Raw genomic sequence first — 57,671 nt, 5'->3', positions numbered from 1 at the left:
CAGTTTTAGTAAAATTAGTTACCATGGTTGGCTGACAAGTATGACTATTGTTTCCTTCATTACTGCTAATTTTGGTTTAGACACAATTATTTCCTGGTCAACACCAATGTTAATGTTTTTATATCCAATCGCTATGGTATTGATTATATTGTCAATCTGTGGTTCCTTATTTGACCATGATCCAGTTGTTTACTTTTGGGGTATCGCCTTTACTTTTATTCCGGCCGTTTTGGATATGATTGCGTCTTTTCCTGCGCTGGTTAGCAAACAAGCCTGGGCACTACAATTAAGAGCACTCCAATTACAATTTCTTCCTTTTGCTGACATAGGGATGGACTGGGTTATTCCGGCAGTTATTGGATTAGTAATCGGTTTAATCTTCCATTTTTATCATAAGCAAAAAAGTAATTAATTGTGTAAATATTGTTCGATTTCTCAAGCGCATCTTTTGACAACAACTGTTTATAAAAGTAGATTAAAGAAAAAGCAGTTTTGTTAATGTAAAAGGTAGGATTGAGTATTTTGAATAATATGAACATGAATCATAGTAAAAATATGAATCATTCAATGGACGCCAACTCTTCGATGAAAATGGGTAGTCATGACATGATGATGCATGGCGGTCATATGATGCATATGGGTAATTTGAAAAGAAAGTTTTGGCTTTCATTAATATTATCTTTGCCAATTATCTTTTTGTCCCCTGCAATGGGAGTCCATTTGCCATTTCAATTTTCTTTTCCAGGTTCTGAATGGGTTGTAGCCATTTTTGCCACAATTCTTTACTTCTATGGCGGTGAGCCCTTCTTGTCAGGTGCATTTTATGAAATAAAAGCAAAAAAGCCCGAAATGATGACTTTGATTTCTTTAGGCATCACTACTGCTTATATTTATAGTATTTATGCTTTCGTTGAAAACAATTTACTAAACAGCAAAGTTCATGTAATGGATTTCTTTTGGGAATTGGCAACTTTAATTTTAATTATGCTTTTAGGACATTGGATTGAAATGATGTCCGTGATGAATGCGAATAGCTCAGTTCATGATTTAGCAAAACTTCTGCCAGATAAAGTTCACGTTCAAAATAATGGCCGAACAGAAGATGTGGCAATTAATGCTGTCCAAAAAAATGCTGTCATCTTAGTCAAAGCCGGTGAAAGTATTCCTCTTGATGGCGTAGTATTAAACGGTTCAAGTCAAGTAAATGAATCACTTGTGACTGGAGAATCCAGTGCAGTTACGCGCAAAGAAAATGACAAGGTAATTGGTGGCTCAATAAATGGCTCTGGTACTTTAACTGTCAAAGTTACTAGCTCCGCAAATTCAGGTTTCTTGGCCAATGTTAATAAGTTAGTGCAATCTTCTCAAATGAATAAATCACGGCTGCAAAACTTAGCCGATCGGGTTTCCAGCTGGTTATTTTATGCTGCTCTTATTTTTGGTATTATTGCTTTAATCGTTTGGACTAGCTTACGCGGAATTTCTGGTGGTCTTGAACGGATGGTAACTGTATTAGTTATTGCTTGTCCTCATGCACTCGGTTTGGCTATTCCTTTAGTAAATGCTAAGAGTACCTCAATCGGTGCTAAAAATGGCTTATTGATCAGAAATCGCAACGTGATCAGCGTCAGCTCTAAAATTAATTATTTGCTTTTAGATAAAACTGGCACTCTGACGGAAGGCAAGTTTCAAGTGCGCAAATGTGACAGCTTGAATAAGTCGTACAGTGCAGATGAAGTAATTAAACTGATCGCTTCACTTGAACAAGATTCTAATCACCCGATTGCGCAAAGCATTTTACAGTTTGCTAAGGAAAAAAATATTGAGCTCTATCCATTGTCAAATAGTAAGACTTTGGATGGTAAAGGTGTTTCTGGAACTTTAAATGGAAAGGAATATCAACTTGTAAATGAAAAAGCTGCTAGAAGTTTGGTGAGTCATTTCCCGGAAATTGATGCTTTAAACTACACTTCCAGCTATTTAGTTGCAGGAAATGAACTTTTAGGTTATGTAGCAGTTGGTGATGAAATAAAGAAAAATGCAGCAGCTTTGATTAAGCAAATTAAAGATCTTAACATTACACCGGTGATGCTAACCGGCGATAATGAAAAAGTTGCTCAGAGTATTGCGCAGAAACTAAAAATTTCCGAGGTTCACTCAGGCTTAATGCCAGCTGACAAACAAAAAATTGTCGCGCAACTTCAGGAAAAAGGAAACAAAGTCATGATGGTGGGAGACGGCATCAATGATGCTCCTAGCTTAGCTAAAGCTGATATTGGTGTAGCTATTGGTGCAGGAACTGATGTTGCTGTGGACTCAGCTGATGTTGTTTTAGTGAACAGTGAACCACTTGATATTATCAGTTTCCTCAACCTTGCTCAGCATACTCAAAGAAAAACCATCGAAAACTTATGGTGGGGAGCAGGCTACAATATCATAGCTTTACCACTGGCAGCGGGTATACTTGCACCATGGGGAATTTTACTTTCCCCAGCAGTCGGTGCGATTTTAATGTCTTTGTCAACAGTTATCGTAGCTATTAATGCTGAAACACTAAAAATATAAATAACTAGTTAAGGCACTCAATAAGAGTGCTTTTTTGCTAAAATAAAATAAATTTTAAAATTTTAAAATGATACCCCTTTTATTTTAAAATATTGAAAATAATACTAAAAACCTGTATTATAAGTGCAAGAGAATATTACTGCTTTAATAGCTTAAATACTAACATTTGAAAAAGGAGATTTAGTATGAGTAAAGAAGAATACCGTGTTGAAAGTGATACAATTGGTCCTGTTAAAATTCCTAAAAATGCACTGTGGGGTCCTCAAACTGAAAGGAGTCGTAACAATTTTCCCAGTGGCGAATTAATGCCACTTGCAATTATTCGTGCTTTTTTACATTTAAAAAAAGCTGCAGCCGAATCAAATGTAGAAGTTGGCGCTGAACCAGCAGAAAAAGGGCAGGCTATTGAGGAAGCGATTGATCAACTATTAAAATTAGATGATCATGAATTGCGTCAAGATTTTCCGTTACACGTATTACAAACCGGTTCTGGTACTCAGAGCAATATGAATGTTAACGAAGTAGTAGCAAATCTAGCTAACAAGATGCACCCAAGTTTGGATATTTTACCCAATGATGACGTTAATAGAGGGCAATCTTCAAACGATACTTATCCAACAGCAATGAATATTGTGGCAGTGGAAGCTTTAGATAAACTTGAACCGGCTGTGCAACACTTAATTGACGAACTCAAAATTAAGCAGGACAAGTATTGGAAAACCGTCAAAGTTGGCCGTACTCACCTGCAAGATGCTACTCCGATAACTTTTGGGCAGGAGATTTCAGGTTATATTTCAGCTTTAAAACATGATTTATCTTATATCCAAGAGCTTAAGCCTACATTATATGAACTGGCAATCGGTGGTACGGCTGTTGGAACAGGCCTTAATGCTGCACCGGGAATGACTGTCAAAATTGCTGACAAACTATCTCAAGTTTACGGCCATGATTTTAAAGTTAATACCAATAAATTTTGGGGCTTAGCTCATCATTCTGGCATAGATGTTGTCCATGGTGCTTTAAAAACTTTGGCTGCCGACATGTTTAAGATAGCCCAAGATATAAGATTCCTGGCATCAGGTCCAAGAGCAGGCTATCATGAACTTAATATTCCGGCTAATGAACCGGGTTCTTCGATTATGCCGGGCAAAGTTAATCCGACACAAGCTGAGGCCGTGACTATGGCAGCTGCAAAGGTTTTTGGCAATGATACAACTATCACTTTTGCTTGTTCTCAAGGTAATTTTGAAATGAATGTCTATAAAACTGTCATGATCACAGCTTTTCTGGATTCTTGTGACATATTAACCGGTACCATTAACGGTTTTGCTGATAAAATGATTGCCGGCTTAACGGTAAACGCTGCAAAAATGGACAATTTACTTGAAAGTTCTTTGATGACAGTGACGGCTTTGTCACCTCATATTGGCTATCATGCAGCTGCTAAGATTGCACAGACTGCAGATAAAGAAGGAACAACGCTTAAAGAAGCAGCCCTTAAAAGTGGCAAATTAACTGAAAAGGAATATGATGAATGGATGGATTACATGGAGATGACCAATATCTCTCAGACTAATCCTGAAAAATAAATCTTTTAAATTTCTGTAGAGGAGAAATCAATGGGTAAATTTGTTTTTACGCCTAATAAGGCTTCTGAAATACAAGAAAGTTACGACGCAATTATAATCGGTGCAGGTGGTGCCGGCTTAACTGCAGCGATTCAGGCTCATGAATTAGGACTGAAGGTTGCTATCTTTGAAAAGAATTCTGATTTAGGTGGGAACACAAACAGAGCTTCTTCTGGAATGAATGCTTCTGAAAGTCTTGTTCAAATAAAACAGGGAATTATAGACGATAAAGAAGACTTTTACCGTGAAACTATTAAAGGTGGAGGAATGATGAATGATCGTGAACTTCTACGCTACTTTGTCGATCATTCTGCTCTTGCAATAGATTGGCTAATGGATCACGGTATAGAGCTAACTAATTTAACTATTACTGGTGGGATGAGCAAGAAGAGAGCTCACCGTCCTGCTTCAATGGCACCAGTCGGCAATTATTTAGTAACTGGAGCTTTAAAGCAAATACAAGAAGATAAAATCCCAGTTTTTAATAATGCAAAAGTAACTAAGCTTATACAAGATAACAAAGAGCAAGTAACTGGTGTTCAGGTTGATACTCTGAATGGACAAGTAAAAGTGAGTGCAAACGCTATTCTTTTAGCTTCTGGTGGCTTTGGTTCATCTAAAGAATTAATTAAAAAATATCGTCCTGACCTGGTAAATTATAAGACTACGAATCAGCCTGGTGCTACTGGTGATGGTTTAAAACTTGCTAGTCAAATTGATGCACAGCTAGAGCAAATGGACTTTATTCAAGTGCACCCAACTGCACAAACTGATACTGATCACGTCTACTTGATCGGAGAAGGCTTAAGAGGAGAAGGAGCTATTCTCGTTAACAAATCTGGTAAAAGATTCGTCAACGAGTTAAGTACACGTAAAATTGTTTCTGACGCCATTAGCAACTTAAATGAGAACGGTGCTTTTTTGGTGTTCGATCAAGGTATTAGAAACAACTTTACTGCTGTTGAATTTTATGATCACGTAGGATTGGTTAGTCACGGAGAAACAATTTCTGATCTAGCTCAAAATATTGGTGTCACAGCTTCGAACTTGAATGAAACTATTACTAATTGGAATGAGTCTGTCACCAATAAAACAGATAAAGAATTTGGCAGAACAACAGGAATGGAGCATCAAATTGCGCAGGGACCATTCTTTGCAATTCATATTAACCCAGCTATCCACTATACTATGGGCGGTATCCATATCAATCCCAAAACCGAAGTTTATGATACAGACGGTAACATTATTAAAGGCCTCTATGCTGCGGGAGAAGTTTCAGGTGGATTACACGGAAATAACCGAATTGGTGGCAACTCGATTGCTGAAACTGTCATTTTTGGCAGGCAAGCAGGAATACAAATGAGCAAGTTTGTCAAAAACCAATAACTATAATTTAACTAAATTGGCGCTTAAAAAAGAATTGTTAGCCGTTGATAATATTGTTAGGTATTTTGTCAGATTCCACGCTTTGTAAGCTGGGGTTTTGCCACTGATTTGTCTACTGCTTTTTATTTTACATAAGCAAGATTATGTTTAGCAATTTTAAAGCTCTTTGTCGTTTAGCAGCGACGAAGGGCTTTTTATTTTAGGTTTTTAGGTAAACGGGTATGCCAAAAATACTAATTTTTACCTTATTGACAAACCGAATTTTAAATATGTAAGACTGTTTTCATTTTTAAAAAATTAAAAAATAAATTATTTATTTTAAATATTGCAAATAACAGAAATAAAATTTATAATGTGGATGTAAAGGATTACATTTTTAAAAAATTTGAAAGGAAATGACTTAATGAATAAGAAGGTATTATTGGTTGGAGACGGAGCTGTAGGTTCAACTTTTGCAAATGACTTGTTGCAACATACTAGTGTTGACGAGCTGGTAATCTGTGATGTGGTCAAGAATCGTCCGGTGGGAGATTCAATGGATTTGGAAGATATACTGCCTTTTACAGGCGAGTGTAATATTCATTCTGGTGAATACTCTGATGCAAAAGATGCTACTGTGGTGGTAATTACAGCAGGTGTTCCCCGCAAGCCAGGAGAAAGTCGGCTTGATCTTGTGAATAAAAATGTTAGCATCTTGAAAAGTATCATTCAACCAGTAGTCGAATCGGGCTTTGATGGTATTTTCTTAGTTTCTGCTAATCCAGTTGATATATTGACAACTTTAACCCAAAAACTATCTGGCTTTCCGAAAAACAAAGTAATTGGGACAGGTACATCACTAGATACTGCTCGTTTAAAGGTTGATTTAGCCAGAAGATTAGATGTTCCGGTGGCTGGGGTTAATTCCATGGTTTTAGGTGAACACGGTGATACTTCATTTGAAAACTTTGATGAGTCAACTGTGGGCGGTAAGCCACTAACAGAATTTGCTCATATTGATGATAATATTTTGAACCAAGTTGAACTGAATATTCGTCAAAAAGGTGGAAAAATAATTGAAAATAAAGGTGCAACTTTTTATGGCATTGCGATGATGTTAACGCAAATTGTTACCGCAATATTGACTAACCGTTCAATTGCTTTGCCTTTATCTGCACCAATTAATGGTGAGTATGGCATTAAAAGCGAACTTTATTTAGGCACACCTGCAGTAGTTGACGGGTCTGGAATCAGCCAGGTGATTGAGACTGAACTTTCAGAGTCTGAAAAGGCAAAAATGGTGGATTCGGCTGCCAAAATGCAAGAAGTACTAAATAATATTGCTTTAGATTAATTAAAAAGAAGGCATGAATAATGCAGGTTGGTAAGAGAATTTTTTTACAAAGAAAGCTTCCCGCAAAAGAAGTAGTTTCTGCATATAAAAAGCTGCCCTCATCAAATGTGGCTGACTGTATGAATAGAACAGGTGCAATGTCGCCCAGAATCAGGCTGATGTCACACCCACATGAAGAAATGTGTGGTCCAGCTTTTACAGTTCATAACCGCCCAGGTGATAATTTAACTATTTATGCAGCTTTAAAATATTGCCAAGAGGGTGATGTGGTGGTCATCGATAATGAAAATGATAATACCAGGGCAGTTATTGGTGAAGTAATGATGACATGGCTACGGGATCAAAGACATGTAGCTGGTGTAGTAGTTGATGGGCCAATAAGAGACATTGATAGTTTAAGCAACTGGGATTTGCCTATTTATGCTGTAAGTACCACTCCAGATGGCCCCTATAAAGAAGGACCGGGAGAAATTAATGTGCCGGTTTCTTGTGGTAACGTAAGTGTTAACCCAGGTGACGTCATTTTAGGCGACGCTGACGGTGTTATCAAAATTGCTCTGGAAGAAGCAACGGAGTTATTGCCGATTGTTCAGAATTTTCATGAAAAGGATGAGGCAAAAGCAGCTAGTTTTCATGATGGTTCAGGAAATATAGATTGGCTTGATGATGAATTAAAGAATAAGAATTATAAAATTATCGACGATTTTTATCGCCCGGAAAATTATAGGTAATTACTATGAAAACACTTGAAAAAGTTAATTATAAGGGCTTTGTTTTACCTTTAGTGATTGGCGTTATCCTTTGGTGCATCACGCCTTTGCGTCCGGCTGGCTTGTCAGCTTCCGCATGGGAGATGTTTGCCATTTTTGTAGCAACTATTGTTGGCTGTATTACAAAGCCTTTGCCCATAGGTGGTACTACTTTAATCGGACTGATAGTGACAGTTTTAGTTGGTTTAGCTCCAATCAAAGATGTTGTAGATCCCAAAACTGGTAAAGTAACTTCTGGTATTCTCAGCGCCTTTAGTAATTCTGCTTCTTGGCTAATTGCTATGGCTTTTATCATGGCTTATGGTATTAGCAAAACCGGTTTAGGTAATCGGATTGCGTATTGGATGATTGAAAAATTTGGTAAGAAGTCCATTGGTATCGGCTATGCTATTACCGGTTTGGAATTAGTTTTAGGAGCTTTAATACCATCAAATAGTGCTCGTACAGGTGGTGTAGTTTGGCCGGTGACAGAATCAATCTCTAAAGATTATGATTCTGATCCTAATGATCCTTCAAGAAAGAAAATCGGAGCTTATCTTAGTTTTACAGCCTTCCATGCCAACATTCTGTCAACTGCTCTGTTTATTACAGGTGCTGCTCCTAATATGGTGGCTTCTCAAATGGCAGCACAGAAAAATTATAATATGACCTGGATCAGCTGGTTTACAGCAGCGATAGTTCCTGTTCTAGTTGCAACTATTATTATTCCAGTTGTGATTTATAAGATTTTTCCTCCAGAAATTAAAGAAACTCCCAATGCTAAAAAATGGGCCAGTGACCGTTTAGCAAAAATGGGACCAGTGACAAAGCCTGAAATGATTATGTCAATAGTATTTTTGCTGGCTATTATATTATGGGTTTTATCCGGAATCTTCAAAATTCCTCAATTAGATTCTACTTTTGTAGCCTTTTTAGCTGTCGGCTTGTTGCTGCTAACTGGTGTCTTAACTATGAAAGATGCTTTAAACCAAACTGGAGCTTGGAACATTCTAATTTGGCTGTCAATTTTAATATTTATGGCAAGTAAACTTATTTCCTTTGGCTTCATTGACTGGTTCTCCAAGACTATTCAGACTAGTCTTCACGGAATAAGCTGGCAAATAGTATTAGCCGTTTTAGTGATCTTGATGTTTTACACCCACTACTTCTTTGCAAGTGGTACTGCACATATGACAGCATTATACTTGCCATTCTTATCTGTTGCTGTTGCTACAGGAGCTCCATTAGGATTATCAGCTATGCTCTTGGCGTTTACCGGTGCAATTAATGCTTCAACTACTCACTATGCTAACGGACCGGCTTCTATATTAGCTACAACTGGTTACATTAAGCAGAGTGAATGGTGGAAATATAACTTTATCTTAGGAATTCTTTATTTACTGATTTTCGGTGTGATAGGCACTTTATGGATGAAAGTTATTGGAATTTGGTAAATGCTTAAGGCAAACAATTTTATAACTAATGACGGTATTCGAATAACTTATTACGATACATTAAAAAGCGGTCAACCTCTTTTAGCGGTTCCCGGCATAGGTAGTTCCGTAGCATTATGGCAAGAGGCTGTAAGGCTTTTTACAGAGGATTACCGCATTATCATAATTGACCCTCGAAATCAGGGACGTTCTCAAAGAACATTTAAGGGGCAACGCATTAGTCGCCATGCAGCTGATTTAGCTGAGCTCATTAGCAGATTAGATTTAAACAATATTATTGCTGTTGGCAATTCCATGGGAGCCGCAAACATTTGGGCTTATGTTTCACTATTTGGCTCCCAGAGATTGCAGGCAATTGTTGACTTAGATCAACCTCCAAAAATGATTCAAGACAGCACTTGGCACTATGGGTTTAAAGATTTAACTTGGAAAAATTATCCGGATTATTTAAAGATAGATCAGGGCAGTGGTATTTATGCTCATATCAATGATGAGATGTTTAAAAAGGCCAAAATTGAAGCCCAAAAATATCCGTATAATGCTGAAGAAAATTATCTTTGTCGAATAGATCATGCTGAGCAGGATTGGCGGGACGTTTTAGTTAGCTTAAAAGTTCCTATGCTCGTTTTAGCAGGACAAAATTCACCCTTTTTTGATTATCATTTTGCCTATGCTACAAGAGAATTGAATCCTAAAATTGACACAGGAATAATAGCAAATTGTGGTCACTTAATTCAGGCGGAACAGCCTCTGAAAATGTATCAAGAAATCATGAAATTTTTGCAAGAATTTTAGCTAAAGTGAGAACCAAATAAATGGATAAAACAATAGAGCTCAATTTAAATTTTCCAGACACAAAAACAAGATGGGAAAATTTCTTAATTAATCAAGGAATTACAGATTTCAGTTCCCGCGAAGTTGACGTTCTTGATCATACTATTGGTTTAATAGATGAAGATGGCCATTTGGTTGGCACTGGTAGTATTGCGGGCAAAGTTCTTAAATACATAGCAGTGTCAAATGATGAAGCTGTTCCCGGGGCACGCTTTAATCAAATAGTGTCGGCTCTGCAAGAATACCTTTTTGGTCAGAAAATTTATCATTCATTCGTATTCACCAAGGCAAAATATTCGTCTAGTTTCGGCCATTTGGGCTTTAATGAGTTGGCTCATACTGATACTGCGGCTTTTTTAGAAAGTGGAACACCAAGTATTCAAGACTTTTTAGCCAAGATGCCTAGAATTAAAAACCAAAATCAAAAAGATGTTGCGGCAATTGTAATGAATGCTAATCCATTTACTTTGGGCCACCAAAAGTTAGTAAAACTAGCAAGTAGTGAAAATGATTTGGTGTATGTTTTTGTAGTGGCTACGGATGCTTCTTTATTTAAAACAGCTGAAAGAATGGATTTAGTAAAAAAAGGAACTGCCAACTTTAAAAACGTGGTGGTAGTCAGTGGTGGAGATTACCAAGTTTCACGCTCGACATTTCCAGCTTATTTTTTAAAGTCACCTGATGAACTAATTACAACACAAACGGCGATTGACGCTTTAATTTTTAAAAATATTATTGCACCCGAATTGACAATTAAGAAACGATATCTGGGTACTGAGCCATTTTCAAGGACAACTAATTTCTATAATCAAAGTTTACAAAAAATACTTAGTCCCACTATTGAGGTTAAAATTGTGCAACGCTTTCGTGATAACGAGAAAATAATTACGGCAACTAGTGTGCGCCAATTGATCAAAAATAGTGATTTGAAAGATATTTCCACTCTAGTTCCACCAACTACAATGAATTTTATAAATGAAAATTATCAAATTTTACAAGAAAGAATAAAGAAAGGAATGAACATTGATGGAAATTAAAACTGTTGGAGTAGCAGGAACATTAGAATCTTCAGATATTCAGATAATGATTTCTGCTGGTCAAAATGGAATTGAAGTTGATCTGGATTCAGAGGTAGCTAAATCATACGGTGATCAGATCAAAAAGGTAATAACTGAAACCCTAAAAAAATTTGGTATTACTAACGCAAAAGTTAAGGCTACAGACAAAGGAGCTCTTGATTGCGTAATTGCTGCAAGAACATTAGCAGCTGCACAAAGAGCAACTGAAACTACTGATCAGCCGAGATTGGAGGTATTGCAATAAATGACTTATGTTAAAAATCGTTTGCGTCGAACAATGATGTTTGTACCAGGTAATAATCCTGCAATGGTTAAAGACGCTGGCATTTATGGAGCTGACTCTATTATGCTGGATTTAGAAGATGCAGTTTCGTTAACTGAAAAAGACGCAGCCAGAATGTTAGTATTTAATGCTATTAAAACAGTTGATTTTGGTGGCGCTGAAATAGTCGTTAGAATTAACGGTCAAGACACTCCTTTTTATGACGAAGACGTAAAGGCAATGGTGCGCGCTGGAGTAGATGTTATTCGCCTGCCTAAAACTGAATCGGCCGCTATGATTAAAAAATTAGTAGCGGATATGGAAGATGCTGAAGAACGATATGGAGTGCAAAAGGGCTCAATTGGTGTTATGGCAGCGATTGAGAGTGCAAAAGGAGTTCTTAATGCTCCTGAAATTGCAACAGCTACACCATTAATGATGGGCTTAGCCGTTTCTGGTGAAGACTATACTGCTGATATGCACACACACCGTTATCCGGATGGACGTGAGTTAGAATTTGCCCGCAACATGGTATTGCAAGCTGCTAGAGCAGCCGATGTTTATGCTTTCGATACTGTGTTTTCTAATATGAATGATACAGAAGGATTTTACCGCGAAACCAAATATATCTATGAACTAGGTTATGATGGTAAGTCTTTAGTTAATCCAAGACAAATACCTATGGTTAACAAGGTATTTAACCCTACCAAGGAAGAAATTGAAAATGCTCTTTCTGTCCAAAATGCTATCCAAGAAGCAAAGGCAAAAGGCTCAGGCGTTATCTCAATGAACGGTAAAATGGTCGACAAACCGGTTGTTGAGAAGGCTAACCGTGTTATTGCAACAGCTAAAGCATCGAATTTAATTGATAAGGAGGGTAATTACATTGGAGAATAAAGTAAAACGCAATTTGCCTGATGATTTGATGACAAAAATGAATCTTAAACCATTTGCATCTGTGGAAATAGGTAACCCTGAAGTGAAAAGAGTGGCCCCTAAGGTGCAAGTTACTACGGGAGAATCAAAAGTGGTTGATTCTTTAGCAGATGTTATTAAGAAAACTTTAAAAGATGGTATGACTATTTCTTTCCACCATCATTTTAGAAATGGTGATTTTGCTTTTAATAAAGTAATGAATCTAATTATTAAAATGGGTTATCAAAACTTAACATTAGCTCCATCTTCCTTAACCGGTGTTATGAATGACACGGTGATTGAAGCAATAAAAAAGGGTGTTATCACAAATATTACTTCATCAGGAATGAGAGGCAGCTTGGGAGATTTTGTTTCCCATGGTGGTTTGAAAAACCCAGTGATTTTCCGTTCTCATGGCAATAGAGCTCGTTCTATTGAAGAAGGAGAAATCAAAATTGACGTGGCATTTTTAGGTGTTCCAAATGCTGACCCAGCTGGTAATGCCAATGGTCAAGAAGGGGATGCAGTTTTTGGATCTCTGGGCTATGCTTTGATTGATGCACAATATGCTGATAAAGTAGTTTTGCTGACTGACAATATAGTTGATTATCCAAATACGCCTGCCTCAATTAAACAAACTCAAGTCGATTATGTTGTGAAGGTTGATCAAATTGGTGATGCTGATAAGATTGGTTCAGGAGCGACTCGTTTTACCAAAGATCCTAAAGAACTGAAAATTGCACAAACTGTTAATAAGGTGATAACAAATTCACCATATTATAAACAAGGATTTTCTTTCCAAACTGGATCAGGTGGTGCTGCATTGGCAGTGACCAGATACTTAAGAGAATCTATGTTAAAGGATGGGATTAAGGCATCATTTGCACTAGGCGGTATAACAAAGCCTACGACTGATCTCCTTGAAGAAGGCCTGGTCAAGAAAATTATGGATGTTCAGGACTTTGACAAGGGTGCTGCAGCTTCAATGGCTCAGAATAAAGACCAACAGGAAATTGATGCCTCCTGGTATGCTGATCCTCATAATAAGGGTGCCGTAGTAAATAACTTAGATGTGGCCATTCTCTCAGCTTTGCAAATCGATACCAATTTTAACGTTAACGTAATGACAGGTTCCGATGGCGTTATTCGTGGCGCTATTGGTGGTCACCAGGATGCTGCTGCAGCAAAAATGACTATTATCACCGCTCCGTTAGTACGTGGACGCAACGCTACAGTAGTCCCAGAGGTTGAAACAGTCGTTACACCAGGAGATTCAATTGATGTTTTAGTGACTGAAAGAGGAATTGCAATTAATCCTCGCCGTAAAGACTTAATAGCTGCCTTTGCTAAGGTTCCTGAACTCAATATTGTTGATATCAAAGAACTGCAAGAAATGGCACAAAAACAGGTTGGAACACCAAAGCCACTAGAATATACTGATCGTGTTGTTGCTTTAATTCAGTATCGGGATGGTACTATTATTGATACAATTAAGCAAGTAAAAGATTAACTAATTATTTTGCTAAAGTGTGAGAATGAGGGTAAGACTTGTTCTCACACTTTTTAGTTATAATATAAAAAGAGAAAGAAGATGATAAAATGGTAAAAACAATATTTGCTGAAGGAGAACCACAGAGTATTACAGAGGTATTAGCAAATAAAGATGAAAGGGTAGAGTTGCAACAAACAATATTTCACAAGTTTCCTCAATGTACGCTGCTGGATGTTAAATTAAACATTCCCGGCCCTATTAAAAACAATCGCTATTTAAAAGAAATTTTTGCTTCAGGTATTCTAAATTTAGCAGAAATTTTGCAAAATAGCCAGTTACCTTTTACTTTGTATGAACATTGGGAGAGAGCAGCAGGTTCAGAAAACTTCTATCTCGTTAATGCTGATTATCGTTTAGTTAAAAAAAGGGCAGTTGAATTTGAAAATAAACAAAAAATTAATCGGCTATTTGATGCCGATGTATTAATTAAAAAGCAAAAACAGGCAATATCCCGCAAAGATCTGGACTTGCCTGTTCGCAAATGCTTTTTATGTTCAAAACCCGCTAAAGAATGCGCTCGCTCAAGAACACATTCAGTGGCAGATCTGCAAAATTATATTACAAGCTTATATAATGAAGAGTTCTGTAAAAAATCCGCAAATTAAAGTGCCTCATTTTTGCGTAAAACTCTTTCAGCTATACCCGAAGTGGTAATTAAATGCGTTATTATGCCAGATCTAAGAGCCCCCAAAAGTGCATCTTCCTTAAACCGGTTTTTAACAATTACAAACCGATCAGGAACTGCAAAAATGTCGGAAAGACTGATGCCAGATATATGAGGCTCAATTGGACTATAAAAACGACCTTTAATATCATAAGGTCTGCCAAAAATAATTCCTGCTAACTGATTTTTTTCAATTCCAGTAAACAGTTTATCAGCATAATAATCCATAAAAAATTGCCCTGATTCCAGTGATTGCATGGTACCAATACTTGCAAATACCAGATCAAGTTGTGAAAAATATTTTTCAATATATTGATAATAAGGTTCTTGCTGAATTTTTTTGACGAGTCTCGGATCAATTGCATAAAGAGGTGCGGGGAAGGTTAAACTTTTTGCATTAAATTTGTCAGCAGCATGTTGAATAAGCGGCTGCTTGCGTTTACTAGAATTTACCACTTGACCTAATAGTTGAATAAATGTCAGGTCAGCGCGAGTTTCGGCTGAAAAATCATCAATAATGTCTCTTAAAAGTGTCCCCCAAGTTAATCCCACGACGTGAGCAGAATTAATATAGTTTTGAATTTGTTTGGCGGCAAAATTGACAATCATTTCATTGTCTTGATTTTTAGTTTCTTTATCTTCTAAGATATAAACTTCCTTCAGATCGAAAAGTTTTTGAAACTCCCGTTCAAGATTTTGCGCTCTTTTGGGACTTTGATAAATACTAATTTTTACAATACCCTTGTCTTCCGCTTCGTCTATTGCTTTTGCAATAAGATAACGAGAAAGATTGTATTTCTTAGAAATTTCAGCAATATTTAACTTACTTAAAAAATAGTCATGTGCAATATTTGCAATTTGCTCATCTGTTAACAATGTCATTTGGTTATTCCTATTCTTCATACTCTACATTTCTTTTAATTATATTAGAAAAAGCGCTTTAATACTATAACCTAAATAACTTTTTAAAATAAAATATTTTTCAGAAATTAAGACAAATATATTTATTTGTTCTTACTCCAATAAATCGCAAAACTTCGCATGTGTAATTTTTTGCAAATCTTGCGGTTTTAAAAAAACGCTGCGGCCAATTTTACCACTTGAAACTGCTATCTCGCTTTCGTTTGACATGCTTTTATCAAGAAAAATGGGAAAATGGTGTTTGAAATAAATACCAATAGGCGTGTTAGCACCGTGAGCATAGCCTGTAGTTTTTTCCAAATCTTTTAAAGGCAGCATTTCACATTTTTTGTTTCCGGAATTTTGCGCTAATTTTTTCATGCTTAAATGTTCTGTTACTGGTACAACCCCTACCAGAACTTTAGTATTATTTCCAGAACAAACGAGAGTTTTATAGACCAAATGTTCCTTCTCGTTTAAAATGGATGTATCCATTTGTGCTACGCCACCTGAATCCTCGTGGGTGGCGAATTCTACTTGACGATATGGAATCTTATTCTTGTCTAAAATTTTTTCGACAAGTGTTTTTTCAATGTTATTTTTCTTTTTTGACATATTGATCACCCTTTTCATGATAGCATTACAAAAAGGGAAAATAAAAAGGAAGTTTAGAAAATAATGAAATTACTGATTATTAAAATTGAAACTAGTCACGAAGTTGAAGATGCCTTAAACATATTTAGTAATGATGTCTTGCATTGTTTAGGCACTGAGGCCCGAAAGAGGTCTGACTTTGAACATGCTGGCTGGAAATCTGACTCAACAATGATTAAGCTTGATGAAATAAATGATTTACCTGAAGATTTACAATTTTTAGCTTATTTTGATAGTGATCAAGATAAGGAGAAATTAATTGATGAATACAAGCAAAAGTTATCTGAATTAAAAAGCTATGGTTTAAAAATAGGCAAAGCAGAAATAAGTGCATCCTACATTAAAGATGAGGACTGGAATACTGTTTGGCAAAAGTTTTATAATCCAATTGATTTTTCTCGCCACTTGGCAATAGTACCTGAATGGGAAGAATATCAGCCGGTTTTTCAAGATCAAAGGGTGATAAAATTAGATCCTGGTTTGGCTTTTGGCACCGGCTCTCATGAAACAACGCAGCTAGCCCTGATTGGACTTGAACAAACGCTTATAAGACCCAAAAAAGTTTGTGATGTTGGCACCGGTTCAGGAATTTTAGCTATTGCTTCTTCTTTTTTGGGAGCCGGTTCTGTTCTGGCAACTGATATTTCAGACGAAGCAATTACTGCTGCTCGTGAAAATATTTCTTTGAACGATTTAACAAATATTAAACTTAAAAAAACCAGCTTGTTAGATAATGTTCAGGGTAAATATGATATTATAGTTGCTAATATTTTAGCTGAAATACTCCTTGATTTGATTCCGCAGTTAAATAATCATCTCAATGAGGGCGGACAGGTCATTTTTTCAGGAATAGATTGCTCGCAGTTAGCAAAAATAAAAAAAGCATTAACCGAAAATGGCTTCAAGGTTGTCCTATCAATGCAAAGTGGCCGCTGGATAGGATTAATTATTGAAAGAAAAGATAACTAAAATGAGTTATAATAGATAATTAAATTAGTAAGGACTAACAAGTTGATTGACAAAATAAAAAATATACCTGTAATTAAAAAGATAAATAGTTATGAGGTGACACCAGTAATTTGCTGGAGCGTTTTAGTCATGATCCTGCCGTTATTATTTAGTCTTTTTTCAATAGGGACTATTTGGCGTGTAAGTTTATTATTTATATTAGCTAACAGCTTTATCAGTTACCATGTTGGTAAACTAATTAAAAAACGTAATCTCAAACATTATTGGCTGTTATTAATGCCTGGGTGTTTTTGTTTAATCGTTTTAATTAAATATGCCAATTACAACTTTCTGTTTGGGTTAATCTACCTCATTTTAGAAATTTTTGGCGTAATGGATAATCAAATTTATGCATAGTATTAGAAGGGTCGATTTATATGTCAAAGTACATTGAAATGACACATGAGCAGGTGATAGATACCTGTAAAAAATATATGAATGATGATCAAATTGCATTTGTCGAAAAAGCTTATGAATTTGCTGCAAACGCGCATAAAGAACAAAAAAGAGCTTCAGGACAACCCTATATTGTTCATCCTACTCAGGTTGCCGGTACACTTGCTAATTTGAGTCTTGACCCTGACACTGTCGCTGCAGGCTTTTTGCATGACACTGTAGAAGATACGCCAGTTACAAATGATGATATAAAAGAAAAATTTGGCAAAGATGTTGCCTTTATTGTTGATGGTGTTACTAAACTAAATAAATACCAGTATAAATCACACCAGGAATTTTTAGCTGAAAACCACAGGAAAATGCTAATAGCAATGGCTAAAGATATCCGGGTAATTATGGTTAAACTGGCTGATAGACTTCATAATATGCATACTTTAGAGCATCTGCGTCCCGATAAACAACGCAGAATTGCTTCTGAAACAATGGATATTTATGCACCTTTAGCAGATCGTCTGGGTATTGGAACAGTTAAATGGGAACTTGAAGATATGAGTTTTCATTATTTGAATCCTAAAGCTTATTATCGCATTGTTAATTTAATGAGTCTCAAGCGTAGTCAAAGAGAAAAATATATTCAAGATGCTATCAAGACGCTTAAGGAAAGCTTGGACAGTTTAGGAATTAAATATGAAATATATGGCAGACCCAAGCACATCTATTCTATTTATAAAAAGATGGTTAACAAACATAAGGATTTTAATGAAATCTATGATTTGTTAGCTGTACGGGTTATCGTTAAAACAGTTAAGGACTGTTACGCAGTGCTAGGAGCTGTTCATACGAAATGGAAGCCAATGCCTGGCCGTTTCAAAGACTACATTGCTGTTCCCAAAGTAAATGGCTACCAGTCTCTTCATACGACTATTATTGGTCCTGGCGGCCGCCCACTTGAGATACAAATTAGAACTGAACAAATGCATGAAATTGCCGAATATGGTGTTGCCGCCCACTGGGCTTATAAAAGAGGTAATTTTAAGGGTGTAGAACAGACCAGTTCAAATGAAAAATTGGATATGGTGCGCGAAATTTTAGAATTAAAAGACGAAACTCAGGATGCTGATGAATTTATGAAAAGCGTTAAGAGTGAAATCTTTTCTGATCGCGTTTATGTTTTTACTCCCAAAGGTGAAGTTTATGAACTGCCAAAAGGGTCAGTAACCTTGGACTTTGCTTATGAAATTCATACTCAGGTTGGCAGTCATGCTGTTGGAGCTAAAGTTAACGGTAAATTGGTACCTTTAGACTATAAGCTGAAAAACGGCGATGTCATTGAAATTATGACACAATCAAATGCGACGCCATCTCGTGATTGGGTTGATTTGGTTAAGACTTCTCGTGCTCGCAATAAAATTAGGCGGTATTTTAGAAACCTTGACCGGGACCACAGCATCGAGCAGGGTCAGCAAATGGTTGCTGATAAATTGCGTGATCAGGGACTTTCACCAAAAGAATTCATGTCTAAAGATCATATCGAGCCACTTTTGGAACAAATTAATTATCATACTGCTGATGAGATGTATGCCTCAATCGGCTTTGGTGATCTTTCCGCTATTGGTGTAGTTAATAGGCTGACAGCTGATATACGCCATGAAAACGAGAAAAAGAAACAAAAGCAGCTAGAAGAAGAAATTCTTAACTCTGGGCAAAAATCTGTCTCGGAAACTACAACCACTAAAAAAGATTCTAAAGCAATGAAAATCAAGCATAAAAATGGTGTCATGATTCAAGGAATTAGTGACTTGATGCTTCATTTAGCTAAGTGTTGTAATCCCGTCCCGGGAGATGAAATTGTTGGTTACGTTACTAAGGGCCGCGGGGTGACTATTCATAGAACAGATTGCCGTAATATCGTTAATAACGATGATAGCCAGGGCAGATTGATTGAAGTTCAATGGGAAAATGTTGAAGAAAACAGTGCTCAAGCATTTAATGCCAATATTGAAGTTTTTGGTTACAATCGCGGAAAGCTGCTTACTGACGTCATTACCAAATTAAATACACTGACACCAAATATTAATAATATTTCAGGTAAAGTAAATGAAGATAACATTGCTCATATTTATGCGACAGTTGCAGTTAATAATTCTGCACAATTAGACGGAATTTTATCAAAATTAAGAGATATTCCTGATGTTTACCAAACAAGGAGGGCTGATAATTAATGCGAATTGTCGTCCAAAGAGTAAATAATGCCAGTGTCAAAATTGCAGGCAATACGGTTGGCCAAATTAATAAAGGCTTGTTATTGCTGGTTGGCTTAAAAGAAGGCGATGGAGTAGAGCAGATTAAAAAGGCCGCTAATAAGATAGCCAAAATGCGAATTTTTGAAGATGAAAATGGCAAAACCAATTTGGCAATTAAAGATGTTGGCGGACAAATCTTAAGCGTGAGTCAATTTACTTTATTAGCTGACACTAAAAAAGGTAATCGACCAAGTTTTATCAAAGCTATGAAACCACCAAAATCCGCGGAATTATGGGAGCATTTTAATGAAGAGCTCAAAAAGCAGGGCTTAACTGTTGAAACCGGAGAATTTGGTGCAGATATGCAGGTTGATTTACAAAATGATGGTCCTTTTACTATTGTGTTGGACTTGTAAAAATTAGGCTTAACTGCACTACAGGTTGACTTTTTGCCTGGAAAACTATAAGCTAAAAAAGAATTATCAATGACAAAGACTGAAGTATAGTTTTTAATTTCAGAGACCGTCTGTTTTGCTGAGAAGACGGAAAATAAACTAACTGTGACCCCTTTACCAGATAATAAGCGCATCGCGAGCGTTATTCGCAGCAGGTAAAAGGTGGTACCGTGCTAATTCAGAGCGCCCTTGATTTATTCAAGGACGTTTTTTTATTAAAAGGATGATTAAATGAGAGTTCAAAGACCTAAAGGGACAGTTGATATTTTGCCAGACGAATCTGGTTCATGGGAAAAAGTAGAACAAATATTGCGTGATTTTTTTAAACAAGCAAATTACCGGGAAATTCGGACACCGAGTTTTGAAAATTATAGCGTTTTTGCTCGTTCAAGTGGTGAGACATCGGATGTCGTTGAAAAAGAAATGTATGACTTTAATGATAAAGGCGGCAGGCATATTGCTTTACGTCCCGAGGGAACAGCTGGAGTAGTTAGAGCTTATGTAGAAGATAAACTTTATGCTCCTGAAGTGGTTAAGCCTTTAAATGTCTACTATATCGAGTCCACGTTTCGGTATGAAAGGCCTCAGGCAGGCCGCCAGCGTGAGTTCCATCAAATTGGTATAGAAAGTTTTGGCTCGGATAATCCTTTAGCTGATGTAGAAACAATTGTTTTAGCACATGATTTATTAGCCAAACTGGGTGTCAAAAATTATGAATTGCATATTAATACCTTAGGAAACGCCAAGGTTCGTCAGGATTACCATGATGCTTTAGTCAATTACTTTACACCTTTTAAAGATCAGCTTTCAGATGACTCAAAAAGGCGGTTAGAAAAAAACCCTTTACGTATTTTAGATTCCAAAGATGACCAGGATAAGCAATTTTTACCTGGCGCCCCCCGAATAATTGACTATTTAGATGAGGAATCAAAGGCTAATTTTGATCAGATTTTGGAAATGCTGGACCAATTGGACATTAGTTATGTGATAGATAATGATTTAGTTCGCGGACTTGATTATTATACTGGCGTCATTTTTGAATTTATGGTCGAAGATAAAAGTATTTGGGAATCTGCCTCAACCATTTTAGGTGGTGGTCGTTATGATAACTTAGTTAAGGAATTTGACGGACCAGTTACACCTGCTGTTGGTTTTGGTATCGGAGAAGAACGGTTAATGCTGGTATTACAAAAACAAAACCCAGCATTGTTTGCGGATCAGGGCATTGATTTCTTCATTACTAATATCGGTCAAGAAACACAAATAAAAACTGTTGAAATTGCTCGTTTGTTGCGTAAAAACGGACTAAAGGCGCAATATGATGTTGACCAAAAGAAATTAAAGGCGCAATTTAAAAAGGCTGACAGGGCAAATGCAAAATTTGTTATTACTCTTGGAGCTAAAGAATTATCCGACGGAGTTTTAAATGTTAAGCGCCTTTCTGATGGGCAAACTTTCAAGTTCAGTTTTGATGATCTTGAAAATATGAATACAATAATGAAACAATTAAAGGAATAAAAATGAAGCAAGTAGAAAAAAGAACTGATTATTGTGGCAATATTACCCCCCAATATCTTAACCAAGAAGTAAACTTATATGGCTGGGTTCAGCGCGTGCGAAACCTTGGTAACTTGGTATTTATTGATTTGCGCGATCGAGAGGGTATAGTTCAGGTAGTTGTTAATCATGATTCAGGTCAAGACTTGATGACTACCGCTGACGCACTGGGAAATGAATTCGTTATTCAAGTTAAAGGAAAAGTAGTCAAACGCTCCAGTATTAACCCAGATATGAAAACTGGTGAAGTTGAAATTGACGCTAAAGAAATTATTATTTTGAATAAAGCAAAGAACCCACCTTTTGAAATAAAAGATGATGTTGAAGTTGCTGAACAAACCAGATTAAAATATCGCTATTTGGATTTACGCAGACCAAGCCTGCAAAACGCGATTATTTTGCGTTCAAAAATATTGCAAGCCACGCACGAATTTTTTGATCAAAACGGCTTTATCGATATTGAAACACCAATATTAGGAAAATCTTCTCCCGAGGGAGCGCGAGACTATTTAGTTCCTTCCAGGATTTATCCGGGTAGTTTTTATGCATTACCGCAATCTCCTCAACTTTTCAAGCAATTATTGATGGGTGCAGGCTTTGATAAATATTATCAATTGGCAAGATGTTTTAGAGATGAAGATTTGCGCGGTGATAGACAGCCTGAGTTTACGCAAATTGATATGGAAACGTCTTTTACTGATGAGCAACAGGTGCAGGACTATACCGAAGGCCTATTAAAGAAAATTATGAAAGATGTAATGGGGATTGATTTAAAAACACCTATTGCACGCATTTCTTGGACTGATTCAATGAATAAGTATGGCACTGACAAGCCTGATATTCGTTTTGGCATGCTGATTCACGATTTAAGCTCTGTGTTTAAAGATAGTGATTTTAAAGTGTTTTCTAGTGCTATTGCTAATGGTGGTTTTGTCAAAGGAATTGCAGTTAGAGGCGGCGCACAAAAATATTCTCGTAAACAAATTGAGAAAAAGCAAGACTATATTAAGCGCTATCATGCAAAGGGTCTGGCTTGGGTTAAATTTGAAGATGGAGAATTTTCTGGACCAGTTTCACGCTTTTTAACTGCCGAGAATAAATCCGCATTAATTAAAGAGTTTAATTTAAAAGGTGGGGAATTAGTAGTATTTATTGCTGATAAATGGAAAGTTTGCTGCGATTCACTTGATCACTTGCGTCGTGAATTTGCAAAAGAAACTGATATTATACCTAAGCACGTATTTGATTTTATTTGGGTAGTGGACTGGCCATTATTTGAATACGATGAAGGCTTCGGTAGATGGATTGCTGCACATCATCCATTTACAATGCCGGATGACGAAGGCATCAAGCTTCTTGATACTGAACCACATAAGGCTCATGCGCGTAGCTACGATATAGTTATGAATGGTGACGAGCTTGGTGGGGGCTCCATTCGTATTCACAAACGGTCAATTCAGGAAAAAATGTTTAAGGCTCTCGGTTTTACTAAAAAGCGTGCCTATGAACAATTTGGTTATTTGCTAGAAGCCTTGGACATGGGATTTCCACCTCATGCTGGTCTTGCCATTGGACTTGACCGTTTTGCAATGCTTCTTGCAGAAAAAGACAATATTCGTGATGTTCTAGCATTTCCAAAAAACGCTAATGCATCTGAACCAATGATGCATGCTCCCGCACCTGTATCTGATCAGCAATTAAGTGATTTGGGCATAGTTGTCGAAGATAAGTATCATGATGATGTTGCAAAGATTGAAGCTAACTTAAGAGCACAGGCTGAAAAAGACGCCGCTCAAAATACTACTTGGGATTAGCAAATTTAAATATATTTTTAATTAGAGCACAAAAGCTGTGAAGAAATTTTCACAGCTCTTGTGCTTTTTTATTTGTCCTCATTCAATTTTGCTTGAGGACATTTTCTTATGATGTAGCGCTTTCACAGACTTATATAATAAAAAAAATCAGGATAAATTATGCGATAAAAATATTGTTGCTTTAAAGGATGAACAGGGACCTGGAATTGGTGCCGCTATGATTGCAGCAATGGGGTGCCGTTGGTTTAAAGACTGGAATAGCTGCATCAATGTATTTGTAAAATATAATGAAATTATCGCGCCAGATCCACATAATACTGCCCTTTATCAAAAATACTATCACTTATATCATAAAATATATAATTCTATTGCTCCTCTGGCCAGAGCTGCAACTAGGCTCTAAATAAAATTGCTTTGAGTATTAAATAATGAGAGAATTATTATTCAGTTATTATTTTTATACTAGGAGGATAATTTATGACGGATAAATTTCATCGTGCTTTCGGGTGTTATGGTATTATTGGTGATCAACAAAGTTTAGTTGTTATCAAAAAAGAGGGTGGGCCTTATATAAATCGGTATGACTTGCCGGGCGGTAGTTTGGAAGATGGGGAGCCATTAGACCATACGGTTAAGCGAGAAGTTAAGGAAGAAACTGGATTAATTGTGCAAGACTATGACCAAATTGGTGTTACCTCATTTAGATATCCTTGGGACTATGAACAATGGCATTTTAATCAACATATCTGTGTTTTTTATAAAATCAATAAGTTTAGTGGTAATTTACAAACTACAGTTAAACAGTTTACGGGGCAAGATTCTTTAGGAGCTGTATCAGTTCCTCTAGAACAGCTCAATCTGGCAAATTCTTCACCTCTGGTATTAAAGGCAAAAGAGATTTTGTTAAAGCCAGATAAGTTTGACTTAGCAGACCAAACTTTTGCTAATTGGATTGTACTAGATCACCCAGTTTTTTAAACTAAAAAAGCGGTTAAGGAAATTTTCCTTAACCGCTTCTGTTTATTCATATTTACCGCAAATTCTGTAAAAATGCAAGTGCTTTGGCATAATTAGGTTCATTGGTTAACTCATGAATAAGTTCTTGGTACAAGACTTTTCTATTTGCATCTACAATCCAGATACTTCTAGAATCAAATTTCGTAGCTTCAATAAACAAACCCATTTTTTTGCCGAAGTCAAAACTCTCGTCTGACAAAAGCTCCATTTTTGATACACCCTCTGCAGCACACCAATTTTTCTGTTCTTCTGGAGTATTGGTGGAAACAGTATAGAAATTAATACCATCAAAATTATCCACTTCGCTGTTAAAGCGTTTAGTGGAAATACTGCAGACGCTAGTATTGATATTAGGTACAACACTAATCAGTGTAACCTTATTAACCAAATCAGTGGTTGATGCAGATGAACCATCTGACCTTTTTACCTTAAAATCTGGCAGTTGCTCGCCAATTTTGATTGGTTCTCCATTAGTTGACAGCGGCTCACTTTTCATTGTTACTTGCATAATCGTTACCCTTTCTCAAAAATAAAAACATTTACCAATTAAAGTTTAACCTATCGCAGAATAGTAACTCAATAAATCAGCTTTTTAATTACTTTCAGTATAGCTACTGATACGTTTAATAGCTTCTTTTAAGTTTTCTTCAGACGAAGCATAGGATAAGCGTACGTATCCTTGACCACCAGCACCGAAATAACTGCCTGGTGTTACGCCAACCTTGGCTTTTTCAGCTAAATCACTGGCAAACGCCACATCATCACAGCCAAATTTACTGGGAATTTTAGCAAAAATATAAAATGCCCCTTCAGGAGTAGCCATAGTGTAGCCATTTTTCTCAAGTCCATCCTGAAGCAGATGCATGCGTTTTTGATATTTTTCTCGCGCGGCAACATAGTCCTGATCTCCATAATTCAAAGCCTCTGTGGCGGCTGCTTGAACATTGTCAGTCACTGCGGAAATTAAAAATGAGTTCACCTTTATCATTGATTTCATTAACTCAGCAGGTCCAGCTATATAGCCTATACGCCAGCCAGTCATGGCAACACTTTTTGAAAGCCCCGATAATAAAACAGTTCTTTCAGGAATGAATTGTGTCAATGAATAATGCTTTTTTTGACCATAAATTAATTCAGCATAGATTTCATCACTGACAGCGAAATTGTCGTATTTGGTAATAACAGCTGCTAATTCTTGCAAGTTTTTCTTTGAATAAACTCGGCCTGTTGGGTTAGACGGATCAGTGATAATAACAGCCTTTGCGCCTTTTCCTTCATTTTCCAAAGTTTCCGTTAATTTTTCTGGAGTTAAAAGAAAATGATCATTAGAAGTATCTACTTGAACTGGAATTCCACCAGCCATTTTTATGATTCCGAAATAGACTCCCCAAACGGGGGTAGGTACGATTATTTTTTCACCGGGATTGAGTAAAGTCATAGCGGCAATATTCAATCCTTCAGAAACTCCAACCGTCGCACAGAGTTCACTTTTGGGATCATATGTAACACCTAAGCTTTTTGCTAGATATTTGCTAACAGCTTCCAGGTATTTTTCTTTTCCAGCTTCAGGAGCATAATGAGAGTCATCATTTTTAATGTCCTCAATTGCCGCTCTTTTTATGTGTTCTGGGGTATTTAAGTCAGGTTCACCAATAGTCAATTTTATAATTCCAGGTATTGTGGAAATTTTTTGATTGAAGGATCTGATCGCTGGATTAGGTATACTACTAATTTTCGAATTAATTTTTGTTGATAAATTTTTTGCTAATGTTGGCATAAAAAGAACCTTCCTTTTTTTATTGAAACCATATTATAACCCAGTATGTTTCTAAATAAAATTAAGAAAAAGTGTTTTTTATAAAGTTTTAGTTTAGTGTGTTATCCCAAATTTTGTTATAGTTAATTAAGGAGCGTGAGATAAATGGATCAAGATCAAAAAGCCAAAAGGCTAAAAGAACTAACACCAGACCAATTTCAAGTTACTCAAGAAGCAGCAACAGATTATCCTTTTAGAGGAAAATATGATGATTTTTACCAAAAAGGAATCTACGTTGATATTGTCTCAGGAGAGCCTTTGTTTTCAAGCGAAGATAAATATGATGCGGGTTGCGGGTGGCCTAGTTTTACCCGGCCAATCAAGAAATTGGTTTATCACCGTGATCAATCACACAATATGGAAAGAACTGAAGTTAAGAGTCCAGAAGGTGATTCACATTTGGGACATGTCTTTGATGATGGACCCAGTGATAAAGGAGGGCTCAGATATTGCATTAACTCCTCTGCTTTAGACTTTATTCCTTTTGATCAATTGGAACAAAGAGGATATGGTGAATACCGTAAACTTTTTAAATAATAAAAAATATGTAAAAAGACCTGATGTCAAAATCAGGCCTTTTTACTACTTAAACTATTTCTTGTTCCTTAAAACTGCCATAAACTCGTTCTACTTCGGTAACACTCATAAAAGCATAAGGATCGCTTTTTTTAACAATATGTAAAACGTCATACATATCATATCTATCAATAACTGTAATGAGAACTTTTTTCTCGTTATGGCTGTATGCACCTTCAACATCATGAAAGATAGTGATGCCCCGGTGCATTTTTTCCTGAATACCATCAATGATTGTTTTAGGCTTTTCTGTAACAATAGTGACCTGTAATTTTTGATGTTGGGTGTATACAGCATCAATTACGCGACCATTGATGAAAATTGTCAAAGCTGAATAAAGGGCACGGGTCCAGCCGAAAGCAAAACCGGCAGCAGCAATAATAATCAGGTTAATTAAAATACTGATTTTACCGTAACTAGTACCCGTTTTCCTTTGAATCACTATTCCAATGATATCCAGTCCGCCAGTTGAAATACCATTCTTTAGAGCAAAACCTGTTCCTAGTCCGTTGATCATACCACCAAAAATAGCACAGACAAGGGGGTCAATATGCATATTTACTGGTTGAATGACTCTCATCATAATTGAACCAAGAATGACAGTAATAATGGTAAAGAAGGTAAATTTATGGCCAATCTTTATCCACGCTAAAAGAAGTAGGGGCAAGTTAAGAACAAAGTAGAGGACTGAAGTTGACAAGGTAAAGGGCAAAAACCGCTCACTCATAGTGTTAATCAATTGTGCAAAACCAGTAACCCCCGAAGAGTACATGTGGCCGGGTGTCCAAAAGAAATTTAAAGCTACGGCAACCGCTAATGAATAAAAAAAAGATGCAGAAATTTTTGATAGTAGGTTATACCGCCGATTGAACGCGTCAAGTTGATCCATTGTTAATAAATCCTTTTTATTAAGCACTCTAATTAATTTTTATAAAATAATAAAATACTAGTTTTCATATTAAATATAAAAACTAGTATTTTTCTTAAGTATACTAACACAACTACGTAAAATTTAAAGCACTTTTGGGCAAAACTTTGATTAATTCTGCCAATGTTTTTTTATGAAATCTGCTCTGCCACCAGACTCTTCAAGATTGTACCGGAAAGGATTTTTTTTGTAAAAATCCTGATGGTAATCTTCTGCCGGATAAAACGGTTTAGCAGGTTCAATTTGAGTAACAATGGGGTCATCAAATTTGCCGCTATTTTGTAAAGCTTCTTTTGAATTTTCAGCTGCTTCTTTTTGAGCAGGGGAATTATAAAAGATTACTGGACGATAGTTATCTCCACGATCCTGAAATTGTCCGCTTGCATCTGTAGGATCCGTTACTTGCCAATAGTAGTCCAATAATTTCTGATACGACATAATTTCAGGATCAAAAGTTATTTCCACTGCCTCTGTATGACCAGTAGTTCCAGTGCAAACTTGCTCATAAGTAGGATTTGGGACATGACCTCCTGTATATCCAGAAATCACTTTCTTAATTCCAGGCAGTGAATCAAAAGGTTTAACCATGCACCAGAAGCACCCACCAGCGAAAATCGCAGTATCTAGTTTTTTATTGTTTGCTTGCATAATTTGGCCCTTTCTATGAACTAAAAGCTGTTATTACCTACTTCTATTTTATTTTTTGAGCCACCTTACTGCAATTAATCAGCCTCGATATTCTTAAACTCGGCGCTTTATTAAATAAGCCCTTTTCAGCTTAAAATATGTCCCTAGATATTACTTTTGTACTCCTAAATGATTCATAATAATAGCTGCTGTTTCTTCAATTGAGCGGTGTGCAACATTAATTACAAAACAGCCTAATTTACCATAAAGCTTTTGTGCAGAATCCAATTCCTTTTTAATCGCATCGGTATTAGAGTAAGATGTATCAGGACTCAAGCCATAAGAAATCATTCTTTCCCGCCTAATTTCATTTAAAACGGATAAATCGTTAGTCAAACCGATAATCTTTTTAGGATCAATTTGATATATTTCCTTAGGAATATGGGTGTCAGGCACCAGCGGTAAATTCGCTACCTTCAAATTTTTGTTTGCTAAAAATAAAGATAAAGGCGTTTTTGAAGTCCTTGAAACTCCCAGCAGAACAACATCTGCTTCCAAAAACCCTTTAGGATCCTTCCCATCATCGTACATTACAGCAAACTCCATTGCAGAAATCCGATCGAAGTATTTTTGGTTCATTTTGTGTTGTGCACCAATTTTTTGCTCAGGTTTAAGACCAGTCAATTTTTGGATAGACTCAATTGCAGGTGATAAGATATCTACACTTTGTATGTGATGTTCTCTGACGAAACGAATAACTGGTATTTGCATTTCATCTTTTACCAAGCTGTATATAAGTAACAAATTAGGGTATTGTATTATCTCTTCAAAAGTCTCCTCTAATTTTTCCTTATTGATTATGAAAGGATATCTTCTGTAAGTGATTTGTGCGTCAGGAAATTGTGCTGCGGCAGCTACAGCATTATTAAACGCTGTATCTCCGGCAGAATCTGAAATAATTATAATGTTAACTTCTTTTTTTAGTGTCTCTTCAGCCATCATTTACTCCTTTTTTAATTTATTATACAATTTAACAAAAGTCATTAACAGGTTAACTTTTTTCTAAAAAATATTGAACGTTTGTATTGACCGATTGTTGATGTTTGATATAATTTAGTTAAATGTATGACGGTAACGTCAAGAAATGGAAGGAGGGATCACATATGGCCAAGACAGTCGTTCACGAAAACGAGTCTATTGATGATGCTCTTCGTCGTTTTAAACGTTCCGTTTCTAGAAGCGGTACTCTACAAGAATACCGTAAGCGCGAGTTCTATGAAAAACCTAGCGTTCGTAGGAAACTCAAGTCTGAAGCAGCTCGTAAACGTAGACATTATTAATTATAAACGACTTTTATCAAAAGATAGAAGTCGTTTTTTTCATTACAAATATCAAAAGTTTAAGGCATTATTTAATTTAAACTAAGCTTCAAATTTGATATAATTTACCTAGACTTTACACAGAAAGAGGGAATTTATTTGAGTTTGTCTGAGCAAATAATGTCAGATATGAAAGACGCAATGAAAGCACGTGATAAAGTAAAATTAAACACAGTGCGTATGATAAAAGCAGCTTTGATGAATGAAAAGATTAAAGCTGGTCATGATTTAACCGCTGATGAAGAACTGACAGTTCTCAGCAGAGAAAAGAAGCAGCGTGAAGAATCAATTGCAGAATTTACTAAGGCTAATAGAGACGACTTAGTAGGAGAAACCAAACAGGAATTAGCTATTGTTGAAAATTATCTGCCCAAGCAAATGACAGATGAAGAGCTCAACCAGGCTGTTTCCCAAGCAATTTCTGAAACTGAAGCTAAGGGCAAGTCCGATTTTGGCAAAGTGATGAAAGCTTTGATGCCCAAAATAAAAGGTAAAGCTGATGGTAAAGCAGCTTCTAATGCGGTGCGTAAGCAGTTAAGTTAAACGCAAGAAAAGGAGCAGAGTTATTTGGCCCAAACCAATTTTATTCCTAAAAATCCTGAAAATATCCAAAAACTAGTTGGAGTTAATGATAGTAATTTGAATCTTTTATCAACTGGCTATAATACTAGTGTAATTGACACTGGTAATAGCATTGCCATTCAGGGTGAAGATAAAAATATCAAGAAAGTATCAGCTGTTCTGCAGGCTTTGGATAATGTAGTTAATGCCAATATCAACATTGGTCCCGCTGATGTTGTGAGTGCCATGAAAATGGCCGATAAAGGTACTACGGAATATTTTCCTGACTTATACAAAAAGATTTTAATTCGGGATGCTAAAGGCAAACCGATTAGAGTTAAAAATATGGGTCAGAAAAAGTATGTAGAAGCAATTGAAAAAAATGATGTTGTATTTGGTATTGGTCCTGCTGGTACTGGTAAGACATTTATAGCGGTGGTATGTGCAATTGCTGCTTTTAAAAGAGGAGAAGTTTCTAGAATTGTATTAACTAGGCCTGCTGTTGAAGCAGGAGAGTCATTAGGCTTTTTACCTGGTGATTTAAAAGAAAAAGTTGATCCTTACTTAAGGCCAATCTATGACTCTCTTTATGCTATATTAGGAACAAATACTACTGATCATTTAATGGAACGGGGAGTTATTGAAGTAGCTCCTTTGGCTTATATGCGCGGACGCACTTTGGACGATGCTTTTGTGATTTTAGATGAAGCTCAAAATACCACTGATGCTCAAATGAAAATGTTTTTAACAAGACTGGGTTTCAATTCAAAAATGATTGTTAACGGTGATATGACTCAAGTTGATCTTCCTGGAAAACAACGTAGTGGATTAATTGATGCCCAGAGAATTTTAAAAAATATTGCTGAAATAAAATTTATTTGGTTTTCAGCTAACGATGTTGTTCGTCATCCGGTTGTTGCCAAGATTATTAATGCATATGAAAAGGAAGATAAATAAAATTAATGAACCCAATTGATATTACTTTCAATGATGAAGTTGGTTTTCTTGATGATAAAACGCGTGATTGGAAGAAATGGATTAATGACCTTCTTTTGCTTGCTAAAAATGATATTGCTAAAAAGAATAACTTGGAAATGAGTATTAATTTCGTTGATGAAGAGAAAAGCAATGAAATTAATAAGAAATATCGTGACAAAGACAGACCGACTGATGTTATTTCGTTTGCCATTGAAGATGGTGAAGACCTGTTGGATTACAGTACATTTGAAGACGATCCAGAATTCAGTGAGGATATAGGCGATCTATTTATGTGTCCGAGTGTAATTATGCGTCATAGTAAGGATTATGGTACAGGTTGGGACCGTGAATTTGGTTATACCTTGGTCCACGGCTTCCTGCATCTTAATGGGTATGATCATATTAAACCAAATGAAGCAAAATTAATGTTTAAAATTCAGGGTAAAGTTTTAGAAGAATATGGGTTGCCACTATATCCGGATCAACTTGATGAAGGCAGAGGAAAATAATGACTGATGATATAAAAAATAAATCTGGTTTTGTTGCTTTATTAGGAAGACCTAATGTTGGTAAATCTACCCTAATGAATTATTTAGTAGGTCAAAAAGTTGCTATTACCTCAAGTAAACCTCAGACTACGCGTAACAAGATTTCTGGCATTTTAACCACTGATGATATGCAGGCGGTTTTTGTTGACACTCCCGGTATATTTAAGCCCCACCTTGATTTAGATAATTATATGGATAAAGCCAGCTTGTCTAGCTTAAACGATGTCGATCTCATTTTATTTATGGTTGAACCAGAAAAAATGGGCAAAGGTGATGCTTATATTACTGATTTGTTGAAAAAAGCGAAGGCTCCAGTTTTGCTTCTTATTAATAAAGTAGATCAGGTTAATCCCAACGCACTGTTGCCAATTATTGATCAATACCGTCAACTGGACATTTTTAAGGAATTTTTGCCAGTTTCTGCAACGCAGGGAATAGGGATTAGTGATCTGATTCAGGTGTTGCATCAATATTTACCTGTAGGACCTAAATATTATGGAACAGATCAAATAACTGATCGCCCTGAATATTTCATGGTAGCAGAATTAATTCGTGAACAAATTTTAAACCTGACTGCTGAAGAAGTTCCTCATGCTACTGCTGTTTGGGTCGAACAAATGAATAAGCATGAAAATAATAAACTGCAAATTGAAGCTACCATCTATGTTGAAAAGAATGGTCAAAAAGGAATTATTATTGGCAAAAGCGGAAAGATGCTGAAGCAGATTGGCATTAATTCCCGACATCAAATTGAAGATTTGTTAGGTGAAAAAGTCAATTTGCATCTCTGGGTTAAAGTTCAACATAATTGGCGTTCTGATCCACGCTTTTTAAAGCAAATAGGCTATAATCCCAAGGATTTTAGCTAAAATGGCACGACAATTAAAAGAAGTGCAGGGAATTATTTTTAAAAGGCAAAAATACCGTGAGGCAGATTTATTGGCAAAAATAATGACCAAGAATAACGGAATAATTACTCTACTTGCTCATGGAGCACTTAAGCCAAAATCAAAACTAGGTGCATCTTTACTTAATTTTTCCTATGGCACTTATGTCATATATTTTACTGGTCACGGTCTAAGTACGCTCAGAACTTATAAAGACGTCAGTCAATTTGATGGCCTGTTTAGTGATTTAACTAAAAATGCATATGCTTCTTTTATCCTTGATTTGATAGATCATGCTTTTATTGAATATCAAAATCTGGGTAAATACTATAATCTGGCAAATTTTGCGTTACAAAAAATTAACGCTGAAACTGATCCTGAAATGATCACCCAAATTGTGCAAATGCAATTATTGCAAGCTTATGGCGTTGAGCCAGAAATGCGTCATTGCGTTATTTGTGGTAAAGAACAAGGCGAATTTGATTATTCCATTAAAAGTGGTGGCATTTTATGTAGTCAACATTTTGATACAGATCCTGGCCGATTACATTTAAAACCAAAGGAAACTGCTGTTTTAAGAACGATCTTTTTACTTCCTTTTGAACGGTTAGGCGACATCAAAATAAATACTGCTACCAAAACGGCGACCCGTAAGGCTATTGACCGCATATATCAGGAAACAATTGATCTTAACCTCAAAACTAAAAAGTTTTTAGATGAACTTAAATTAAACGAGTGAGTCTTCTGCTTCACTGAATTTTATGGTAAAATAATAATGTATTTTGGCGATAATGAGGATAAAAAAAGTACCTGTTAAGCGAGTGCTAAACAGTGGGAGAGCATCTGGGAAAAGGCACCTCTAGTCAATTTAATTAAGAGCAGGAATTATTTCCTGAATTAGGGTGGAACCGCGATTAAATCTCGTCCCTATGCATGTTTTGCATAGGCTTTTTTTATGGTCTGATGCAGGAAGGAAATATAAATGGCAAAGAAAAAATTAACTATTCAAGATATGGTTTTTAAATTAGAAAAATTTTGGTCTTCAAAGGGCTGCATGGTAATGCCCTCTTACGATGTTGAAAAGGGAGCAGGAACAATGAGTCCCTATACTTTTTTACGCGCTGTGGGACCAGAACCATGGGCTGCATGTTATGTCGAGCCATCAAGACGTCCGGCTGACGGTAGGTATGGTGATAACCCTAACAGATTGTTTCAACATCATCAATTCCAAGTGGTGATAAAACCTGCACCGGAAAATATTCAACAATACTACTTAGACAGCTTAAAAGAACTAGGTATCAATACACTTGAGCATGACATTAGGTTTGTAGAAGACAACTGGGAAAACCCTTCAATGGGCTGTGCCGGTGTTGGTTGGGAAGTTTGGCTTGATGGAATGGAAGTAAGTCAGTTTACTTATTTTCAAACCGTTGGTGAACTTGATGTTAAACCCACAATGAGTGAAATTACCTACGGTGTGGAACGATTAGCTTCATATATACAGAATGTCAACTCTGTTTTTGACCTAGAGTGGGGCAATGGCGTTTTGTACCGTGATATTTTTAAAGAAGCTGAATATGAGAACTCCAAGTATGCTTTTGAAGAATCAAATCAGGAAGATCTTTTACAATTTTTTGATGTCTATGAAAAAACAGCTAAAGAATTAATCGGCTTAAATTTAGTTCAACCGGCATACGATTATATTTTAAAATGTTCACACACTTTTAACTTGCTTGATGCCAGGGGAGCTGTTTCAGTTACTGAAAGAGCGGGTTATTTAGCTCGAATTAGAAATTTAGCTCATGAAGTAGCGGTATGTTTTGTAGAAGAACGTGAAAAAAGAGGCTTTCCGTTATTGAAAAAAGCAGAAGATAAGAAAGCAGGACTTGAAAATGGCTAAAGATTATTTATTTGAAATTGGTACTGAGGAAATGCCGGCTCATGTTGTTGAACGGAGTGTTAAACAGCTTGCGCAAAGAACAGAAAAGTTTCTTAAAGAAAAAGGTCTTAACTTTAAATGTACTAAAACTTTCTCAACACCTCGGAGATTAACTGTTTTAGTTGAAGATTTAGCAGAAAAACAAGAAGATATTGATGAAATAAAAAAGGGACCGGCAAAGAAAATTGCTCTTGATCAAGATAAGAATTGGACCAAAGCCGCACAGGGATTTGCCCGTGGACAGGGAATGACCACTGACGATATCTACTTTGACAAATTAAAAGGTACAGAATATGCCTACGTGCATGTAAAAAAAGAGGGTAAAAAAACAAGTGATATTCTTTTGGGAATGAGTGAAATCATTAAGTCTATGACTTTTCCCACAAAAATGCGGTGGGATTCTCACGATTTCGAATTTGTCCGTCCTATTCACTGGCTTGTTTCACTATATGGCAGTGATGTAATACCCGTAAAAATTCTTGACATTACAGCTGGTAGAAAGACGGCAGGGCATCGTTTTCTGGGAGATAGCGTAGTTTTAGCCAATAGTTCCGATTATGAAGATGCGTTAAAAGATCAGTTTGTGATTGTTGACGCAAATAAACGTCGGAAAATGATCATTGACCAAATGAATAAATTGGTTAAGAAAAATAATTGGCAAATTAAACCTGATGAAAGTTTACTTGAAGAGGTAACAAATTTAGTTGAATATCCTACTGTTTTTGCAGGTTCTTTTGCTAAAAAATATTTGCAGATGCCCAAAGAAGTTCTTATCACTTCGATGAAGGATAATCAGCGTTACTTTGAAGTCTATGATCAAAATGGAGAATTAATTAATCATTTTATTGCTGTGCGCAATGGTAATAAAGATTACTTAGAAAATGTGGTTTCAGGAAATGAAAAGGTCTTGGTAGCACGACTTGATGATGCACAATTCTTCTATGATGAAGACAGAAAATATCCTTTAAGTCACTTTGTACAAAAATTGGACAATGTTTCGTTTCATGACAAAATTGGCTCAATGTCTGAGAAGATGAAGCGTGTCAATATCATTGGTGATTTCTTAGCAAAAAGATGGCACCTAGATAAGCAAGTTGTCAGTGATTTCGATCGTGCTAGCCAAATATATAAGTTTGATTTGGTAACTCAAATGGTAGGAGAATTTGCTGAATTGCAAGGTGTCATGGGCAAGCATTATGCCAAATTGGCTGGTGAAAAGGATGATGTTGCCGCAGCAATTGCAGAGCATTATATGCCAACCACTTCTGAAGGAAATTTGCCCAAAACAACTGTTGGCTCCTTGTTATCTATAGCAGATAAATTAGATACTATAATTACTTTCTTTGCTGTGGGTATGATCCCTAGTTCATCCAATGATCCCTACGCTCTTCGCCGCTATGCTTATGGTATTGTTCGCATTTTAATAAACCAGAGTTGGTCATTACCTTTTAATGATGTCTTACCAGAGATTGTGTCGGCTCTTGAAAATCAAACTCCGGCTAAGCTGCCTAAAAAAGCTGAGCAGGAAGAAGAGATTTCTTTATTTATTCGTGATCGTATTAAACAGTACTTACAGAAAAATAATTATAAATATGACATAATTGATGCAGTTTTAGCTTCAAGTCAGCAGGATCCAATACAAATTTTAGCTGCAGCAAAAGTTTTGCAATTACATCATGATGATGATAAATTCAAACCAGTAGTTGAAAGTTTAATTAGAATTAATAATATTTTGAAAAAGGCAAAATATAAAGGTAAGAATATTGTTAACAAGGACTTATTTGATAATGATACCGAAACCCAACTTGCCGAGGGCGTTAATGATTTAAGTAAAATTGAAAAATTAGCAGATCTTTATGACGGATTTGTGAAATTACAGCCTGTAATCGATCTTTACTTCGAAACTAATATGATTATGGCTAAAGATGAAGCTGTTAAAAATAACCGTTTAGCACAGCTAAGTGATGTGGCACAACTTTCAAAACGATTAGGTGATTTAAGCAAATTAGTCATTAAATAAAAAGTAGGTGCAAAGATGGCCGGTCTTATACCTGAAGAAACTATCGCTAAAGTTCGTAATAATGTCAATATTGTAAATGTCATAAGCCAGTATGTTTCTCTAGAAAAGAAAGGCAAAGATTATGTTGGTCTTTGTCCATTTCATGAAGAAAAAACCCCTTCTTTTACTGTTAATGAAGGGAAACAATTTTTTAAATGCTTTGGCTGTGGCAAAGGTGGTAATGTGTTTTCTTTTCTAATGTATAAAGAAAATCTTACATTTCCTGAAAGTGTTCAAAAAGTTGCTGATTTTGGTCATATTGATATCGGGCAATATAATAACCAAAAACCAAAGTTTTCCAATATTTTAATAAAAATTAATGAGGAGGCTGCCGATTTTTATCATAAAGTATTAGTTTCAACAAATGCTGGTAGACCAGGATATAATTATGCCAAAAAGCGTGGTCTTAATGATGAAATAATCGCTCATTTTCGTATTGGTTATGCTCCTAAACAAAACAATTTGCTTTTGACTTATTTAAGAGACCAGAAATTTAAAGATGAAGATTTGGCTGAGAGTGGCTTATTTGTGCAATCTCAGACTGGTGAATTACTTGATCGCTTTAGAGATCGGCTGATGTTTCCTCTCACTGATGAAGGCGACTATGTGGTTGGATTTTCTGGTAGAAGGCTTTCGCCAGATAAAACAGAAGCTAAATACATTAATAGTCCTGAAACCAAAATTTTTACTAAATCTAAAACTCTTTTTCATTTTGCGGAAGCAAAAAAAGCAGTCCGCAGTGAAAAGCATTTAATTTTGTATGAAGGATACATGGATGTAATTGCGGCCTATAAAGCAGGAATTAAATCTGGTATAGCTTCTATGGGAACCAGCTTGACTGATCAACAAATATATATGTTACGCAGGATCACTAAAAACATCATCATTAATTATGACGGAGATGATCCAGGAATTCATGCTGAAGAACGTGCAGCGAGAATGTTTAATAGCATTGGTGGCTTTAATTTAGGGATAGTAGTTCTGCCAGAAAAGCTGGATCCTGATGAATATGTAAAGAAATATGGTTGGGAAAAATATCAGGAAGAAGTTAAAGGTGCTTTAACTCCTACAGACTTTTTTCTTAAAAGGTTGGCTCAAAAATATAATTTAGCAAATGACCGGGAAAAATTGGCTTATCTCGACGAAGCAGTGAAAGAAATTGCTCAGTTGTCTAATCCAGTAGAACAAGATTTATATTTGGACAAGATTTCACAACAACAAGGTGTTTCGAAGGATTCACTCAAAGTTAATTTTACCAAATATCGCAGACAGCAAAATGCGGCTAGAAGGCACCAAAACAATTATGGTGTGCAACCTGAAGAAGCAAATAATAATTATCCTGATTCTCCTGTTGAACCTGAACAGAATTATAGTAAAAATGATCCTGTTCAAACTCGGTTATTATATTTATTTATTCATTCAAAACATGCTCGTGAATATTTATTATCACATCAATTTTTATTTCCAGACTCTAAATATCAAAAATTAGCGGAATTATGGTTAAATTTTAGTGAAAATCAAGAAAATCCGGGAGTTAATAGTTTTTTAGATTTTATTCCTAGTGAACTTCAAGGTATAATAGTTAATGCTGAAATGACAGACATGCCCCAGGATTTTTCAGACCGCGAAATCGATGAGCAAATTAATGCTTTAAACAGGCGTAAAATTGATTTTAAATTGCAGCAACTAATGAATGATTTACAAGATGCTAAACGTAAAACTGATACGGATGAAATATTAAGTATTACTCGTAAAATTTTGCAGTTAAAAAGGATCCAGGGTTAAAGGGGGGCTTATTGTGGTAGAAAATGGAAAAACCGCTAACACCGAAAAATTATCTTTAGACAAAATGGTCAAAAAGGTAGTTAAAGATGTTAAAAAAGATAAATCTATTACTGAAAAAGAATTCGTTGCTCAATTGATTAAGCCCTATAAACTACAGGGAAAAGCAGTTGACCAATTAGTTCAGGAATTTGAAGATAATGGCATTAGCATTGTTGACGAGAAGGGTAATCCTTCGAGATTAGCTTTAAAAAAGCAAAAAGATGTTGAAAAGGCTGAATTAAAAGATATGTCGGCACCTTCAAGTGTCAGAATGAATGATCCAGTCAGAATGTATCTGAAAGAAATCGGCCGCGTACCCTTACTAAATGCTGATCAAGAAATTTCTTTGGCAAAAAGGATTGAAAAAGGTGATGAAGAAGCTAAACAAGAATTGGCTGAAGCCAACCTTCGTTTAGTGGTTTCTATTGCTAAACGTTATGTAGGTCGTGGCATGTCATTTTTGGACCTTATCCAGGAAGGTAACATGGGTCTGATGAAGGCAGTAGATAAATTCGATTACAGCCTCGGTTTCAAGTTCTCAACTTACGCAACTTGGTGGATTAGACAAGCTATCACCCGTGCTATCGCCGACCAAGCTAGAACTATCAGAATTCCGGTCCACATGGTTGAAACAATTAACAAGTTGATTAGAATTCAGAGACAACTGTTGCAGGACTTAGGACGTGAACCAACTCCTGAAGAAATCGGGGCAGAAATGGACATGCCTACTTCTAAAGTTAGGGACATTTTAAAAATTGCACAAGAACCAGTATCTTTGGAAACTCCTATTGGTGAAGAGGATGATTCACATTTAGGTGACTTTATTAAGGATAAGGATGCAACTAGTCCTGAACAACATGCTTCATACGAAATGCTCAAAGAACAATTAGAAGAAGTGCTTGACACTTTAACTGATCGCGAGGAGAATGTTCTTCGCTTGCGTTTTGGACTTGATGATGGTCGAACTAGAACACTTGAGGAAGTTGGTAAAGTGTTTGGAGTTACGAGAGAGCGTATTCGTCAAATTGAAGCTAAAGCTTTACGTAAACTAAGACATCCAAGTAGGTCAAATCAATTACGTGATTTCCTAGATTAATTAGCCAAACAAAAGACAAGATTTTTCAAATCTTGTCTTTTTTATTAGCTAAAAGTTAATTCGCTAGCAGCATGATTATTTTCTAGTCCCCATTGCTGCAAATTATATGCGATAACACTTTTTCGCTTACCTGATAATAAGAAGAAAGCAAAAGCCAAATAGATCAAAGTGGTAATAAAGAGATATTCCCAGTCAAAGATATGGGGTACTGTCATAACTGTTGAGCCAGTAGCTAGGAAGGCTAGTATATCATAAACTGCATGATAGCCCAAATTAACCAAAAAAGAACCTGTATACAAATAAACTGCAGCAAAAACAATACCTGCGGAAAACGCATTTATAATTTGCTCAAATTATTATTTATTTTCCACCATGGTAGTTCTGCCTTAGGAACTAGCATAACCAGTTCATACAAAGTAAGAGGAGTTAACAAACAGATAAAGTTCTTAGTATTAAAAACTTTGTTAAAACCTGCTCCGATTTTGTGAAGTACCAAAAAATATATTTGGACTTTAACGGCTTGAAAATAATGATTAAATTGGACTATTTGCTTAAAGATGTTTTCGCGTAGAAGGGTTAGTTGCAGAAGAACCATGATAAACAAAGTTAGCAAAATTATTAGGGCCATAATTCTGCTTTTAGTCAGGGCTTAATAGATAAAAATAATCCAGGTACCATAATAATCAGAATTTCTTGGACTACTATTTGTCCTAAATGCTAACGCTTAATTGCTGGTTCAGAAAGCATTTCGATACTTCTTAAAATAATTCATCCCGTTTACCGTCCAAGATATGCTCATCAATATCTTCGTTAAAGTATACCAGCAAGTCGCGGTCAAAATTATATGCTAATTCATGTTGGAAAAGTTCTTCTTTAGTCATCCACGTCAATTTGCCTTCCCTTGAGGCTTTGACTGTGCCAGTGAATTCAGTCGCTATATAAAAAAGAACAAGATAGCGGTGATCATTTTCATCATAAAATTGCTTAATGCCACATAGGCGAGGGTTTTTGATATCTAAATTTGTTTCTTCTTTAACTTCCCGCACCACTGATTCATAAAAAGATTCATGATCTTCAACATGGCCACCTGGAAAAGTAAGTCCTGGCCAAGAGGGGTCATTACGATTCAACACTAATATTTTATTCTTGCTTTTAATCATACACATATTCGTTAAAGTAACTGGTTCGGTTCTATCCATTAAATGAAATATCTCTTTCTTTTAAGTCTTACATTAAATTATAAAATAGGAATTTAGAAAGAAAAAGAAAATTTTTACACTTTGTTTTAATATAGCAAGCAAAGATTTTTGCTTTAGTTCTAAATGAAGCTAACAGATGTATCAGCGCTGTCAGAACGCCAGATTGCTTTAGAAACTAATAATAAGAGTAGCTAAATTTATTATTTTATTTTTATCTTATAAAAAGCATTATGCTAAAATTCTATTATAAAGAAAGTAGGATGAGGATGAATTTACGATTAAGTACTTTAGCACAAATGGTTGATCAAGGAGCCCGTGTAGCAGACATTGGAACAGATCACGCTTATTTACCGATCCAATTAGTAAAAGAGGGTAAAGTGGATTATGCTATTGCCAGTGATGTAGCAGCTGGGCCTTTAGAAAATGCTGAAAAAGATATCATTGCTGCTGGCTTAAAAAACAAAATTGAAACTCGTTTAGGATCTGGACTTGAAACAATTAGCGCCAAAGACAGAATTGATACAGTGGTAATTGCCGGTATGGGTGGCAAGTTAATGACCAATATTTTAAACGAAGCTTGGTCAAGAAATTTTCATTTTGCTACATTAATTTTGGAGCCTAATGTGGGGGAGCCGGGTGTGCGTGAATGGCTTTCAGCACATAAGTATCAAATTATTAACGAAAAAATTATCGCTGAAGCCGGGCATATATATGAACTGATTAAGGCACAAGAGCTGGAAAATACTATCAGTTTAACTGACCGGCAAATATTTTTTGGACCTGAAATTCTAAAAGAAAAAAATCAAGTTTTTTATCAAAAATGGCGTGATCAATTAGCTTACCATCAAAGGCTGCTAACTAATTTAAATAAGGCCCAGGAAAAAGATGGGGCACATATTAAGCAAATTGAGTATGAAATAAAAATGATTGAGGAAGAAATAAATGACTAAAGTAGAGGATATAGTTGCCGTTTTAAGGCAACACTTTCCAGAAGAAATAGCTAGCCAAGGTGATCCAATTGGCATCCAAATAGGCTCACTTGAGCAAAATGTCACTAAAATAATGACCACCTTAGATGTCAGACCACAAGTGGTGGACGAGGCAGTGCAAAATGGTGTTGACTTGATTATCAGTCATCATCCCTTGATGTTTCGCCCCGCTCCAAACTTGGATTTTGCCAATCCCCAATATGCTATGTACGGTAAAATAATTGCTCATGGCATTACGGTCTATTCTATACATACTAATTCAGACAAGGCTGAAGATGGTTCAAGCGACTGGCAAGCTGAAGAGTTGGGTTTGAAAGACGTTGAACCGTTTTGTCCAGACGATGATGGAATTGCCATAGGACGCAAGGGGAGATTGCTTCAACCACTATCTGCTGAAGAATTTGCTTATTACGTCAAAGACAAGATGCAGGTAAAAATGGTAAGATTAATTACTGCTGATAATCAGCAGACTATTTCTTCAGTTTGTTTTATCTGCGGTGATGGCGGCAAATATTGGCATCAAGCAGTAGAAGAGAATATTGATGCTTTTATTACAGGAGATGTTTATTACCATACAGGCCATGATATGATTTCTGCCGGTCTGACGGTAGTTGATCCGGGTCACTACACTGAAAAGATTTTTAAAGAAAAAATTTATCAAAAATTGCTTGAATGGAATAAAGAAAACTCTTGGAATGTCGAAATTACCCAATCTGAAGTATCAACTAACCCATTTCAAGATTTATTTTAATTAAGGAGATAAGATGGAGTTTCCAAATTTATTACCAAGATTTTTAAAATATGTAAAAGTTAATTCACGCTCTGATGAACATTCAGACAGGTTCCCTTCAACTAAGCGTCAAGAAGATTTTCAAAAACAGGTTATTTTACCTGATCTCGAAGAGCTTGGTCTGAAAGATGTGCATTATAGTCAAAAATCAGGGTGTGTTATTGCCGAAATTCCAGCTAATGTAGATTATGATGTACCTGTAATGGGACTTCTAGCGCACTGCGATACCGCAGACTTTAATGCGGAAAATGTCAAACCGCAAGTTCATGAAAATTATGACGGCAAATCAAAAATTCGCCTTGGAGATTCCGAATTCTATTTAGATCCTGCGGAATTTCCGAACTTAAGAAAATATGCTGGCCAAACTATTATTACGGCTTCAGGTGACACCTTATTAGGTGGGGATGATAAATGTGGCGTAGCAGAATTAGTTACTGTAGCAGAATATTTGTTAAACCACCCTGAAATTAAACATGGCAAAATTCGGCTTGGTTTTACTCCGGACGAAGAAATTGGCATGGGAGCCCAGCATTTTGATATTGATGAATTTGGGGCAGATTTTGCTTTCACGGTTGATGGCGGAGCTCCTGGTAAGTTAGATTGGGGCACTTTTTCTGCTGCTACTTTCACGCTTGATATCCAAGGAGTAAATGTGCACCCTTCAGTAGCTAAAGATCAGATGATTAATGCTATCCAAGTTGGCATTAACTTCCAAAATCAACTTCCGCAAAACGAAGTCCCTGAAAAAACGTCTGGCAGGGAAGGCTTTTATCATCTAACCAATTTTACTGGTACGGTTGATAACGCTCAAATGGAATACATCGTCCGCGATTTTGAAAGAGATGGTCTGGAAGATCGTAAAAATAAAGTCAAGGCTATTGTTAATCAAATGAACAAGGAATTCGGGACTGAAAGAATTAAGCTTAACATGAGAGATCAATACTACAACATGGCCGATATTCTTAAAGATCACATGGAAATTGTAAATTTGGCCAGAAAAGCATATAAGGCAGAGGGCTTAACAATCAATGAAGATCCAGTAAGAGGAGGAACGGATGGTTCACTTCTGACTTATAGAGGTTTACCTTGTCCGGATCTTTTCTCTGGTCAAGAAAACATGCATGGCAGGTTTGAATATACCGTTCTTGAGTCTATGGCAAAAGCAGTAGATGTTATGCTAAAAATGGTACAAATGAATGCTGCTAATAAACAGTGAAACAAAAACGGCTCCTTTTAAGGCTGTTTATAAAAAGATTAAAAGTTAAAAGCTTGTTCTGATAAAGGAATTTAAGCTTGTAAAAAGTTAGCAAAATTATGCACAGTTATTAAAGCTATGCTAAAGAGCACTTAAAATCATTATCAAAAATGGTTTTAGGTGCCTTTTTTATTTTTGGTAAAACTAACTACCAAGATGTGGAACATTTAAATTATTCTAAGACTTTTGATTAAAAATAAATTTGCCAAAAAATAAAATTTATTTTATTATACTAGTGTATTATATATGTAGTTCACTAGTATAATAATTTTAGCAAGGATGATTAAGAGTGAAAAATATTTATGCACTAAAACTGGATAATGTTAGTACATTTGTTGGTAAAACTGTGCTAGTCAAAAATGCTACTTTTGAAGTTAAACCAGGTGAAATAATCGGTTTGATAGGTCCTAATGGGGCTGGGAAAACCACCATTATGAAAACTATCCTGGGTTTAATGAAATTCAAAGGAAAAGTTGTAGTTAATGGGCAAGAAGTTTCTGAAAATGACCATCATGCTTTAACAAAGGTTGGAGCATTAATTGAACATCCAGCAATTTACCCATTTCTTACTGGAATGCAGAATTTGACCCTTTATGCTCATGATCAAAAAGATATGGCAAACTTGATTTCTGATTTACAAATGGGTTCCTATATTAATAATAAGGCTAAAGGGTATTCTCTTGGTATGAAGCAAAAATTAGGAATAGCAATCGCTTTACTAAATCAACCTCAAATTGTAATTCTTGATGAACCAATGAACGGACTGGATATTGAGTCAACTATTAGAGTAAGAAAACTGATCAAAAGGTATTCTGACCAAGGAACAGCTTTTTTAATTTCAAGTCACATTTTAAGTGAATTACAAAAAGTAATGACGAGAGTTGTCTTAATCTCTGGGGGACAAATCATATTGAATAAAGAAATTGCAGAATTTGAAAAAATTAGTCATCAAAAATATCATTTGACTACTGACAATAATAAAATTGCAAAAAAGATTTTTGCTGCTTATCAGATCACGTTTACAGCAAATGAAAACTATTTGATAGTAAGCCAAAAGGATATCTACAAAATACAAGATCTGCTTTTTAAAGAAGGAGTTCATTTAAAGGAGATGTTGCCTCTTGAGGCCAACCTTGAACAGATTGTAGTTGATATTTTGGCGGGAAAGAGGGTTTAGTTACCATGAATACAAGTTTTAAACAGGAAATTTATAAGTTTAGCCATGAAAACATCGCTTTTTATGGTCTGATTGTTCTCATTGTAACAATGATTTACAACTTTTTTACTAAACCTATTACGCGCCAATCCCTTAGCTACGGATTTGGTGCAATTGAGTGGATTCCTTTAATTGTTATTACCGTAGCATCTGCAATTTTTTCAATGGAATACAAGAATAACACGATTATCATGTTGGAGTATAAGACTTCAAGCAAGTATCAAATTTACTTTGCCAAGTTTTTGGTTGTCTTAATCTATAGTTTTTTCTTAACAGTAATCGCATTTCTACTTACTTCGATTTTAAGCATGTTCTTTAATCCTGCCAGGTATGATTGGTTACTTAACAAAAATGGCAATAATCTTTTAAATGATCTGCTAATTAACTTAGCAGGAGCATTGATTTATTCCTTTTTTAGCATTGGTTTATCTTTTATGCTCATTATGCTGGTTAAAAATAACGCTGTAGTAGTTTGTTTTGGAATTGTACTAGCATTTTTTGGTGCCAGTTTTTCGAGGGGATTAATGCAAAGCTTTCCCAATTTTATAAGTACTATTAAATGGAATTTTTTAAATATGATTTTTATTTCCCAGCAATTATCAAATCCAAACCTTAGCTTAAAATCGAACTTATCAAGTGTTGAACTAATTATAGCCAATATCATTTACGGCATAGCTTTTATGGTCTTGGGATATTATCTATTCAAACATCGACGAGTATAAAGAGAGGAGATAACTAAAATGATTTATAGTATTAAGCAGGAATTATATAAATTAGTGCACCGCAAAATTAGCTGGATTGCAGCTATTATATTATTTTTTCTAATGCTTATTACCGGTTTCGCTTTAGCAGATGAAAGTAAAAAGCTAATTTTAACATTAACTTTTGATTCATCTGATTTCATAATGTTTATCCTAGTGATAGTAGGTGCCACGTGTTTTTCGATGGAATTTCAAAACAATACGATTTTGACACTTTTATATAAGTCTTCGAATAAAATATATGTCTACTTATCGAAGTATATTGTTTTGTTCTTATACGATGTTTTTCTGCATTTGCTAGCTCTTTTTTATACCATTTGTCTGCGTTATATCATATTTAATTATCGAGTTAATTGGTCAGAACTTTATCTATACCATCAGCCGGTATGGCTAAACATGGTAACTGCTTCTCTAATAGATTTAGTAACTACAATGTTAATTATTGCTATTGTTTTTTTACTCTCGTGCCTGATTAATAGTAGTGCAATTGTAATTACAGCAAGCCTGTTAGTGACATTCATAGGTCAAAACATTTCTTCCGACTTAATGAACGGGGGCAAGCTTATAAGCATTATGAAATGGAACCCTTTTAATATGGTGGACTTAACCCGGCAATATGGTAATTATGGCATGTATGTTTTAACTACCCACCTGAATAACCAAGAGCTTTTAATGGGTAGTCTAATCTATATCTTTATTTTTATAATTGCTGGCTATTTAATCTTTCGGAGAAAAAGATTTTAAGTAATTAATTGCATAACTTTTAAGTTTATTGTAATATTATAGTGTATTATAAATGTAATACAGTTAGAGGGGAAATATGAAGTTTAAAGATGATAGGCCGATATATGTTCAAATCCAAGAAGATTTATGTCGCCAAATAATTACCGGAAAACTTAAACCCAGTCAGAAAATTCCCTCTGTCCGTAATTTGGCAACCCATCTAATGGTCAACGTGAACACTATTCAAAAAGCGCTCAAACAAATGACTACATCAGGGCTTTTAATTACTAAAAGAGGAGAGGGTAATTTTGTGACTAATGATAAAAACTTACTGGAAAAAATTAAAAAAGACATTATCAAATCTGAACAAAGTAAATTTGTGCATAATATGAAAGCCCTAGGGGTTTCAACGATACAGCTTAATTTAATTTTAACTGAACACTTAACGTAGGAGTTAAAAATGGAAAATCTATTGGAAATAAGAGATCTAACTTACAAGAAAAATTTAAAAACAATTTTGGATAACATCAATTTAAATTTACAACCGGGAAAAATTGTAGCCCTTCTAGGTGAGAATGGTGCTGGGAAGACAACTTTAATGCGCATCATCAGTGGCATGGCCAAAAACTATCACGGGACAGTTAATATATCAGGCGAGAATAATGTTGCAGAAAGAAAAGCACATCTGTCTTTTACTGATGGATTAACAGGTTTTGCTAATTCAACGAAAATCAAAGAAATTGTTAAATTTTATAAGGTCATCTATCAAGATTTTGATCAAAATCAATTTGAACAGTTGCGTCAGTTTATGAAATTAGATTCAGAGATGCGCTTATCTGAAATGTCCAAAGGAATGAAAGAAAAGTTAATCATTGCCCTGGCATTTTCGCGCGAAGTTGACCTTTATTTATTAGATGAGCCCTTTTCGGGGATTGATGCCATGGCGCGCAAAAAAATAATTAATTCGATCATTTTATGGAAACCGGAAAATTCAACGATTCTTGTTTCAGATCATTTTGTCAACGAAATAGCCAGTATGCTTGACGAAATCGTCATTATCAAAGATAAAACTATTTACACGCACAAATCTACTGAGGAGATCCGCGAGCATCATAAAAGTGTTGAAGATTATTATGAAGGTTTATACGATGCGGAGGAGGAATAATGAACGTTTTCAATCATTTGTTTGAAAAGTTACTGCAGAAAAAAGCCAAAAATGTTTATCTTTTAGTTATTCTGCAATTCATTAGTTCTCTAGCTTCAGCATTCTTTACTTATTTTAGTTTTTATTCTGGCAGATTTCACTTTAATTCGAACAATAATCTCGAGTTTTTACCAGGATGGATGGCACTGTTTGCATCATTAACTTTCTTGTTCGGACCGATTTTGCTCATTTTAACTGTAGTTGAAAATGAACGGTTAAATAGAAATCAAACCTGGCGTTTAGCACCAATTAGTGATGGCAAGTTTTATGTTGCCAATATCTTAAGTTCATTTGTTTCATTGGTTTATTTTGTGCTCTTAGATGTGTTAATTGCAATTTGTTTTTTATTTTTATCAATATTTACTAATTCTAAATTTGGCAAAAATTTACAGTTTGAAGTTGATTTAAACAGTACTGCAATTTTTGATTTTATTGGCATTATGTTACTACTAATTCTTACTTGTCTTTTTCTTTACTTTTTGGTTAGTTTTCTTAACTTTTCCAGTCAAGCAATCTTAGACTTTTTACCACATGCATCAAGTCATATTCTAATTTCTTTTGTGCGCATATTTATAATTATCGTCTTGGTAGGATTACTAGTTAGGCTCTATAGTGTCTTTGCAAACTATATTATCAATATACTTTTACTAAGATCTACAGGTCTTGCGGGATTGGAATCCGTGGTATTAATGATGTTTATCATTGATTTAATAATACTTGGCATTAACGTCTTCTTAATCAATCACTTTTTTGAAGCAGGAGAGAAGTAAAACCTAATACTGTTTCAATATTTTCGTTTCAATATTTTCATAGCAGAAAGGAAAAGCATGACATCTTTTAAAAATTTATTTGGCAGATTCTTTGTAGAAAAAGCCAAGAAAGTTTATTCATTTTTAATTATACAATTAGTTGGTGCCTTAGCATTTTCTGTTTTTGGGCTGCTGATTGGTACAGGTGAGTTTGGTGAATTTTTAAATCTTTACTCCGAGCTTTTACCTGATTGGCTAATGTACTTTTGTCTATTGAGTGTCTTTTTCATCATTTTCTTTTTTATTTATATGGCTGTCAAAAATGAGCGGATTAATCGCAGTCAAACTTGGCGTTTAACTGCAATCACTGATGAAAAATTTTATATTGCTAATAGTTTAAGTTCGTTTATAACTTTTATCTATTTCATTTTTCTTAACATTATTGTTGCAGGCATCTTACTACTTGTTTCATTTTTTACGGATAAGGCTTTTCGTAATTCATGCGAAAGAATGTTTAAGCAATTTAGACCAAATTTTGAACTGAATACAATTCGTTTAATTTTTGATATCATGTTACTCTTACTTTTATGTTGCTTTTTCATTTCGTTATTGATCAGCTTTTTAAATTTTTCCAGTAAAGCCATCATGGATTATCTTCCTGTAGCTTCAAGTGGGTTAATTGTCAAACTATTACATATTTTTATTGTTATCCTAATAGCCTGGCTTTTTACCAAAGTAGAAATAATTTTTGTCGACCAATTTTTAGGCAGCCTTTTGCATTTTTTAAACTTAAATCCGGCTTACAACAACACTTTACCCTATCTTAATTTAATTGTTGTAGTTGTTAATTTAATTGTGTTCGTCATTAATATCTTTTTATTTAAGCATTTCTTTGAAGCAGAGTAAAAAATAGAGGCATAATACCAATTTTATATGAGCGACAATTTGGCATCGAGCAAAATTAAAAAATAAGGAGTTCAAAATGGCAGAATTTAGCAGGTTATTTAATCGATTATTTAAAATTAAAACTAAAAAATTACACATATTACTTTTTTTCCAGGTAATTGCAGCTCTTGCATGTGCCTTTTTTACATATTATGAAGTAATCAATTGGCATATCCGCAAAAATCCCCAAAACAATGTCGGAATTTTACCGGAATGGGCATTATATTTTGTCTTCTTGGCCTTTTTTGTTATTTTTTTTGTTTATTTTATTACGCCGTTACAAAGCGAGAAATTTAATCGCAGTCAAACTTGGCGCTTAGCTGCAATAAGCGATGGGCAATTTTATCTTGTTAATGTATTAAGCACGTTCGTATCTTTTATTTACTTTATTGTACTCGAATTCGTCACAGTAATGATATTACTGTTTTCATCGTATCTGACCGACAAGCCTGTTGTATACTTTTTCCGCGATTTATTAAAAAGCATTCTACGCAATCTTGACATTAATGTATTCTGGATAATACTTGGTACGATCGTTTTAGCTATTTTAAGTTGTTTCTTTTTATATTTTGTTATCAGTTTCTTTAATTTTGCCAGCCGAGCAATACTAGATTTTGTCCCTGCAAACATTAATGGCGCAGTTGTGAAAGTATTACACATAGTCATAATCTTCGGCTTAATCTGGTTCTTCTTTAAAATCCAAAATATCTTTGTTTACCAAGTTCTTTTATCAGTGATTCATCCGACTAATTATGGACTTAATCTTTCTAGTAGTTTACCTTTTGCAATTTTGGCAAACGCAATTAGCGATCTTATTTTATTAGGCAGCAATATTTTCCTAATTAATCATTTTTATGAAGCAACTGAACATAAGTAGGGTTACTAATTAAAAGTAGAAACTTACCAACTATTTACAAAAAGTAGTTTAACTACAAATGTTAAAAGGTTTGCGGAAAAAATCAATCTAGTTTATGATAGTGTATTATAGGTGTATTACGGCCAAAGGATGGTGGACTTGTGGAATTTAAAGATAACATTCCCATTTACTTACAAATTAAGCAATACCTATATCGACAAATAATTACCGGTAAATTAAAGCCAGGTAAAAAAATCCCTTCTGTACGTGAACTGGCAGTGCAACTCACTGTTAATGTCAATACCGTGCAACGTGCCTTGCAACAGATGAATTTTGAAGGTATTTTGTACACCAAGAGGGGAGAAGGTAATTTTGTCACTGAAGATACTACTTTACTTGATAAAACAAAAAGGGAACTAATTAATGCGGAACTAGATAAGTTTGTACATAGTATGAATTCTTTAGGAGTATCTGACGAACAAATTCTCATATCTTTATCTGAATATCTTAAAGAGGAGCGTGAATAATGGCAAACCCTTTAGAAATAACCGATTTGGTTTACAAAAAGAACCAGAAAAAAATTATTACTGATTTAAATTTAACACTCAAACCAGGAAAAATTGTCGCTCTTTTGGGCGAAAACGGTGCAGGTAAAACTACTTTGATGCGAATTATCAGTGGTGTTGCTAAAAATTATCATGGTACTGTTAAAGTTGCTGGTTTTACTAAAGAGGCTGACAGAAAAGAGCATCTTTCTTTTACTGATGGCTTAACTGGATTTTCTAACTCCGTTAAAATTAATGAAATCGTCAAGTTTTACCAAATTTTATACCATGATTTTAGTCTAAAACAATTTAAGCAGTTAAAAACATTCATGAATTTAGATTCTGACCTGCGTTTATCTGAAATGTCTAAAGGAATGAAAGAAAAGCTGATAATTGCTCTAACTTTTTCCAGGAAAACGGATTTATATCTTCTGGATGAACCTTTTTCCGGAATTGATGCTATGGCTCGTAAAAAAATTATTAAATCGATTATCTTATGGAAGCAAGAAAAGTCCACAATTCTAATTTCTGACCATTTTGTCAATGAAATTGCGGCCGTTCTCGATGAAGTTGTCATTATCAAAAATAAGACAATTTGCATGCAAAAATCAACTGAAGAGATTAGAGCGGATAACCAGACAGTAGAAGATTTTTATGAGAACTTTTACCAAAGAGAGGAGGATGAATAATGGCAATTTTTAATCGTTATTTTACCGTACTCTTTAGGTTGAAAACTAAATGGATCTCTCTTCTGCTAATTATCCAGACTGTTGCCTCATTTGCGATGACTTTTTTCAATTTTAATAACGGCCACGTTTATATCAACAGACACATTTTTTCTAACTTTTTTACATTATGGCTAGCTATTTTTATTGTACAAGCATGGCTGTTCACTGGAATCTTTTATTTAACTACCTGTTTTCAAAATGAAAGGGTGAGTGGTAACCAGACTTGGCGCTTAATACCAATTGATGATAAAAAGTTCTACTTTGATAACATTTTAAGTTCATTTGCTGCCTTACTTTTCTTTGTAATATTGGAAATTATCTGTACGCTAATTTTAAGTGTTGTTACTTTTACTTTTGATAGTCAGTTTCATAACTCCCTAATCGAAATGTTTGCTGATATTGGAAGACATTTGCAACAAGTTGACTTAGAGATTATGTTTAATTTCTTTGGTGCACTTATGATGGTTATTCTTTGCGCATTTTTTGGTTACTTCATAATCAGCTTTTTAAATTACTCCAGTCGTGCACTTTTAGACTATCTACCGCAAGCGCTCAGCAAAGCTTATTTTCGAATAATTGCCGTTTTAGTCATTATTTTAGTTGCCTGGCTTGCAATCAAAGCCAGTATTGGCCTACAAATAATTTCGTTTCCGTTTAGGTTTATGATGGGAGAAACCACAGGTACAAATGATGATTTAGCTATAGCATTATTATTAATGCTTATAATTAACATATTGTTTTGGTTTTTTGACACCATTCTTTTCAGTAAGTTTTTTGAGGCAAGGGAAGGTAAATAAAAATAGGCATACTAAAAGACGCTAAAAAATTTTTTAGCGTCTTTTTAACAGCCAAAAAAGAGCCATGAGACAAATAATAAAAATGTTAAACCAGATAAAAGACAAAAGGCGATGAAAGTCAAAGCAGCAATGCTTTTAGTTATTAAAGTTGTCAAAAGTAGAATAATTACTACAACTGGTCCTATAATGAGCATTCTCCCAAATTTACCAAAAATAAAAGCCTGCAATTATCCAAGATGAACTGCAGGTTATATTTATAACAAACTTTTCAATGATTCGCAGCAAGGTAATCATACAGCTGATTGATTTCTTCAGGAGTAAATTCACCTTCACCAGTTTTCATCGCATGAATCTTTTCAACTGACAAATGACTAGCAAAAGCTAAATCCGTATCAGTAACATGATGTTTGACTTGAAAGTCAATAATTGCATCGGATAATTCCTCTAACTGCTGATTCATATTAAATTCTCCTTTACAATTTATTTTAACGGAAAAATACTAAAATTCAAAGAAAATTAAAGTTAAAAACCTTGAATTTTATTAAATGGCCAATACCTGAATTTGACTTTACCAATCAGATTCTGTCTTTTAACAGGTCCAAACATATGCGAATCCTTAGATATATCGCGGTGATCACCCATTACCCAATAATAACCCTTAGGGACTTTATAAGTAAAATTGGTCGTATACGTCTGTCCTTGAGCATTATTAGCTTTTTTAAAATGATTTTCTAGATAAGGCTCAGGTAAGAGCTTACCATTGACGTACATCTTATCATTCTTGGAAACCAGCTTATCACCCGGTAAACCAATGATGCGTTTGATGTAATAAGCACCAGGGGTATCATTTGCAGCTTTTGGAGCAAGCAGCACTACCACGTCATTGCGCTTGGGAGTGAAATGGCGGACAGCGATTAAACGATCATTATCTTCAAACGTTGGTTGCATCGATGGCCCTGAAACTCTATCATTAGAAAGTACGAAATGGAATAAAACAAAGAAAACTCCCAAAATTACTGCCATCATTATGACAACATCAAGAATAAATTTGCCTAAGCTTTCTTCCTCTTCGTCTTGGTTTTTTGTAACTTTTTTTGCCATAAAATATTCTCCTTTTTCATGTTACTCTTTATTATAACTGAAATCTTGTCGTTTGAATGTTAAAATCATTATAGGTATTTGATAATGACAGATTTTTTAAGTAAAATTAACCAATTGGATGCCAGACTCAATATTGAGCTAGTGCATCAACAAGTAGTGGAAATAAATAATATCGTTGCTACTATAAGGCAAAAGCAGGTTTTAAAAAGAGCACCCAAAAAGCTGGGATTTTTACCCGATGTTGCTGAAGAAATTTGCAGCAACCATTTTCATTCTAAAGATCAGCTAGATGATTTCAAAACAATTAATCAGCTGCTAAATAATACCCGGCAATTTTTAGCAATTAAGTTTGGCCTATGGTCAATTCCAAATCTAGAAACAGCCCAAGTAATTAAAGATCAGCTAAAAATTAATAAAGGTTTGGAAATAATGGCAGGTAACGGCTATTGGAGTAAAGCATTGTCTCAGGTTGGCGTCAAAATGACTGCCACGGATAATTTAGATTGGTCAAGGACTTCAAATACTGGAGCCCAAGCATTTGTGCCTGTTAGTAATTATGATGCTGCAAGAGCTGTCAAGCAATTTAGTGATGTCGATTTGATAATTTGCTCTTGGGCACCTAATTTTGGCAACAGTGATGAAAAAGTCGTTAACGCTTGGCAAAAATTAAATTCTGCCACACATTTATTGTTTGTAGGTGAAAGAAATGGTGTGACCAACTCTGCAAGTTTTTGGCAAAAGGAGCCATTTCTTCATTCAAAGGAACTAAGGCTAATCAACCAGACATTTACCAGTTTTGATTTTATTGATGAACAAATTTTTGAGATAGCACATGAAATTTAAAAAAATAATTTTAGTTATTATTATATTTTTATCGTTTCTAGGAATTGGCAGTATGCTGTCAAACGTTCAGTCACGAGAAGCGGATCAACTACTTGAGGCATATGGTCTAAGTAATAATACCCGCTACATTGAAATAAAAAATAAGCAAAATGTTAGATCTTTTTTGCTATTTTTGCAAAAAAAATATCCCCGTAACAAAATTCAAGTTCATATGACTTGCAAATCTAAGAAAAATCAAACTCTGGTGTGGTCAAATCATGATGTATTAAACCTACCGACTGAATCTGGCAGATATTTTACCAAAGATGACTTTAAAGGGCGGGTTTCTTTTGCTGTACTGGGATTAAATGCTAAAGTCCCTACATATAAGGTGCAAGGAAACGAATATGTTTATTTGAATAAGAAATATTACACGGTTGTGGGTACTTTAAAACATTATCGCCAAATGAAGCAGGATAGTTATTATCTTAGTACTAGTCCCAAACAGCCAACTGGAAAATTCAAATTACGTGATTATCAAATTATAATAGATAGTTCAAATAAAGTAATTCGCCAAATTGCCAAACATTATGGGGTTAAGGCTAAAATACCGCTTTTTGTGAAAAACCACCAAATACATCAGTTTTCAATCATTAGGGAAATTACATTTATCATAATCTTCTTGTTAATTGCTTCATTTAGCAATTTAGTTTTAGCTTTTATAGATTGGAAAACGGTTAAGTCAACTCACTTAAAGGGCAATTTATTGCGTAATTGGTTAATAAATCACGGGATCAGAATTTTATTGATTGAAGTATTGGTAACTATAAGTGCATATTTCTTCTTGATATGGCGAACATTTTTATCAAAGCCGCAGCACTTAATCTGGCTCCTTACAGGCTGCTGGATCATCATTTCTATTATATACAGCATATGCATCTTGCATTTATCACGAAAGGATCAAAATAATGCCTAAACTGCCTGAGGATTTTAAGGAAAAATATACTAGGTTATTAGGAAAAAGTAGAGCACAGCAGTTTTTCAATTCAATTAATGATAGTCCCAAAAGTGCATTTCGCGTTAATTCATTAAAAGAAAACCACTGTCTTTCTTGTGATCCAAAAAAAGAAGTTTCAGGCATACCCCAAGCCTATTATGGTAAAATCAGTGGTCAAGATCCAGCCTGGGTAAGTGGAGCTGTTTATTCACAGGAACCAACGGCAATGTTTCCAGCATTATTTGTTGAAGCGCGTCCGGGACAAAAAGTGCTTGATTTATGTGCCGCACCAGGTGGCAAGAGTACTGCAATCAGCGAACAGCTAAAGGGTGAAGGACTTTTGGTTGCAAATGAAATTTCACACACCAGAGCAAAAGTATTGCGCGAAAATCTTGAACGTTGGGGCACAACAAATTCTTTAATTGTCAGCGAAAAGCCAGAAAAATTAGCACAGTGTTTTCCTCATTATTTTGATAAAATTTTAGTTGATGCGCCTTGTAGTGGCGAAGGTATGTTTCGTAAAAACCCTCAGGCTATTAAGTATTGGTCACAAAATTATGTACTGCTTTGCCAAGAACGGCAAAAGGAAATTTTGAATGCTGCTGTCCAAATGTTAAAGCCAGAAGGAGAAATAGTCTATTCAACCTGTACATATTCTCCAGAGGAAAATGAACAAATAGTTTCGTGGCTAACGCAAAAATTTAATTTGACTATTATGTCACTAAACGTAAAAACGCACGCTATTGCTCATGGACACCCTGAATGGGCTGACAATAACCCTGATCTCATTAAGACAGTACGATTTTGGCCTACAGCTGAGTTAGGTGAAGGGCAATTTGCTGCAAAATTAAAATTATCACCAAACGTGGTGGTTCAAGCCAAAATCTCGCCAAATCAAAAAAAGAAGAAAAAAAGAAGGCCTCAAAAAGAAGCCCTAACTAAATCTGAAATTCAATTAATAGCGGAAGTACTAGATAAATTTAATTTACCAGCAGCAATAAAAAATTGGCGGTTAGATAGTCGAGTACGTAATAATCACGTTTTTATACCAGCATTATCAGATAATGCGAATCTTCATTTGCAGATACTAGCAAATGGCGTTGAACTGGGTGTGTTAAAGAAAAACCGTTTTGAACCCGGACATCAATTAGCCATGGTGTTAGCAGAACAGAAACAAAACAGAGTAGTTGAACTAAGCAGGGAAAGCTATTTAAAGTATTTACATGGAGAAACATTAAGAACGCAAGCTAACGAAACAGGCTTTGTTTTAGTCAGTTGCCAAAATTTTATTTTAGGTTTTGGTAAAATCAGTAATCATATTATTAAGAATTATTATCCTAAGGGACTACGAGTTTAATAGAAAGAAAAAAGAATGATTAAACTAATCGCTACAGATATGGACGGAACTTGGTTAACAGATCAGAAAACATATGATCAGGAATTGTTTTTGCAAGAATTTCAGATTATGCAAAAAAAGGGAATTAAGTTTGTTGTTGCCAGCGGAAATCAGTTTGAAAATTTATATTCGCGATTTCCACAAGTGGCCAATCAACTATTCTACATAGCGGAGAATGGGGCACTAGTAGCACAAGGCAAGCAGGTAATTCACGTTGATTGTCTTTCTGAAAAGGACTGGCAGACAATCATGAAGATAATTCAGGAAAGTAATGAAAAAGTCACGGTTTCGGGTCTTGCCAGCGCTTATATTTTAAAAAAAGATGGACCTGAGTACGCTAAAGAACTAAAAAAGTACTATGAAAAACTGACAGTTGTTGAGAGTTTTAATCACCTTGATGATCAAATCTTCAAGGTTACGTTTGATGTTCCTGAAAATAAAATGCCGCATCTTTTAGAAAAATTAAGACGTAATTATCCTGAAATTGACTTTGTTTCTGGCTCTTCTTCATCGATAGATATGTCAACAAAAGGTATGAATAAGGCAAAGGGCTTACAGTTTTTAAGTAGTAAATTCAAAATTAAACCTAAAGAAATGGTAACTTTTGGTGATAGTGGCAATGATGTGGGGATGCTAAAATATGCTGGCACCAGTTATGCCACAGGAACAGCACTTCCCGTGGCTAAGAAGGCTGCTACTCACATTATTGGTTCAAGCAATGACAGCGCCGTTCAGAAAGAGATATGGCGTCTATTAAATTAAAAAAAACAAAAAAACAAATAACTAATTGAAGCTAACCCCTAAAACTGGACGTTAGTTTTATATCGTTTTACTTAAGGCTTGATTCCGATATTGAATCGGAGTTAAGCCTTTTAGCTTGTGCCGAATTCTATCTTCATTGTAATAACTTATCCA

At 35.3% G+C, this 57,671-nt stretch carries 62 protein-coding genes (1 of these 62 running past the window's edge); 49 read left to right on the top strand and 13 right to left on the bottom strand.

Going from position 1 to position 57,671, the window contains the following annotated elements:
• From brnQ to citX, 13 genes are all read left to right on the top strand, one after another.
• On the top strand, positions 1 to 412 hold the final stretch of the coding sequence (gene brnQ / locus F5ESL0260_RS05105) for a branched-chain amino acid transport system II carrier protein (protein ID WP_122026123.1). The gene continues 962 nt to the left of window position 1, outside the view; 412 of the gene's 1,374 nt are visible here — the last part of the coding sequence; its start codon lies off the left edge, out of view; its stop codon occupies positions 410 to 412.
• 119 nt (positions 413 to 531) lie between these two features.
• A complete protein-coding gene (locus tag F5ESL0260_RS05100) occupies positions 532 to 2,565 on the top strand; it encodes a copper-translocating P-type ATPase (RefSeq protein ID WP_122026191.1) in 2,034 nt (677 codons plus the stop codon).
• A 185-nt stretch (positions 2,566 to 2,750) separates the two neighbouring features.
• Positions 2,751 to 4,154, top strand: a complete 1,404-nt coding sequence (locus F5ESL0260_RS05095) for a class II fumarate hydratase (protein ID WP_122026122.1) — start codon at positions 2,751 to 2,753, stop codon at positions 4,152 to 4,154.
• A gap of 30 nt (positions 4,155 to 4,184) precedes the next feature.
• Positions 4,185 to 5,579, top strand: a complete 1,395-nt coding sequence (locus F5ESL0260_RS05090; RefSeq protein WP_122026121.1) for a flavocytochrome c — start codon at positions 4,185 to 4,187, stop codon at positions 5,577 to 5,579.
• Positions 5,580 to 5,982: 403 nt separating this feature from the next.
• Positions 5,983 to 6,912, top strand: a complete 930-nt coding sequence (locus tag F5ESL0260_RS05085; protein WP_122026120.1) for an L-lactate dehydrogenase — start codon at positions 5,983 to 5,985, stop codon at positions 6,910 to 6,912.
• Positions 6,913 to 6,932: 20 nt separating this feature from the next.
• Positions 6,933 to 7,643 (top strand): dimethylmenaquinone methyltransferase, encoded by a 711-nt coding sequence (locus F5ESL0260_RS05080; RefSeq protein ID WP_046324908.1) that lies wholly within the window; start codon positions 6,933 to 6,935, stop codon positions 7,641 to 7,643.
• A gap of 5 nt (positions 7,644 to 7,648) precedes the next feature.
• A complete protein-coding gene (locus F5ESL0260_RS05075) occupies positions 7,649 to 9,115 on the top strand; it encodes a DASS family sodium-coupled anion symporter (protein WP_110446146.1) in 1,467 nt (488 codons plus the stop codon).
• Entirely contained in the window at positions 9,116 to 9,910 is a 795-nt protein-coding gene (locus F5ESL0260_RS05070) for an alpha/beta fold hydrolase (protein ID WP_122026119.1), read from the top strand.
• Positions 9,911 to 9,930: 20 nt separating this feature from the next.
• Entirely contained in the window at positions 9,931 to 10,986 is a 1,056-nt protein-coding gene (gene citC / locus F5ESL0260_RS05065) for a [citrate (pro-3S)-lyase] ligase (RefSeq protein ID WP_122026118.1), read from the top strand.
• Positions 10,976 to 11,272, top strand: coding sequence for a citrate lyase acyl carrier protein (gene citD, locus F5ESL0260_RS05060; RefSeq protein WP_122026117.1), 297 nt, complete (start codon positions 10,976 to 10,978; stop codon positions 11,270 to 11,272). Before citC ends, citD begins: the two co-directional genes overlap by 11 nt.
• A complete protein-coding gene (locus tag F5ESL0260_RS05055; RefSeq protein WP_122026116.1) occupies positions 11,273 to 12,187 on the top strand; it encodes an aldolase/citrate lyase family protein in 915 nt (304 codons plus the stop codon).
• Entirely contained in the window at positions 12,177 to 13,715 is a 1,539-nt protein-coding gene (gene citF / locus F5ESL0260_RS05050) for a citrate lyase subunit alpha (protein WP_122026115.1), read from the top strand. The genes F5ESL0260_RS05055 and citF overlap by 11 nt, the downstream gene beginning before the upstream one ends.
• Before the next feature lie 89 nt (positions 13,716 to 13,804).
• A complete protein-coding gene (gene citX, locus F5ESL0260_RS05045) occupies positions 13,805 to 14,362 on the top strand; it encodes a citrate lyase holo-[acyl-carrier protein] synthase (RefSeq protein WP_122026114.1) in 558 nt (185 codons plus the stop codon).
• Here the strand turns inward: citX and F5ESL0260_RS05040 are convergent.
• Both F5ESL0260_RS05040 and ybaK read right to left on the bottom strand, forming a co-directional pair.
• Complete coding sequence (locus tag F5ESL0260_RS05040; RefSeq protein WP_046324900.1) at positions 14,359 to 15,303, bottom strand: sugar-binding transcriptional regulator; 945 nt, start codon at positions 15,301 to 15,303, stop codon at positions 14,359 to 14,361. The two genes, citX and F5ESL0260_RS05040, sit on opposite strands and share 4 nt — an antisense overlap.
• A 132-nt stretch (positions 15,304 to 15,435) precedes the next feature.
• On the bottom strand, positions 15,436 to 15,936 hold the full coding sequence (gene ybaK / locus F5ESL0260_RS05035) for a Cys-tRNA(Pro) deacylase (protein ID WP_122026113.1): 501 nt from the start codon (positions 15,934 to 15,936) through the stop codon (positions 15,436 to 15,438).
• A 63-nt stretch (positions 15,937 to 15,999) separates the two neighbouring features.
• On the opposite strand from ybaK, the gene prmA reads away from it, so the two are divergent.
• The 7 genes from prmA (at position 16,000) to F5ESL0260_RS04995 (ending at position 24,426) form a co-directional block, all read left to right on the top strand.
• Positions 16,000 to 16,944 carry a 50S ribosomal protein L11 methyltransferase gene (prmA, locus tag F5ESL0260_RS05030; protein WP_122026112.1) on the top strand — a complete coding sequence of 315 codons (945 nt, stop codon included), beginning with the start codon at positions 16,000 to 16,002 and terminating at the stop codon, positions 16,942 to 16,944.
• Positions 16,945 to 16,986: 42 nt separating this feature from the next.
• Positions 16,987 to 17,340 carry a hypothetical protein gene (locus F5ESL0260_RS05025; protein ID WP_233557716.1) on the top strand — a complete coding sequence of 118 codons (354 nt, stop codon included), beginning with the start codon at positions 16,987 to 16,989 and terminating at the stop codon, positions 17,338 to 17,340.
• Positions 17,341 to 17,360: 20 nt separating this feature from the next.
• A complete protein-coding gene (locus F5ESL0260_RS05020; protein ID WP_110446137.1) occupies positions 17,361 to 19,601 on the top strand; it encodes a bifunctional (p)ppGpp synthetase/guanosine-3',5'-bis(diphosphate) 3'-pyrophosphohydrolase in 2,241 nt (746 codons plus the stop codon).
• On the top strand, positions 19,601 to 20,038 hold the full coding sequence (gene dtd / locus F5ESL0260_RS05015) for a D-aminoacyl-tRNA deacylase (protein WP_122026110.1): 438 nt from the start codon (positions 19,601 to 19,603) through the stop codon (positions 20,036 to 20,038). Before F5ESL0260_RS05020 ends, dtd begins: the two co-directional genes overlap by 1 nt.
• Before the next feature lie 270 nt (positions 20,039 to 20,308).
• Positions 20,309 to 21,595, top strand: coding sequence for a histidine--tRNA ligase (gene hisS, locus F5ESL0260_RS05010; RefSeq protein ID WP_122026109.1), 1,287 nt, complete (start codon positions 20,309 to 20,311; stop codon positions 21,593 to 21,595).
• Between the two features lie 2 nt (positions 21,596 to 21,597).
• Positions 21,598 to 23,448, top strand: coding sequence for an aspartate--tRNA ligase (aspS, locus tag F5ESL0260_RS05005; RefSeq protein WP_122026108.1), 1,851 nt, complete (start codon positions 21,598 to 21,600; stop codon positions 23,446 to 23,448).
• A 477-nt stretch (positions 23,449 to 23,925) separates the two neighbouring features.
• Positions 23,926 to 24,426 (top strand): NUDIX hydrolase, encoded by a 501-nt coding sequence (locus F5ESL0260_RS04995; RefSeq protein WP_122026106.1) that lies wholly within the window; start codon positions 23,926 to 23,928, stop codon positions 24,424 to 24,426.
• Positions 24,427 to 24,478: 52 nt separating this feature from the next.
• On the opposite strand, the gene tpx is transcribed toward F5ESL0260_RS04995, so the two are convergent.
• Together tpx and F5ESL0260_RS04985 are read right to left on the bottom strand one after the other, a co-directional pair.
• Positions 24,479 to 24,973 (bottom strand): thiol peroxidase, encoded by a 495-nt coding sequence (gene tpx / locus F5ESL0260_RS04990; RefSeq protein WP_122026105.1) that lies wholly within the window; start codon positions 24,971 to 24,973, stop codon positions 24,479 to 24,481.
• A gap of 84 nt (positions 24,974 to 25,057) precedes the next feature.
• Positions 25,058 to 26,242 (bottom strand): aminotransferase class I/II-fold pyridoxal phosphate-dependent enzyme, encoded by a 1,185-nt coding sequence (locus F5ESL0260_RS04985; RefSeq protein ID WP_122026104.1) that lies wholly within the window; start codon positions 26,240 to 26,242, stop codon positions 25,058 to 25,060.
• A 144-nt stretch (positions 26,243 to 26,386) separates the two neighbouring features.
• Between F5ESL0260_RS04985 and msrB the strand changes: the two genes are divergently transcribed.
• On the top strand, positions 26,387 to 26,818 hold the full coding sequence (gene msrB / locus F5ESL0260_RS04980) for a peptide-methionine (R)-S-oxide reductase MsrB (RefSeq protein ID WP_046324884.1): 432 nt from the start codon (positions 26,387 to 26,389) through the stop codon (positions 26,816 to 26,818).
• 49 nt (positions 26,819 to 26,867) lie between these two features.
• On the opposite strand, the gene F5ESL0260_RS04975 is transcribed toward msrB, so the two are convergent.
• The 3 genes from F5ESL0260_RS04975 to F5ESL0260_RS04965 all read right to left on the bottom strand — a co-directional run bounded on the left by F5ESL0260_RS04975 (position 26,868) and on the right by F5ESL0260_RS04965 (position 29,411).
• Positions 26,868 to 27,746 (bottom strand): YitT family protein, encoded by an 879-nt coding sequence (locus tag F5ESL0260_RS04975; RefSeq protein ID WP_046324883.1) that lies wholly within the window; start codon positions 27,744 to 27,746, stop codon positions 26,868 to 26,870.
• Positions 27,747 to 27,896: 150 nt separating this feature from the next.
• Complete coding sequence (gene msrA / locus F5ESL0260_RS04970; protein WP_122026103.1) at positions 27,897 to 28,433, bottom strand: peptide-methionine (S)-S-oxide reductase MsrA; 537 nt, start codon at positions 28,431 to 28,433, stop codon at positions 27,897 to 27,899.
• Between the two features lie 150 nt (positions 28,434 to 28,583).
• Positions 28,584 to 29,411 carry a pyruvate, water dikinase regulatory protein gene (locus tag F5ESL0260_RS04965; protein WP_122026102.1) on the bottom strand — a complete coding sequence of 276 codons (828 nt, stop codon included), beginning with the start codon at positions 29,409 to 29,411 and terminating at the stop codon, positions 28,584 to 28,586.
• Positions 29,412 to 29,575: 164 nt separating this feature from the next.
• Here F5ESL0260_RS04965 and rpsU point away from each other — a divergent pair, with 164 nt between their 5' ends.
• The 10 genes from rpsU to rpoD all read left to right on the top strand — a co-directional run bounded on the left by rpsU (position 29,576) and on the right by rpoD (position 39,683).
• Entirely contained in the window at positions 29,576 to 29,752 is a 177-nt protein-coding gene (rpsU, locus tag F5ESL0260_RS04960) for a 30S ribosomal protein S21 (RefSeq protein ID WP_009560161.1), read from the top strand.
• 138 nt (positions 29,753 to 29,890) lie between these two features.
• Positions 29,891 to 30,334 (top strand): GatB/YqeY domain-containing protein, encoded by a 444-nt coding sequence (locus tag F5ESL0260_RS04955; RefSeq protein WP_046324880.1) that lies wholly within the window; start codon positions 29,891 to 29,893, stop codon positions 30,332 to 30,334.
• A 24-nt stretch (positions 30,335 to 30,358) separates the two neighbouring features.
• Positions 30,359 to 31,309 carry a PhoH family protein gene (locus tag F5ESL0260_RS04950; RefSeq protein ID WP_110446122.1) on the top strand — a complete coding sequence of 317 codons (951 nt, stop codon included), beginning with the start codon at positions 30,359 to 30,361 and terminating at the stop codon, positions 31,307 to 31,309.
• Positions 31,310 to 31,314: 5 nt separating this feature from the next.
• Complete coding sequence (gene ybeY / locus F5ESL0260_RS04945; RefSeq protein ID WP_122026101.1) at positions 31,315 to 31,839, top strand: rRNA maturation RNase YbeY; 525 nt, start codon at positions 31,315 to 31,317, stop codon at positions 31,837 to 31,839.
• A complete protein-coding gene (gene era, locus F5ESL0260_RS04940; protein ID WP_122026100.1) occupies positions 31,839 to 32,747 on the top strand; it encodes a GTPase Era in 909 nt (302 codons plus the stop codon). The genes ybeY and era overlap by 1 nt, the downstream gene beginning before the upstream one ends.
• A 1-nt stretch (position 32,748) precedes the next feature.
• Positions 32,749 to 33,504 (top strand): DNA repair protein RecO, encoded by a 756-nt coding sequence (recO, locus tag F5ESL0260_RS04935; protein ID WP_122026099.1) that lies wholly within the window; start codon positions 32,749 to 32,751, stop codon positions 33,502 to 33,504.
• Between the two features lie 243 nt (positions 33,505 to 33,747).
• Entirely contained in the window at positions 33,748 to 34,665 is a 918-nt protein-coding gene (glyQ, locus tag F5ESL0260_RS04930) for a glycine--tRNA ligase subunit alpha (RefSeq protein WP_046324875.1), read from the top strand.
• Positions 34,658 to 36,724: a glycine--tRNA ligase subunit beta gene (glyS, locus tag F5ESL0260_RS04925; protein ID WP_122026098.1), complete on the top strand. Its 2,067-nt coding sequence runs from the start codon at positions 34,658 to 34,660 to the stop codon at positions 36,722 to 36,724. The genes glyQ and glyS overlap by 8 nt, the downstream gene beginning before the upstream one ends.
• 15 nt (positions 36,725 to 36,739) lie before the next feature.
• A complete protein-coding gene (gene dnaG / locus F5ESL0260_RS04920) occupies positions 36,740 to 38,548 on the top strand; it encodes a DNA primase (RefSeq protein ID WP_122026097.1) in 1,809 nt (602 codons plus the stop codon).
• Between the two features lie 13 nt (positions 38,549 to 38,561).
• On the top strand, positions 38,562 to 39,683 hold the full coding sequence (rpoD, locus tag F5ESL0260_RS04915; protein ID WP_084619548.1) for an RNA polymerase sigma factor RpoD: 1,122 nt from the start codon (positions 38,562 to 38,564) through the stop codon (positions 39,681 to 39,683).
• 44 nt (positions 39,684 to 39,727) lie between these two features.
• On the opposite strand, the gene F5ESL0260_RS04910 is transcribed toward rpoD, so the two are convergent.
• The 3 genes from F5ESL0260_RS04910 to F5ESL0260_RS04900 form a co-directional block, all read right to left on the bottom strand.
• Positions 39,728 to 39,964 carry a hypothetical protein gene (locus F5ESL0260_RS04910; protein WP_147444117.1) on the bottom strand — a complete coding sequence of 79 codons (237 nt, stop codon included), beginning with the start codon at positions 39,962 to 39,964 and terminating at the stop codon, positions 39,728 to 39,730.
• Positions 39,965 to 40,020: 56 nt separating this feature from the next.
• Positions 40,021 to 40,311 carry a hypothetical protein gene (locus tag F5ESL0260_RS04905; protein ID WP_046324872.1) on the bottom strand — a complete coding sequence of 97 codons (291 nt, stop codon included), beginning with the start codon at positions 40,309 to 40,311 and terminating at the stop codon, positions 40,021 to 40,023.
• Between the two features lie 130 nt (positions 40,312 to 40,441).
• A complete protein-coding gene (locus F5ESL0260_RS04900) occupies positions 40,442 to 40,882 on the bottom strand; it encodes an 8-oxo-dGTP diphosphatase (protein ID WP_122026095.1) in 441 nt (146 codons plus the stop codon).
• Positions 40,883 to 41,148: 266 nt separating this feature from the next.
• Between F5ESL0260_RS04900 and F5ESL0260_RS04895 the strand changes: the two genes are divergently transcribed.
• From F5ESL0260_RS04895 to F5ESL0260_RS04830, 14 genes are all read left to right on the top strand, one after another.
• Positions 41,149 to 41,832, top strand: coding sequence for a class I SAM-dependent methyltransferase (locus F5ESL0260_RS04895; protein ID WP_122026094.1), 684 nt, complete (start codon positions 41,149 to 41,151; stop codon positions 41,830 to 41,832).
• On the top strand, positions 41,825 to 42,622 hold the full coding sequence (locus F5ESL0260_RS04890; protein ID WP_122026093.1) for a Nif3-like dinuclear metal center hexameric protein: 798 nt from the start codon (positions 41,825 to 41,827) through the stop codon (positions 42,620 to 42,622). Before F5ESL0260_RS04895 ends, F5ESL0260_RS04890 begins: the two co-directional genes overlap by 8 nt.
• A 13-nt stretch (positions 42,623 to 42,635) precedes the next feature.
• On the top strand, positions 42,636 to 43,877 hold the full coding sequence (gene pepT, locus F5ESL0260_RS04885) for a peptidase T (RefSeq protein WP_122026092.1): 1,242 nt from the start codon (positions 42,636 to 42,638) through the stop codon (positions 43,875 to 43,877).
• Between the two features lie 328 nt (positions 43,878 to 44,205).
• Positions 44,206 to 45,093: an ABC transporter ATP-binding protein gene (locus F5ESL0260_RS04880; protein WP_122026091.1), complete on the top strand. Its 888-nt coding sequence runs from the start codon at positions 44,206 to 44,208 to the stop codon at positions 45,091 to 45,093.
• Between the two features lie 5 nt (positions 45,094 to 45,098).
• Positions 45,099 to 45,854: an ABC transporter permease gene (locus F5ESL0260_RS04875; RefSeq protein WP_122026090.1), complete on the top strand. Its 756-nt coding sequence runs from the start codon at positions 45,099 to 45,101 to the stop codon at positions 45,852 to 45,854.
• Positions 45,855 to 45,872: 18 nt separating this feature from the next.
• The gene (locus tag F5ESL0260_RS04870) at positions 45,873 to 46,637 is read left to right on the top strand and encodes an ABC transporter permease (protein ID WP_122026089.1); all 765 of its coding nucleotides are present in this window, start codon (positions 45,873 to 45,875) and stop codon (positions 46,635 to 46,637) included.
• Positions 46,638 to 46,713: 76 nt separating this feature from the next.
• Complete coding sequence (locus tag F5ESL0260_RS04865; RefSeq protein WP_122026088.1) at positions 46,714 to 47,067, top strand: GntR family transcriptional regulator; 354 nt, start codon at positions 46,714 to 46,716, stop codon at positions 47,065 to 47,067.
• Positions 47,068 to 47,076: 9 nt separating this feature from the next.
• The gene (locus F5ESL0260_RS04860; RefSeq protein WP_122026087.1) at positions 47,077 to 47,781 is read left to right on the top strand and encodes an ATP-binding cassette domain-containing protein; all 705 of its coding nucleotides are present in this window, start codon (positions 47,077 to 47,079) and stop codon (positions 47,779 to 47,781) included.
• Positions 47,781 to 48,590: a hypothetical protein gene (locus F5ESL0260_RS04855; RefSeq protein WP_122026086.1), complete on the top strand. Its 810-nt coding sequence runs from the start codon at positions 47,781 to 47,783 to the stop codon at positions 48,588 to 48,590. Before F5ESL0260_RS04860 ends, F5ESL0260_RS04855 begins: the two co-directional genes overlap by 1 nt.
• A gap of 57 nt (positions 48,591 to 48,647) precedes the next feature.
• A complete protein-coding gene (locus F5ESL0260_RS04850; RefSeq protein WP_122026085.1) occupies positions 48,648 to 49,475 on the top strand; it encodes a hypothetical protein in 828 nt (275 codons plus the stop codon).
• 76 nt (positions 49,476 to 49,551) lie between these two features.
• A complete protein-coding gene (locus tag F5ESL0260_RS04845; protein WP_122026084.1) occupies positions 49,552 to 50,391 on the top strand; it encodes a hypothetical protein in 840 nt (279 codons plus the stop codon).
• 140 nt (positions 50,392 to 50,531) lie between these two features.
• Positions 50,532 to 50,897, top strand: coding sequence for a GntR family transcriptional regulator (locus F5ESL0260_RS04840; protein WP_046324860.1), 366 nt, complete (start codon positions 50,532 to 50,534; stop codon positions 50,895 to 50,897).
• Positions 50,897 to 51,604: an ATP-binding cassette domain-containing protein gene (locus F5ESL0260_RS04835; RefSeq protein ID WP_122026083.1), complete on the top strand. Its 708-nt coding sequence runs from the start codon at positions 50,897 to 50,899 to the stop codon at positions 51,602 to 51,604. The genes F5ESL0260_RS04840 and F5ESL0260_RS04835 overlap by 1 nt, the downstream gene beginning before the upstream one ends.
• Complete coding sequence (locus F5ESL0260_RS04830; RefSeq protein WP_122026082.1) at positions 51,604 to 52,440, top strand: hypothetical protein; 837 nt, start codon at positions 51,604 to 51,606, stop codon at positions 52,438 to 52,440. The genes F5ESL0260_RS04835 and F5ESL0260_RS04830 overlap by 1 nt, the downstream gene beginning before the upstream one ends.
• A gap of 268 nt (positions 52,441 to 52,708) precedes the next feature.
• Here F5ESL0260_RS04830 and F5ESL0260_RS04825 read toward each other — a convergent pair whose 3' ends face one another.
• Complete coding sequence (locus F5ESL0260_RS04825; protein WP_046324857.1) at positions 52,709 to 52,900, bottom strand: LBP_cg2779 family protein; 192 nt, start codon at positions 52,898 to 52,900, stop codon at positions 52,709 to 52,711.
• Positions 52,901 to 52,962: 62 nt separating this feature from the next.
• The gene (gene lepB, locus F5ESL0260_RS04820) at positions 52,963 to 53,541 is read right to left on the bottom strand and encodes a signal peptidase I (RefSeq protein ID WP_110446101.1); all 579 of its coding nucleotides are present in this window, start codon (positions 53,539 to 53,541) and stop codon (positions 52,963 to 52,965) included.
• An 84-nt stretch (positions 53,542 to 53,625) separates the two neighbouring features.
• Here lepB and F5ESL0260_RS04815 point away from each other — a divergent pair, with 84 nt between their 5' ends.
• From F5ESL0260_RS04815 to F5ESL0260_RS04800, 4 genes are read left to right on the top strand one after another with little or no spacing between them, the layout of a single operon-like run.
• The gene (locus F5ESL0260_RS04815) at positions 53,626 to 54,384 is read left to right on the top strand and encodes an SAM-dependent methyltransferase (RefSeq protein ID WP_122026081.1); all 759 of its coding nucleotides are present in this window, start codon (positions 53,626 to 53,628) and stop codon (positions 54,382 to 54,384) included.
• A 52-nt stretch (positions 54,385 to 54,436) separates the two neighbouring features.
• On the top strand, positions 54,437 to 55,339 hold the full coding sequence (locus F5ESL0260_RS04810) for a hypothetical protein (protein WP_233557715.1): 903 nt from the start codon (positions 54,437 to 54,439) through the stop codon (positions 55,337 to 55,339).
• On the top strand, positions 55,332 to 56,717 hold the full coding sequence (locus tag F5ESL0260_RS04805) for an RsmB/NOP family class I SAM-dependent RNA methyltransferase (protein ID WP_122026079.1): 1,386 nt from the start codon (positions 55,332 to 55,334) through the stop codon (positions 56,715 to 56,717). The genes F5ESL0260_RS04810 and F5ESL0260_RS04805 overlap by 8 nt, the downstream gene beginning before the upstream one ends.
• Positions 56,718 to 56,732: 15 nt before the next feature.
• Positions 56,733 to 57,518, top strand: coding sequence for an HAD family hydrolase (locus F5ESL0260_RS04800; protein WP_122026078.1), 786 nt, complete (start codon positions 56,733 to 56,735; stop codon positions 57,516 to 57,518).
• Between the two features lie 57 nt (positions 57,519 to 57,575).
• Here the strand turns inward: F5ESL0260_RS04800 and F5ESL0260_RS09620 are convergent, their stop codons facing one another.
• Entirely contained in the window at positions 57,576 to 57,668 is a 93-nt protein-coding gene (locus F5ESL0260_RS09620) for an IS3 family transposase (protein ID WP_370448574.1), read from the bottom strand.
• Positions 57,669 to 57,671 lie beyond the last annotated feature (3 nt).

The organism is Lactobacillus sp. ESL0260, from assembly GCF_003692935.1.
GTDB classification, from domain to species: domain Bacteria; phylum Bacillota; class Bacilli; order Lactobacillales; family Lactobacillaceae; genus Lactobacillus; species Lactobacillus melliventris.
The sequence above is the reverse complement of the archived record's forward strand: the minus strand, read 5'-3'. Positions and strand labels throughout refer to the sequence as shown.

Coding starts and splice junctions, on each gene's coding strand:
- F5ESL0260_RS05055 (WP_122026116.1), top strand. CDS start 11,273: ATGACTTATGTTAAAAATCGTTTGCGTCGAACAATGATGTTTGTACCA.
- F5ESL0260_RS04870 (WP_122026089.1), top strand. CDS start 45,873: ATGATTTATAGTATTAAGCAGGAATTATATAAATTAGTGCACCGCAAA.
- F5ESL0260_RS04890 (WP_122026093.1), top strand. CDS start 41,825: ATGACTAAAGTAGAGGATATAGTTGCCGTTTTAAGGCAACACTTTCCA.
- F5ESL0260_RS05020 (WP_110446137.1), top strand. CDS start 17,361: ATGTCAAAGTACATTGAAATGACACATGAGCAGGTGATAGATACCTGT.
- F5ESL0260_RS04815 (WP_122026081.1), top strand. CDS start 53,626: ATGACAGATTTTTTAAGTAAAATTAACCAATTGGATGCCAGACTCAAT.
- F5ESL0260_RS05090 (WP_122026121.1), top strand. CDS start 4,185: ATGGGTAAATTTGTTTTTACGCCTAATAAGGCTTCTGAAATACAAGAA.
- msrA (WP_122026103.1), bottom strand. CDS start 28,433: ATGCAAGCAAACAATAAAAAACTAGATACTGCGATTTTCGCTGGTGGG.
- glyQ (WP_046324875.1), top strand. CDS start 33,748: ATGGCAAAGAAAAAATTAACTATTCAAGATATGGTTTTTAAATTAGAA.
- prmA (WP_122026112.1), top strand. CDS start 16,000: ATGAAATTACTGATTATTAAAATTGAAACTAGTCACGAAGTTGAAGAT.
- F5ESL0260_RS04985 (WP_122026104.1), bottom strand. CDS start 26,242: ATGCCAACATTAGCAAAAAATTTATCAACAAAAATTAATTCGAAAATT.
- recO (WP_122026099.1), top strand. CDS start 32,749: ATGGCACGACAATTAAAAGAAGTGCAGGGAATTATTTTTAAAAGGCAA.
- F5ESL0260_RS04965 (WP_122026102.1), bottom strand. CDS start 29,411: ATGGCTGAAGAGACACTAAAAAAAGAAGTTAACATTATAATTATTTCA.
- ybaK (WP_122026113.1), bottom strand. CDS start 15,936: ATGTCAAAAAAGAAAAATAACATTGAAAAAACACTTGTCGAAAAAATT.
- F5ESL0260_RS04810 (WP_233557715.1), top strand. CDS start 54,437: ATGCTGTCAAACGTTCAGTCACGAGAAGCGGATCAACTACTTGAGGCA.
- F5ESL0260_RS04905 (WP_046324872.1), bottom strand. CDS start 40,311: ATGGCCCTAATAATTTTGCTAACTTTGTTTATCATGGTTCTTCTGCAA.
- citC (WP_122026118.1), top strand. CDS start 9,931: ATGGATAAAACAATAGAGCTCAATTTAAATTTTCCAGACACAAAAACA.
- tpx (WP_122026105.1), bottom strand. CDS start 24,973: ATGCAAGTAACAATGAAAAGTGAGCCGCTGTCAACTAATGGAGAACCA.
- rpsU (WP_009560161.1), top strand. CDS start 29,576: ATGGCCAAGACAGTCGTTCACGAAAACGAGTCTATTGATGATGCTCTT.
- F5ESL0260_RS04895 (WP_122026094.1), top strand. CDS start 41,149: ATGAATTTACGATTAAGTACTTTAGCACAAATGGTTGATCAAGGAGCC.
- citD (WP_122026117.1), top strand. CDS start 10,976: ATGGAAATTAAAACTGTTGGAGTAGCAGGAACATTAGAATCTTCAGAT.
- pepT (WP_122026092.1), top strand. CDS start 42,636: ATGGAGTTTCCAAATTTATTACCAAGATTTTTAAAATATGTAAAAGTT.
- citX (WP_122026114.1), top strand. CDS start 13,805: ATGGTAAAAACAATATTTGCTGAAGGAGAACCACAGAGTATTACAGAG.
- F5ESL0260_RS04855 (WP_122026086.1), top strand. CDS start 47,781: ATGAACGTTTTCAATCATTTGTTTGAAAAGTTACTGCAGAAAAAAGCC.
- F5ESL0260_RS04825 (WP_046324857.1), bottom strand. CDS start 52,900: ATGAATCAGCAGTTAGAGGAATTATCCGATGCAATTATTGACTTTCAA.
- F5ESL0260_RS04850 (WP_122026085.1), top strand. CDS start 48,648: ATGACATCTTTTAAAAATTTATTTGGCAGATTCTTTGTAGAAAAAGCC.
- glyS (WP_122026098.1), top strand. CDS start 34,658: ATGGCTAAAGATTATTTATTTGAAATTGGTACTGAGGAAATGCCGGCT.
- F5ESL0260_RS05070 (WP_122026119.1), top strand. CDS start 9,116: ATGCTTAAGGCAAACAATTTTATAACTAATGACGGTATTCGAATAACT.
- F5ESL0260_RS05080 (WP_046324908.1), top strand. CDS start 6,933: ATGCAGGTTGGTAAGAGAATTTTTTTACAAAGAAAGCTTCCCGCAAAA.
- F5ESL0260_RS04860 (WP_122026087.1), top strand. CDS start 47,077: ATGGAAAATCTATTGGAAATAAGAGATCTAACTTACAAGAAAAATTTA.
- F5ESL0260_RS04875 (WP_122026090.1), top strand. CDS start 45,099: ATGAATACAAGTTTTAAACAGGAAATTTATAAGTTTAGCCATGAAAAC.
- hisS (WP_122026109.1), top strand. CDS start 20,309: ATGAGAGTTCAAAGACCTAAAGGGACAGTTGATATTTTGCCAGACGAA.
- F5ESL0260_RS04835 (WP_122026083.1), top strand. CDS start 50,897: ATGGCAAACCCTTTAGAAATAACCGATTTGGTTTACAAAAAGAACCAG.
- F5ESL0260_RS05040 (WP_046324900.1), bottom strand. CDS start 15,303: ATGACATTGTTAACAGATGAGCAAATTGCAAATATTGCACATGACTAT.
- F5ESL0260_RS04800 (WP_122026078.1), top strand. CDS start 56,733: ATGATTAAACTAATCGCTACAGATATGGACGGAACTTGGTTAACAGAT.
- ybeY (WP_122026101.1), top strand. CDS start 31,315: ATGAACCCAATTGATATTACTTTCAATGATGAAGTTGGTTTTCTTGAT.
- F5ESL0260_RS04975 (WP_046324883.1), bottom strand. CDS start 27,746: ATGGATCAACTTGACGCGTTCAATCGGCGGTATAACCTACTATCAAAA.
- lepB (WP_110446101.1), bottom strand. CDS start 53,541: ATGGCAAAAAAAGTTACAAAAAACCAAGACGAAGAGGAAGAAAGCTTA.
- F5ESL0260_RS05085 (WP_122026120.1), top strand. CDS start 5,983: ATGAATAAGAAGGTATTATTGGTTGGAGACGGAGCTGTAGGTTCAACT.
- dnaG (WP_122026097.1), top strand. CDS start 36,740: ATGGCCGGTCTTATACCTGAAGAAACTATCGCTAAAGTTCGTAATAAT.
- F5ESL0260_RS05075 (WP_110446146.1), top strand. CDS start 7,649: ATGAAAACACTTGAAAAAGTTAATTATAAGGGCTTTGTTTTACCTTTA.
- F5ESL0260_RS04865 (WP_122026088.1), top strand. CDS start 46,714: ATGAAGTTTAAAGATGATAGGCCGATATATGTTCAAATCCAAGAAGAT.
- F5ESL0260_RS04830 (WP_122026082.1), top strand. CDS start 51,604: ATGGCAATTTTTAATCGTTATTTTACCGTACTCTTTAGGTTGAAAACT.
- F5ESL0260_RS04900 (WP_122026095.1), bottom strand. CDS start 40,882: ATGGATAGAACCGAACCAGTTACTTTAACGAATATGTGTATGATTAAA.
- F5ESL0260_RS04995 (WP_122026106.1), top strand. CDS start 23,926: ATGACGGATAAATTTCATCGTGCTTTCGGGTGTTATGGTATTATTGGT.
- era (WP_122026100.1), top strand. CDS start 31,839: ATGACTGATGATATAAAAAATAAATCTGGTTTTGTTGCTTTATTAGGA.
- F5ESL0260_RS05100 (WP_122026191.1), top strand. CDS start 532: ATGAACATGAATCATAGTAAAAATATGAATCATTCAATGGACGCCAAC.
- F5ESL0260_RS05095 (WP_122026122.1), top strand. CDS start 2,751: ATGAGTAAAGAAGAATACCGTGTTGAAAGTGATACAATTGGTCCTGTT.
- F5ESL0260_RS04805 (WP_122026079.1), top strand. CDS start 55,332: ATGCCTAAACTGCCTGAGGATTTTAAGGAAAAATATACTAGGTTATTA.
- F5ESL0260_RS04845 (WP_122026084.1), top strand. CDS start 49,552: ATGGCAGAATTTAGCAGGTTATTTAATCGATTATTTAAAATTAAAACT.
- dtd (WP_122026110.1), top strand. CDS start 19,601: ATGCGAATTGTCGTCCAAAGAGTAAATAATGCCAGTGTCAAAATTGCA.
- msrB (WP_046324884.1), top strand. CDS start 26,387: ATGGATCAAGATCAAAAAGCCAAAAGGCTAAAAGAACTAACACCAGAC.
- aspS (WP_122026108.1), top strand. CDS start 21,598: ATGAAGCAAGTAGAAAAAAGAACTGATTATTGTGGCAATATTACCCCC.